Below are 54,612 nucleotides of genomic sequence, written 5' to 3' on the forward strand. Positions count from 1 at the left end.
GAGAACACTTGCCCCACGTGCCCTAGTACCGCCGCCACCGGTGCGCGCCCTGTCCAAGTGCTGTAATAGGTGGGCGGTGAAAACCGCACATCCTCGGCCAACAACTCGTGGATCAGGCTTTCATCGCCCTTGGCCACCACTTCTTGCATGTGTTTGATCGTGGGGTGCATGGTCTCTCCTTCCGTATTGGAGCGAGAGTTGCTGAACCGTTCCGTTCAGGCAAGCGCGACGTTGCGGGAGGTCGCGCGCTGCGATAGGCAGGCGCGCATGAGCGAGACCTATAATCCCCCGATGACCCCCTTGGACGTGTTGCACGAGGATGCGCAGCTAATTGTGGTGAACAAGCCCTCGGGCTTATTGTCCGTGCCGGGGCGGGGCGAGCATCTGGCCGATTGCTTGCTGACGCGGGTTCAGGCGACGTTTCCGCAAGCACTGTTGGTGCATCGGCTGGATCGGGACACTTCCGGCGTCATGGTCTTTGCTCAGACACCCCACGCTCAGCGGCATCTGAGCATGCAGTTCGAAAATCGTCAGACCCGCAAGACCTATGTGGCGCGCGTCTGGGGGCGGGTCGAGGACAAGACCGGAACCGTCGATCTGCCGCTGATCGTGGACTGGCCCAACCGCCCGCTTCAGATGGTGTGTCATGAGACCGGCAAAGCGGCCGTCACCGACTGGCGCGTGGTCAAGCATGAAGGCGAAACAACCCGCATGCGGTTGTTTCCAAAGACCGGTCGGTCGCACCAACTTCGGGTACATATGCAGGCGCTGGGTCACCCGATCCTGGGTGACCCGTTCTATGCCGAAGGTGCGGCGCGGCAATTCCCGCGCCTGATGCTGCATTCCGAAGAGCTACGCCTGAAAAGCCCCGAAGGCGGGGTTGCAATGAAGTTTCGCGCCAAGGCGGATTTCTGATCCTAAGCCGTGCTGGTCCAAAACAGTTTCAGATTGCCCAGTGAAAACCGCTTCGCTCGTTTCTTAGGGACGCAAGGTCGGCGAGCGGCCATGATTTCGCGTTCGATCTCAAAGGCACGCAGGGTGTGATCCTGTGCCCAGCGGTCCAATTTCAGGGTCATCATCACGTGATTGTCGCGGCTTGGCATGGGAATTCTCCTTTCAACTGATCCCAAGTCTGGCCCATCACTCCTGACACCACCCTGTCAGGGGGGTGTGCTAGTGTGTCAGCAGATCAATCGGAGACCCCCATGCGCCGTTCGACACGCCTGTTTGAAATCATCCAGATTTTGCGTTCAGCCGAAACGCCGGTGACGGCCGAGATGTTGGCAGAAAAGCTGGAGGTGTCCGCGCGCACCGTCTATCGCGACATTGCGGCCCTTCAGGCGCAACGTACACCGATCGAGGGAGAGGCTGGTGTCGGCTATCTGATGCGGCGCGGCTATGACCTGCCACCGCTGAATTTCGATGCCGAAGAGGTCGAGGCCCTGTGGGTCGGCCTGTCGATGCTGGCGCGGACCGGGGATAGCACGCTGCAGCAGGCCGCCGACCGTGTGTGCCGCAAGATCGAGGCGTTGCGCGTGCCGACAGACTGGTTGCAGGTTGCCCCATGGGGCGCGCCGATGGACGATCCTGAAAAGGGTTGCGTACCGGTTGTGAACTATCGCGAGGCCATACGGAACGAGCGCAAAATCCGCATCACCTATGTCAACGCCAACGAAGATCGGACCGAACGGATCGTCCGGCCCGTTGCGCTGATCTATCATATCGAGTGCACCATGCTGGCCGCGTGGTGCGAGTTGCGGAACGGGTTCCGCCACTTCCGTACCGACCGTATCTGGGCCTGCGAGTTGATTGACGATCACTTTTGCGGGCAGGGTGAGCCGTTGCGCGCGATCTGGCAGGAACAGAATCACTGGGATGTCCCCACAGGTACGTCGTAATTGGCAGGTATTTGCCGATTTCACTTGATTGTTGCTTGAGCCCACCTGCGGGCAACGCGATATACTGCGCCAAACAATACGCGCCCGAAGAACGGGCGCCGGAGCAGAAGGTGATATCATGACGATTTCCAAATTTGTTTTGTCTGCCGGGCTATCCTCGGCTCTGGTCTTGGCGGCCTGTACGGACCCTGGCACGCTGAACCTGCCATCCGACCCCAATCAGAACACCAGACAAGGTGCGATTCTTGGCGGTCTGGTCGGGGCCGGAGTTGGCGCCATTGCAAACGACTCGGATCCGCTGTTGGGCGCGCTGGCAGGTGGTGCCATCGGTGCTGCAGGTGGTGGTCTGGTCGGCAACCAACTGGACAAGCAGGCGGCGGAACTGCGTCAGCAGCTGGCCAATCAGGGCATCACCGTCACCAATGCCGGAGATCGCCTGATCGTCACCGTGCCGAATGATATCAGCTTTGACACTGACAGCGCGACCGTGCGCCCGGCGCTGCGCGCCGATCTGGTGCGGGTAGGGCAGAACCTGACGCGGTATCCGAACTCGAACATTCAGGTCATCGGCCATACCGACAGCGATGGCGAGGCGTCCTATAATCAGGCCCTGTCCGAACGCCGTGCACGGTCCGTGGCAGATATTCTGCAGGCCAATGGGGTGAGCAGCGCCCGTCTCACGACTATCGGGCTGGGGGAAAACCGCCCCGCTGCGTCGAACCTGACGCCCGAAGGCAAGGCTCGCAACCGCCGGGTTGATATCGAGATTGTCCCCAGCGGCCAAACCTGACGAAACGGGGCACCTGCGGGTGCCCCTTTTTCGCACATTGACTGCGCGTCACATGGGCTTTGGTGCGCGCGTGCTTTGGGTTAGCTGTTGGGAAACCCAAACCGGAGTTCCCCAATGTCCGCACCAATCCTTCTGAGCCTGTCCGGTTCGCTGCGTCAAAGCGCCACCAACCGCAAACTTCTGCGCGAGGCGGCGCGGCTGTTCGACCCCGGCACCCATATCGAAGCCGACCTGAACCTGCCGCTCTATGATGGCGATCTGGAGGATGGTGAAGGCATTCCCGCGCCTGTTCAAACTCTGGCCGATCAGATCGCGCAGGCGCATGCGGTGATCATTTCCACACCCGAATACAACAAAGGCCCGTCAGGCGTGCTGAAAAACGCGTTGGACTGGGTCAGCCGAACCGAGGGCCGCCCCTGGGCTGACAAGCCGGTCGCCGTGATGTCGGCGGCGGCGGGTCGTGCCGGGGGTGAGCGCGCGCAGATGGTGTTGCGTGGCTATATGGTGCCGTTCCAGCCGCGCATCCTGCAAGGGCCCGAGATCCATCTGGCCAACAGCTCTAACGAGTTTGATGAACATGGAAAACTGACCAGCGACCGCTATGAAAGCAGCTTGCGAACCCTGATGGAGAAGCTGCGGGCCGAGGCGGGGTTCTAACGCTTGTTCACACAGGTCGGGCTGCCTAATCTACGGCCATGGCAGAGGAAATTCAGACCGATGTGATTGACCCGGCCCGTGCCGCAGCATTTCAGGTGGCGCTGGGGCAGGAGGGGACGGTGACCGACGGAACGCCGTTACCACTGTTTTTTCATCAGCTCTATTTCTGGTCGCCTCGCCCGCCGTCCGAATTGGGTCGTGATGGTCACCCCAAGGTTGGCGGGCTGATCCCCGATATGGGACTGCCACGCCGGATGTGGGCCGGAGGGCGATTGGATTTTAATGCGCCATTGATTGCGGGCCGCAGTGCCAAACGTCGGTCGATCTGCGACAGTGCAACCTCAAAAAAAGGGCGCAGTGGGCCGCTGGGATTTGTGACTTTACGGCATGAAATCTGGCAGGGGGATACCCATTGTCTGACCGAATGGCAGGATCTGGTGTACCGTCAAGACCCTTCGCCAGATCAGGTCAAGCCCGCCCCACCCACGGCGCGCACCGATGAAACCGACCGGCGCGAGGTCACGTTCGATTCCACCTTGCTGTTTCGCTATTCGGGGCTGACCTTCAATGGCCACCGTATCCATTACGATCTGGATTATGCCCGCGATGTCGAAGGTTATGCCGGACTGGTCGTGCATGGCCCGCTGCTGGCGCAGCTGCTGATGTTGTTTGCCGAAGAATTGATGGGGCCTTTGGCGCGGTTCTCATTCCGTGCAACCGCGCCGTTGATGCATTTTGAAACCGCGACCTTGTGCCGGGAAGGGAAAACCCTGTGGGTGAGTGGCCCCGATGGGCGGCAATGTATGATCGCCGAAGCTGTTGCCCGGTCAGAGTGAGGCTTCAGGCCGGAAATCGTCGGGGATGTTATCGCGTCCGTCCAGAACCAGATCGGCCATGGCCTCGGCCACTTTGGGTGCCATGCCAAAGCCGATCTTGAAGCCTCCATTGGCGATGAACTGCCCCTGATGTAGCGGGTGTTCCCCCAGCATCGGTGCACGACTTTTGCTGCGGGGGCGCACACCGGCCCAGCGGTCGATGACCTCTGCCCCATGCAATACAGGCACCGCGCGGGTGGCGCGATCCAGCACATCATCCAGCGCGGCATCCGTACTGGCCGGGTCATCATATTCGCGTTCCGAGGTCGAGCCGATCGCCAGTGTGCCATCCGCATGGGGGACGATATGGATCGCATCCGCAAACAGCTGTGGCACTTCCCCAGCATCGAACCGCAACAGCGCAGCCTGTCCCTTGACGCCATTGCCGACTGTTTTGCCGAAGGCTTGGCTAAGTTCCAGTAATCCGGCCAGACCAGTGGCATGGACAACCTGCCCCTTGTTCGGCCCGTCTGTCACCACCTCGACACCCATCACCGCAAGCGCAGAAACCAGCGCAGCGCAGGCGCGGCGGGGGTGCATCCGGGCACTTAGCGTATCGTGGATCACGAAACCGGTTGGGCTGGGTGGGCACCATGACCCAAGCGTATCAGTCGCAACAACACGCCATTCGGCGTGACCCTGCCACAGCTTGTCCGCCGTAACCGCGCGGGCATGGGCAAGCTCCAATGTGCGGGCGTCAGTGACGGGCTGCAATCGGCCCAGACGCGCATACCCGGCGGAAACCCCGCCGGTGGCTTCGACCTGTTTCCAGAAGGGTTCGGCCAGGATCAGGCTGTCGAATTGAAAGGCCTTCTTGGCGTTCCAGTTTTCGGGCACATGCGGGGCCAACGCGCCGACCAAACCACCGCTGGAGCCTGATCCGGGTCCGAACGGATCGACAACCTGCACCTTGGCGCCGCGCCGGGCGCAGGTCCAGGCAATGGACAGGCCAAAGATGCCCGCGCCACGCACCGTTACATCGACCATTGCCATTCCCCTTATCCTTGTTCAGTGTCGCGCCGCTTAGCTACAGGATTCCCCGATGGCAGACCAGCGCGCCGAACTGACATGGACCGAGGATCAGATCCCGGTCTCGGACCGTTTCGACGATCCTTATTATTCGCTGCTGAACGGGTTGGAGGAAACGCGGCATGTCTTTCTGGCGGGTAATGATCTGCCCGCGCGATTTGCGCCGGGGTTTCGTATCGCCGAGCTAGGTTTTGGCACGGGTCTAAACATGCTGACTGTGTGGTCCGAATGGGAGAAATCTGGCCAAACCACGCCCCTGACCTTCACCAGTTTCGAAGCCTTTCCGATGACGCCCGAGGACATGTCCCGCGCAATGGCATCGTTCCCCGAATTGACACCGTGGAGCGACCGTTTTCTGGCGCAGTGGCAGAGTGGCGGGTGCGATCTGGGGACCCTGCGCCTTGAAGTGATCGAGGGCGACGCTCGTCAGACATTGCCTGACTGGGCTGGTCGGGCAGATGCATGGTTTCTGGACGGGTTTTCCCCGGCAAAGAACCCTGAATTGTGGGGGGCTGATCTGATGCAGCAGGTGGCGGTTCATACGGCAGCCGAGGGCACGGCAGCCACCTACACTGCCGCCGGATTTGTGCGGCGCGGGCTGGAAAAGGCGGGCTTTACCGTCGCCCGAACCCCCGGCTATGGCCGCAAGCGTCATATGACCCGGGCGCGCAAGCCATGACGCAGCAGAATAACGTGCGGGCCGGAATTGGCCTGATGATCGCGGCCACCATCGTGTTTGCCTTGCAGGACGGTATCTCGCGCCATCTGGCCGGGACCTACAACACCTACATGGTTGTGATGATCCGCTACTGGTTCTTCGCCGCGTTTGTCATTGCGCTGGCAGCGCGCGCGCCGGGCGGGTTACGGGCCGCAGCGCAGACGAGCCAGTTTGGGCTACAGGTGTTTCGTGGCGTCTTGCTGGCGGCAGAAATTTGCGTGGCCGTGTTTGCGTTCACCGTTCTTGGCCTGATCGACACGATGGCTGTGTTTATCTGCTATCCATTGCTGGTCGCAGCCTTAAGCGGACCGGTGCTTGGTGAGAAAGTAGGTTGGAGACGCTGGTCCGCTATTGGTGTCGGTTGCATCGGAGTGCTGATTATCCTGCAACCCGGGGTCGGGGTGTTCAACCCGTGGGCCATCGTTCCGCTCATATCCGCGCTGATGTTTGCACTCTATGGTCTACTGACCCGGTTCGCTGCCCGTAAGGACAGTGCGGCCACCAGCTTTTTCTGGACTGGAATTGCAGGTGCTGTTGCGATGACTTCGGTGGGAATGTGGTTCTGGGAACCGATGGCCCGCCCGGACTGGGTCTGGATGGCGGTGTTGTGTGTCAGCGGCGTGTTAGGCCACTGGTTGCTGATCAAATGCTATGAGATGGCCGAGGCCAGCGCGGTGCAGCCCTTTGCCTATTTCCACCTGGTCTGGGGTACGATTTTGGGCATCACGGTCTTTGGCGAGGCGCTGCGGCCAGAGGTCGTTCTGGGCGCAGCTTTGGTCGTGGCGGCGGGTCTGTTCACCCTATGGCGCGAACGACGCCAGGGTTGAGCCGACCAATTCCTGCGAGAAGGGGATCGGCAGAGCGGGCTGGCCCAGGCGCGCGCGATAGACCGGCAGGCTTTCGGCCACACGCATCACGTAGTTGCGCGTCTCGCTGAACGGGATCGTCTCGATCCAGTCGACCACGTCAATCTCACCGGCGCGGGGATCGCCATATCGATCCATCCACGATATCGGACGGCGCGGCCCGGCATTATAGCCTGCGGCCATCATCACCACATTGCCGTTGAAATCCTCTGCCAGCCCAGACAGGTAATTGGCGCCCAGCTTGGCGTTGTATTGCCAGTCCGAGGTCAGCTTGATTGTCTTGTGACCGCTGAGAATTCCCAGCTCCTTAGCTACCAGTTGCGCCGTGGCCGGCATCACCTGCATCAGCCCGCGCGCGCCCGCGCCGCTGATCACCACCGGGTCGAACTCGCTTTCGCGACGGGCGATGGCCAAGGTCATCTCTTTCGCCATGGGCAGGCCCATATCGGCCACCGGATGCACCGGGTAATAGGCGGCGGGCAGAACAACGCCCGTTTTCGCCGCCCGTTTGGCGATCATCACCGCCAGATGCGGCTCCTTGAGTTCGATCACCAGATCGCCCAATTGCGTCGCCTGCACCTGATCCAGTTCTTCTACCAGATGGGTTAGGAAGCGTTCGGACAGGTTATCTTCGCCCGCACGCAACAGCAGCAGCCCGGCTTCCAAGACGCTGGAGTCGGCAAACTCGGCCTGTTTCCAATGCGGCGCGCGGCGAGGGTTGGCCAATTCGCTGTCAAACGGTCGTCCAATGCGTTCAGCCGCCAACAGGCCATAGAACGACGTCTGGTAATCCGCGCCCATCGCATAAGCTTCATAGGCTTTGTCGGCATCGCCTTGCGCGCTATAGGCCCGGCCCAGCCAGTATCCGCCGCGCCCTTTCGAGATCGGAGACTGCACCGCGCCTGAAAAGTTCTGGAAATGCCGCACGGCCGTGGCCGGATCGTTCAGCTTGCGCAGGGCCAAGAACCCCGCCAGCCATTCCAGATCGGCATAGGCATAGCCCATTTCCGGCGTCATGTGATGGTTCGCAGCGATCTGATAGGCGCGATTCACGTCGCCATTGCGCATCTCAAGCCGGGCCAGACGGCGGCGGCCCTCGGCCCATTTGTCAGGCTCACCCAGCGCCTCAGGCCCGGTCGAGCGTGCTAACATCAGGTCAATTGCGCTGTCGTCCAGCTCTTTCCGGTCGCGCCAGACAAAACGGTCAAAGGCCAACCCAGGCGCGTCGGCCAGGGATTTCGGAACCGCCGCAACCTTGCCATCGACGCCGGGCAGGCGTTTTTGCAGGGCAATCCGCGCTTCGGCCAGCTTGCGCTGATCGGCACTGACCAAGGGCAGCATCTGCCCCGCGCTGACCAGATGGTTGTCCCACAGCATCCGGTCCAGCCGCGCCGCGTGGTGGGGTTTCAGCAGCTTGCTGAAATTCTCAAGGTAATTCTTCTGCAGACCCTTACCCATCGGCATGGTGCGCCATGCAGCTACAATGTCAGCCTCGGCATCACCTTCGCGCCCCTTGGCCATCAAGGCGACAGCATAGTTCAGCGCCCCTTCGGCGGTTTGCGGCGGTACGTCGGCGTAAAATTTCAAGACCCGATCGGGATCAGCACCGGTAAAGACCGGCTCGCTTTTGCGCCGCAGCCAGGCCAGACCCGGCCAATCCGGTCGGCGTTCCAGAAACACCAGCACATCGCCAGAGCTGCCATAGCCTTCGCGCAGCCAGTGCCAGACGATGATATCGCGGCTGACCGACCCCCGATTGCCCGAAACCCGCAGGGCGGCATTCCAGTCGCCCTTACGCATTTCGTTCATCCCGGCCCGCAGATCACCGACCGAGTCGGCCTGCGCTTGCCCCATTGACCCAAGAATCATTGCTATCAAAAGCGCTAGAACGCGTGTCATGCCTTGCATTTCCCAACCAACCAAGGATAGAGCCATTCAGGATAAACCTTGTGCCGACGGTATCAACTCACATCGCCATGATTGTGACGATCCTTGGGCACAAAAAACACAAACTGCACACTAAGGAGCGTGTCATGTTCAAAGGCTCAATGCCAGCCCTCGTCACACCCTTTTCAAACGGCGAGTTGGACCTGAAGACGCTCAAACACTTGGTGGAATGGCAGATTCAGGAAGGCTCGACCGGGCTGGTTCCTGTGGGCACCACCGGTGAAAGCCCGACCCTTAGTCATGAAGAGCATGAAACCGTTGTGGAAGAGGTGGTCAAAGCGGCCGCCGGTCGTGTTCCGGTTATCGCCGGGGCGGGGTCGAATAACACGGTTGAGGCAATCCGCTTTGTGCGATTCGCAGAACGGATCGGTGCCGATGCGGCACTGGTGGTGACGCCGTATTACAACAAGCCGACCCAAAAGGGTCTGGTGGCACATTTCCGTGCGCTGCATGATTGCGCCGATATTCCGATCATCATCTACAACATCCCCGGTCGGTCGGTCGTCGACATGACCCCGGCAACCATGGGTGAACTGGCTGAACTGCCGCGCATCGTGGGCGTCAAGGACGCCACTGGTGATCTGGCGCGCGTTAGCCAGCAGCGTGCGGCCTGTGGGCCCGCGTTCTGCCAACTGTCCGGCGAAGACGCGACCGCGCTGGGCTTTAACGCGCATGGCGGTGTTGGCTGCATCTCGGTGACCGCGAATGTCGCACCGAAGCTTTGCGCCGAGTTCCAGCAGGCGACGTTGGCAGGCGATTTTGCCAAGGCGCTGGAATATCAGGATCGCCTGATGCCCCTGCACGAGGCGATTTTCCTCGAGCCGGGTCTGGTCGGGGCAAAATACGCGCTTAGCAAACTGGGTCTGTGCAGTGACGAGGTCCGCTCGCCTCTAACACCGCTGGAAAACAGCACCAAGGCCGCCATTGATGCCGCAATGGCCCATGCCGGTCTGATTTGAGCCCGGCCTGACCGGATGTTTTCACCCGGTTGGCAATCCCTTGGAAAAGATGGATTGGCCTGTCAGGTCAAAAAAGAAGGGGGCTTAGAGCCCCCTTTTATTATCGTTTTCCGTAGTACAGTCCAACGACGTGTTCGGCCTGTGCAAAGAATAGCCATCGGGAAATTGCAACGCCGGTCAGATGGGATAGGACGGCGAGCAATGCCAGTATGTGATGGAATGGCAGCATCAACAGGATCAGCGGTACGAAAATGGCCAACGTGAACGAGATGATCCGCAGCTTTTCGGCGTGTTTGCGCCCGACCACGTGGACGAACTCGCGCAGCAGATAGTTGGTGCCGGTATGGGGTGGTTCAAACGCCCGAACCGAACCGCGCCCGCCCAGGCCTGTAGCGGTGCCCAGATCAGTGCCGGATTGGACAAAGGCCTTGTCCCCTTGCCGCCAGTACATCAGTTGCACCGCGCCGGCGATCAACAACAACGGCATCGCCCAAGCAAGTTGCCCGGACAGAAGCGCCCCGCCCGCAAGGCTGAAGCTGAGGAACATGGCGGGTGTCAGCTTCATGTTCCAGCGCGGGATGGTCTTGAGCTGGGTATAGATCATCGATGTCGTGAACACTGTTGCCAGTGAGAACAAGGAACCGAGAACGCCCAGAGCGCCCCAGCGCTGCCCAAAAAACACCGCGCCGATGGCGTAAAGCCCCATCAGGATCAGGGCGATGACTGCGCACCAGCCTTCACGGCTGAGCCAGCTTGACCGCCATTGCGTGAAGGCCTTCATTGCGCGTTCCGGGTGGCCCAGGTGGAAGGTCGAGGCCAGCAAGCCGCCGACGGAAAGACCAAAGCCGATGGCAAAAAGCGCAAAGGCGACCCAGCCGGTGACGACGGGCAAGCCGAGGCCGAGGAAAAACAGCAGGCCAAAACCCAGGCCCGAGAGGGTGGTGAAGACGATGACGGAAGGTGCGGGATGCATCAGAGCTTCTCCAGAGTTTTGTCGAGCCAGCCAAGGAATCCTATGGGTTCTTCGGCGACCGGGGCCAGCAGTGGGGCCAGAATGTCGATCTGATCCTCGATCTGATCCTTGGGCCGGGGTGGCAGGTATTTGTTGACGGGTTTGGTGTCCATTTCCGGCATCAGGTCCATGCCCTCACGCTCAGCCACCAGTTTGCTGACGTCGCTGTCAGGATCGCCAAGATCACCGAAATGCCGGGCCCCGGCGGGGCAAGTGCGCACGCAAGAGGGGACACGATCCACCTCGGGCAGGTTCTCGTTGTAGATGCGATCAACGCACAGGGTGCATTTCTTCATCACACCTTCCGCCTGATCCAGCTCGCGCGCGCCATAAGGGCAGGACCACGCGCATAGGCCGCAGCCGATGCAGTCGCTTTCATTGACCAGAACGATGCCATCCTCGACCCGCTTATAGCTGGCCCCGGTGGGGCACACGGTGACGCAGGGCGCGTCTTCGCAATGCAGGCAGGATTTGGGGAAATGGATCAGCTGTGCGTGACCCTCATCCGGTGTCACCTCGTAGGAATGCACACGGTTCAGGAAGGTGCCCGACGGATTGGCGCCATAGGCATCCTGATCCGACAGCGGCGCGCCATAGTTTTCGGTGTTCCAGCCTTTGCAGGAAATCACGCAGGCATGGCAGCCAACGCAGGTGTCCAGGTCGATAACCAGACCCATCTTACGTTCGGTGGATTGGGGGAGTTGGGTCATTTGCCTACCTTCCACGCCAGATCTTTCGGGCCGGTTCCCACCGGCGATTTTATAGGATCGAATTCCGGTTGGCTTTCGGCGTCACCCGGGGCTTCGGCTTTTTCGATTTTGACCTTCAGGTCGAACCAGGCGGCCTGACCGGTAATGGGGTCGGAGTTGGCCCACCGCATGCCATCGCCTTTCGGCGGCATCAGCTCGTGAATCAGATGGTTCAGCAGGAAGCCCTTGGTGGCCTCGGGCGCGTCCTCTTGCAGGGCCCAGGCGCCTTTGCGCTTGCCGATGGCGTTCCAGGTCCAGACGGTGTTTTCATTCAGCGCTGCCATTTCCATGACCGGCACCGTGATTGCCCCATGCGGCGAGCTGACCTTGGCCCAGTCACCATCCTGCAGCCCGTGCTCGCGCATCAGTTTGGTCGGGACATAAAGAGGGTTGCGCCCGTGCAACTGGCGCAGCCAAGCGTTCTGGGTGCCCCAGCTATGGTACATTGCCATAGGGCGTTGGGTCAGGGCGTTGACGGTGAAACCTTCGTTGCCTTGTTGATCGGTCTCGTACCAGATCGGCAGCGGGTCCATCGTGTCCTTGATGCGCTGGCGCAGATGCTCGGGTGGTTGCCTCTCACCATGGCCTTCGGCCGCCAGTTGGAATTTGCGCATCGGTTCCGAGTAAAGCTGGAAAAGGTAAGGTTGCGGGCTGTCATAGATACCCATGCCCACGGCCCAGTCCTGATAGGCTGCGTTCCAAGGTTTGTAGTAATCCGCACCTTCGGGAATATGCGCGACATAGAAGCCGCCGTTGTCGATATAGCGGTTCAATTGTTCCGGGTTGACCTCACCACGCCCTTCCTTGTCGCCATCTGGGCCACGGAAACCGGCCAGCGGGCCAATGCCCGGGCGGCGTTCGTGGTTGACGATGTAGTCGGCATAGTCCTTCCACTTGGCGCTGCCATCTTCGTTGGTGAAGCCGGGCAGGTTCATGCGGTTGGCCAGTTCGATCAACACCGACTGGAACCCGCGGACGTCGCGATCGGGTTCGATCACCGGCCAGCGGATCGCATCGGCGGCGGCATCAGCCTCGCAGATTGGACGGTCCAGAAGCGAGATACAGTCATGCCGTTCCAGATAGGTGGTGTCGGGCAAGACCAGATCGGCATAGGCCACCATTTCCGAGGAATAGGCATCGGAATAGATGATGTTCGGAATGACGTAATTTCCGTCATCATCTTTGGCGGTCAGCATTTCCATCACGCCTTTGGTGTTCATGGACGAGTTCCACGACATGTTTGCCATGTACATAAACAGCGTGTCGATCTTGTAGGGATCACCCGCAGCAGCGTTTGAAATCACCATATGCATCAGCCCGTGGGCCGACATCGGGTTTTCCCAGGTGAACGCCTTGTCGATGCGAATGGGGCTGCCGTCATCGTCCAGCAGCAGATCGTCGGGACCGCGTGGAAAGCCCAGATGCGGCCCGTTCAGCGGTCGGCCCGGACGGCGGTCGCCATGCGGTGTCGGGTGCGCCTCGACCGGTTTGGGATAGGGCGGTTTGAAACGGAAACCTCCGGGCACTTCGACAGTGCCCAGCAGGATTTGCAGAACGTGCAGCGCGCGGCAGGTCTGGAACCCATTTGCATGGGCCGATACCCCGCGCATCGAATGGAAGCTGACCGGACGACCGATCATCTTGGAGTGCTTCTCACCCCGGAAATCGGTCCATTCGTGGTCCAGTTCGATTGCTTCGTCAAAGGCAACACGGGCGATTTCGGCCGCGATGGCGCGGATGCGTTGCGCCGGGATGCCACAGCGTTCGGCCACGGCCTCGGGCGCGTTGTCGTCGCTGAGGTATTTGTCCGCCATCAGGTGGAAGACCGGGCGGTGGGTGACGCCATCTTTTTCGTAAGTCGCCGACAGGTCAGGGCGCACACCCGGCTTGTCAAAGGCGGTCAGCTCGCCTGTGGTGCGGTCGATCACCAGCGGTTTTCCATCGGCGTCGCGCAGGAACAGGCCTTTCTTGGGACCTTCGGCGGCATTCACCAGAACCGGCGCGTTGGTGTAGCGGCTGAGGTAATCAAGGTCGATCTTGCCCGCCTTCATCAGCACGTGGATCAGCGACAGGATGAACAGCCCATCGGTGCCCGGCGTGATCCCGACCCAATCATCGGCCACAGCGTTATATCCCGAACGGATCGGGTTCACCCCGATCACCCGCGCGCCGCGCTTTTTGATCTTGCCGATGCCCATCTTGATCGGGTTGCTGTCATGGTCCTCGGCCACGCCGAACAGCATGAACAGCTTGGTGTGATCCCAGTCGGGCTGACCGAATTCCCAGAACGCGCCACCCATGGTGTAGATGCCACCCGCCGCCATGTTGACGGAACAGAACCCGCCATGGGCCGCATAGTTGGGGGTGCCGAAATTTTGCGCCCAGAAGCTGGTGAAGCTTTGGCTTTGGTCGCGACCGGTAAAGAAGGCCAGTTTCTGCGGCGCGGTTTCGTGCAGCTCGTTCAGCCAGCCAACGGCAGTGCTGATCGCTTCGTCCCATTCGATCTCGCGAAACTCACCCGAGCCGCGCGGACCAACCCTGCGCAGCGGCTTGCGCAGCCGCGACGGCGCGTTGACCTGCATGATCCCGGCCGAGCCCTTGGCGCACAAAACGCCCTTGTTCACTGGATGGTCGCGGTTGCCTTCGATATAGGCGACCTTGCCGTCTTTCATATGAACGTTGATGCCACAGCGGCAGGCACACATGTAACAGGTGGTGCGCCGAACCTCGTCCGAGACTTTAGGGCTGGTGTCTATCTTCGGTTGCTGGATGGTCATCTGGCGTCCTTCTGTCGGGGCGGATCAGGTCAGGAAAGTTATTCCGGCTAGGATAATTCCTGCAATGAAAAGAGTTTCTAAGACGATCAGGGCAATGGCTGCGCCGCCGACCGACAAGATTTGTTTCAGGTTGGTCTTCATGCCGACCGCCGCGATGGCGATCAGCAGCAGCCACCGCGATGCCTGACTAAGCAGTTCAGTGATGAAAGGAGGGATCAGGCCAAATGAGCTGGCGGCAGCCAGAACAAGAAATCCAAGGACAAAGCCCGGAAGGATCGGGGGCCGTTTGCCGGTTTCATCCATTTCAGCAACGCCGCGGATGATCAGCGACGCGACCAGAACCACCGGGGCCAGCATCGCCACACGGATCAGTTTCACCAGCGTTGCGGTATCGCCGGTCTGTTCCGAGATCGAAAAGCCTGCGCCGACCACTTGCGCCACGTCGTGGATCGTACCGCCCAGAAACACGCCCCCTGCGACATCGCTCATGCCCAGAATGCGCACTAAGATCGGATAGGCGATCATCGCAATGGTCGATAGAACGGTGACGCCCAGAACGGTAAAAATCAGGCGCTCTTCGGATCGTTCATCCTTGGGTAGAATGGCGCTGATGGCCATCGCGGCAGAGGCCCCGCAAATCGCGACAGAACCGGCGGTCAGAAGGGCAAAGCGCCATTTGTGGCCAAAGAATCGGGCAACCAGAAGGCCAAAGCCAATTGTTGCTAGAACCCCGCCCACGACCAGAGCGATCAGGTCCCAGCCCAGCCCCATCATCAGCGTCATTGAAACCCGAACACCCAACAGCGCCACGCCCAGGCGTAGCAGGGATTTTGCGGCAAAGCCGATACCAGGGACGGTTTTACCCTCTTCCCCCAAAAAGCTAAGCGCAATGCCCAAAAGTAGAGCCATCAGCATGGCTGGCGTCGCGTAATGCTCAGACAGGAATTTGGCAGATACGGCAACGATGATCGCCACCAGAATGCCTGGGAAAAGGGTGCGGGCCTTTTGGGTGGCGTTTACACCGACAAGATTTGAAATCTGGGTCATGGCCAGCATTTATTCGACGGTCCTTCCTGACGCAGCGGCGTCATCGGCGAGTATGCCGCCGAAGTTATGCTGGTTCCGGATCAGCATGTCTCGGGCTCGGCATCGTCGTGCTGGGCCTGAACAGCGGTCACTGCAATCATGTGCAGAACATCATCTGCCGAACAGCCGCGTGACAGGTCGTTTGCTGGTTTCGCCAGTCCTTGCAGAACCGGCCCGATGGCCTCGGCCCCGCCAATACGCTGTGCGATCTTGTAGCCGAGGTTCCCGGCATCGAGATTCGGGAAGACAAACACGTTGGCTTGCCCCTTCAACGGCGAATCCTTGGCCTTTTTGCTGGCAACTTCGGGCACGTAGGCGGCGTCGAACTGCAGCTCTCCGTCGATCAGCAGATGCGGGCTTGCGGCTTTGGCGATCCGGGTGGCTTCGACCACCTTGGAAACTTTGGGATGGTTGGCGCTGCCGCCTGTGGAAAAGGACAGCATGGCAACACGGGGTTCTTGGCCGGTCAGTGCGTGGTACGACGCCGCCGATGCCTGCGCGATTTCGGCCAGTTCCCGTTCGTCGGGATCAACAACCAGACCGCAATCGGCAAAGATGTGAACACCCTGAACCGCGTGGTGGTCGCGGTCATAAATCATCAGAAAGAAGCTGGACACCATATGGGCGTCGGGCGCTTTGCCAATGATCTGCAAAGCGGCGCGCACAGTGTCCGAGGTGGTTTCAACCGCCCCTCCGACGGTGCCATCAGCCAGTCCCAGGTGGACCAGCATGGCGGCATAGTTCAGGCGGCTTCTGATCAGTTTCTGCGCGTTCTCTGGCGTCATGCCCTTGTGCTTGCGCAGCTCATAATAGGTCGTGGCGAACCGATCTGTATGGGGGGATGTCGCGGGGTCATGGATGGTAATCCCGTCCACATCGGATCCGCCTTTTTCCGCCAGCAAGGCGGTGATCTTGGCGTGATCGCCCACAAGGATGATATCGGCGGCATTTTCGGCACGCGCTTTCAGCGCACCTTCCACCACACGTGGATCATCGCCCTCAGCAAGGGCGATGATCTTTTTGGAACTGGTCGCAGCCCCAAGTATTTGGCGCAGGGGCTTCACGTAATTATGCTCCGGCCTGGGGCTTCATGTCCGCAGCGTCGATACCAGCGACCTCGACGGGCTTCTTCATCGCATCGCGGCGGAACGGGTCACCCAATTCCTGGTTGATCATCGCTTCGATCAGCGTGGTGATGCCGTTTTTCTGATCGATGATCGCCTGGTTCAGCGCCGCAGTCAGCTCGTCCTGTGTGCGCGCCTGAACGCCCTTCAGTCCACAAGCTTGCGCGATGCCCGCATACGATACTTGCTGGTCCAGCTCTGTGCCCACGAAGTTGTCGTCAAACCACAGGGTCGAGTTACGCTTTTCCGCGCCCCACTGATAGTTGCGGAAAACGATCTGGGTTACAGCAGGCCATTCTTCGCGACCAATCGCCGTCAGCTCGTTCACTGCGATGCCGAATGCGCCGTCACCTGAGAAACCGACAACCGGAACATCGGGGCAGCCAATCTTGGCACCGATAACCGCTGGCAGGCCATAGCCGCAGGGGCCGAAAAGGCCAGGAGCCAGATATTTGCGACCCTCTTCAAACGACGGATACGCATTGCCGATGGCGCAGTTGTTGCCGATGTCGGACGAGATGATTGCCTCTGTCGGCAGCGCCGCCTGAATTGCGCGCCACGCCATGCGCGGGCTCATCCAGTCGGGCTTGGCGGCACGGGCGCGCTCGTTCCAGGTGGTGCCCGGATCGTCGTTCTCGTGGGTCAGCGAGCTCAGCTCTTGCGCCCAAGCAGATTTGGTGGTGGCGATGGTGTTTTTGCGATCTTCTCGACCTGCGTCACCAGCATGATCACCCAGACGGGCCAGTAGACCTTCGGCAACTTTCTTGGCATCGCCAACGATGCCAACCGTGACATCTTTGGTCAGGCCGATACGGTCAGGGTTCAAGTCAACCTGAATGATCTTGGCGTCGGTCGGCCAGTAGTTGATGCCGTAGCCGGGCAGGGTCGAGAACGGGTTCAGACGGGTGCCCAGAGCCAGTACGACGTCTGCTTTGGCGATCAGCTCCATACCAGCTTTCGAGCCGTTATAGCCCAAAGGACCGGCAAACAGCGGGTGCGAGCCGGGGAAGGCGTCGTTGTGCTGGTAGCCAACGCAGACCGGTGCGGTCAAACGTTCGGCCAGCTCGGCAGATGCGGGGATCGCGCCGGACAGAACAACGCCAGCGCCGTTCAGGATGACGGGGAACTTGGCTTCCGACAGAATGTCAGCCGCTTCCTGCAGTGCCTCGTCACCGCCTGCGGTGCGAGCGAATTCAACGATCTTCGGCAGCTCGATGTCGATAACCTGGGTCCACATATCGCGCGGGATGTTCATCTGAGCCGGTGCCGAGGCACGCTTGGCCTGCAGGATTACCCGGTTCAGAACTTCGGCGACACGCGACGGGTCACGCAGTTCTTCCTGATAAGCCACGCAGTCCGAGAACATGCGCATCTGCTCCATCTCCTGAAAACCGCCCTGACCGATGGTTTTGTTCGCGGCCTGTGGTGTGATCAGAAGTACTGGTGTGTGGTTCCAGTATGCGGTTTTAACAGCCGTTACAAAGTTGGTGATCCCAGGACCGTTTTGCGCGATCATCATCGACATCTTGCCGGTCGCGCGGGTGTAGCCGTCGGCCATCATGCCGCCGGACCCTTCGTGCGCACAGTCCCAGAACGAAATTCCGGCCTTCGGGAAAATATCCGAGATCGGCATCATGGCCGAGCCGATGATACCGAACGCATGTTCGATCCCGTGCATCTGCAACGTCTTAACGAATGCTTCTTCAGTCGTCATTTTCATGTGTGTGATCTCCGCGCATGTGTGGAATGGCCGGGCCCGGTGCCCCGCCTTTGCATACGGTTTTGACCTATGGGGGAGGGCTGCGTTAGGGCCAGATGGATTTGCGGAATATGTCCAGTATGGCGCTAACAGCCGCGTATGGCCTCTGCGATCAATTTCACACCCGGTTCGATACGGTCCTGCCGGATCGAGGAATAGCCGATACGGTAGAAATTCTTCGGCTGATCCGGCCCCGAAAAGAACGGCGCGCCGGGTTCGATATGAACGCTCTGGCCCTGCAGCGTGTGGGCCAGTTGCGTTGTGTCGACGTGTTCAGGGGCAGACATCCACAGGGATGATCCGCCCATGATGCCACGCCCGGCCACTGTCAGCCCGTGTTTGTCGATCGCTTGGTCCAAGGCCTCACGCCTGCGCGCCAAAGCCTTGGACATGCGCCTGATCTGCGCGTCGTAATGGCCCAATGACAGGAAATAGGCGGCGGTGCGCTGGATGTGCCCCGGCGGGTGGCGCAACACCAACGAACGCAGCGCCCGCGCCTCGCGGATGAAAGGTTCCGAGCCGACCATGTATCCCAGGCGCAATCCCGGAAATAGCGATTTTGAAAAGCTGCCGACATAGATCACGCGGCCATCGCGGTCCATTGACTTCAACGCCGGAGAGGGCGCGCCCAGAAAGGCCATTTCGAACTCATAATCGTCTTCGACCACCATTGCGTCCAGGTCGTGCGCGCGTTCCAGCAATTTGTGCCTGCGTTCAACGGGCATAGTTGCAGTGGTTGGGCTTTGGTGACTGGGCGTCGTAAAGATAACGTCGGCGGTGTCAGGCAATGTCTCAGGGGGCAGCCCGTCGCGGTCGACGGGTATCGGAGTCACGTCGCAATCCCAATGCTCTAGCAGGCTGCGCAGAGAGTAATAGCATGGGTCTTCGATCACCGCGGTGCGATTGTGGGTCAGCAAAATTCGTGAGGCCAGCCACAGTGCGTTCTGCGCGCCCATGGTGATCAGAATCTCTTCGGGGCGGGCGGCGATGCCGCGGCGGGGCAGGGTGTGACGGGCAATGAATTCGACCAGCAACGGATCATCCTGATCCACGTAATCGGTGGTGAGGGATTCGAAATCCTTGTGCCCAAGGGCGCGTACGGCACACAGGCGCCAGTTGGCGTGGTCAAAAAGATTGCGATCCGCTTGCCCGTAAATGAATGGATAGCGATAGCTGCGCCAGTCCCGTGGTTTCGACAGCATGTCCCCGCCCGAGAATCGGCGGGCCAGCGCAGCATCCCAATCCACGGTTTCGGCACCGCGCTGAAGGGGTGTGTATTTCGGCGGCACCGGTGCGTTTTGCGAGACGAAATAGCCCGAACGCCCCTTTGCCGTCAGATAATCATTGGCCAGCAGTTCGGTATAGGCCAGCGTCACCGTAATCCGGCTGACACCCAGATGGGCGGCCAGTTTGCGTGATGAGGGCAGCTTTTCCCCGACATGAAACCTGCCGGACAGTATGCCTTCGGCAATCATCTGCTGGATCTGCGCCTGCAGCGTACCTTGCCCGTTCAGCTCAAGAAAGAATGTGTCGACCGATATTGCCATGAGGTCTTATAGGGTGGACCTAAAAGATGAGCAATCTGGACTTATGACTTTTCCAAAAATTCCCGCGTTGCCGTGGTTGACGGTGGGTTTCAATTAACCTAAATAACTAGAAATCTAGTTTAATGGAGAATCGAATATGTGGGAAACTGCTGCAGCAGGATTTTCGGCCATGGGGTCCGAGGCCCGGTTGAAGGTTCTGAGAACTTTGGTCCGCGCCGGGCAGGCGGGCCTGACGGTTGGTGAAATTCAAGAGCGGACGGGAATAGCACCGTCAACCTTGGCGCATCACCTTCGGTTTTTGGCCGCTGGCGGTGTCGTGGAACAAGAGAAAGTCGGGCGCAGCACGATCAACCGTGCCTGCTATGACGAGTTGAGAAATCTGGCGCAGTTCATCCTTGCCGAATGCTGCGCGGACGAAGTGGGAAAGGCCGCGAACGATGGCTGAACTGACGCAAAATCCCAAAGTGCCCGTGAAGGCGCTTGATCTGATCAAAACCCCTTGGGCATTGATCGTTGCAATCCTGGCCGCCGTGGCTGTTCTGGACCCTGGTAATTGGGTTGAAGTCGTGACTTTTGCTGGTAAGGCGCTGATCCATACCGGCCAGTATATCCTGTTTGCCGTTTTGTTGCTGTCCTACCTCAAGGCGACCGGGGCCGAGGTGATGGTCGCGCGCGCCTTTGAAGGGCGCGAGACGCGGATGATCTTCCTTGCTGCGGTGTTTGGTGGATTGGCGCCGTTCTGTTCCTGTGAGGTCATCCCGTTCATTGCCGGATTGCTGGCGCTGGGTGCGCCCCTGTCTGCGGTGATGGCGTTCTGGCTCAGCTCTCCGTTGATTGACCCGCCAACCCTATTGATCACCGCCGGTGCGTTAGGATGGCCCTTTGCGATAGGCAAGGCGATTGCTGCGGTGGCGCTGGGTCTGTTCGGCGGTTTCGTTGTGCGCGGCCTGAAGCGCTCGGGCGCCTTTGCCCAACCGCTGCGCGACTACAAACCGGCCGGTTGCAGCGCTTGTGGTGGCCCAAAACAGGATGACAAACCGGTCTGGCGATTCTGGCAGGAAGCTGAGCGTCGTCAGCGGTTCCAGTCGGAATTCGTTCACAACGGGCTGTTCCTGCTGAAATGGCTGGCCCTGGCTTATGTGTTAGAGGCGCTGTTGGTCAGTTATGTTCCGGCCGATCTGATCGCCCGCGTGGTGGGGGGCGAAGGTGTCGTACCCATCGTGATCGCGGCGTTGGTCGGGATGCCTGCCTATCTGAATTCCTACGTCGCGCCGCCACTGCTAGCGGGGCTGACAGAACAGGGGATGAGTGCGGGGGCCGCGATGTCGTTCATGATCGCGGGTGCGGTCAGCTCGATCCCGGCGATGGCAGCGGTGTGGTCACTGGTCAAACCACGGGTCTTTGCCACCTATCTGGGTCTTGGGATTACCGGGGCGATCATTGCTGGTATTCTGTTTCAGATGATCTAAAGGAAAAACCGCCCGGAGATACCTCCGGGCGGTTTTGCTTATTGGTTGGCCTCGCACAGGCTCGGCAATTTGAACCTGTACCGTGCCTCTCCGCTGTTTACGTAGACACGTTTTTCGACACAGGCTGTGGTGCCTACTGTTCGTGCGACATGCTCTTTGGGTTCGTTGATGGAGGTGGCCGACCCATCCGGCAATTGAATCGAGGCTATGACACCGTTCTTCAAGTCACCGTTCACGGGGGTTGCCGACAGAACCGAAACGGTCAGGTACGAGTCATGTTCGTGCGCGCCGTTGTCATTGAAAACCAGCAATGCGGTAGCAATTGAGATGGTGCCGACGATTGCAACCGCCAACAAACCCCATGTCTTCAAAAAAGCATAGATCGATACGGCGTGGTGCGGGCCAAAGATTTTGGACAGGATGGTCAGCATGGAATCCCTGCGGGAAAAAAGCCCCTGCCTGTTCGGACTGGGGCCATCTGTGCCTTAGGGGCGCAGATCGTCTTCGTCTTCATCCTCGGCCCCGCCTTTGGGCAGGTTGAAGAAGCTGTCGGCGTCGATGACCGGCTCTTCTTCTTTCTCTTCCACAGGCTCGTCAGACAGCGAGAAGGTTTCCAGACCTTCGATGGCGGTTGGGATCTTGGGTGCTGCGTCCATTTCCAGCGATTGTTCGGTCGAAACCAGCTTGCGGCGTTCGTCATCGCTCATGACGCCACCTTCGGCTGCCTTCTTGGCTGCGGCTTTCTGAACGATGGCGTCCAGCTCGGATTGCTTGCACAAGCCCAGCGCAACCGGGTCGATCGGTTGCATGTTCGAAATGTTCCAGTGGGTACGCTCGCGGATCGACTGAATGGTTGGCTTGGTGGTGCCCACCAGCTTGGCGATCTGACCGTCGCTAAGTTCGGGATGGAATTTGACCAGCCAAAGGATCGAGTTCGGACGGTCCTGCCGTTTGGACAGCGGGGTATAGCGCGGACCACGACGTTTTTCTTCACCGCTAGCAGCTGGGTTGAACTTGAGCTTCAGCTTATGCAGCGGGTTGCCCTGCGCCGAGTCGATCTCATCCTGGGTCAGCTGGTTGTTGGCGATGGGGTCGAACCCTTTCACGCCCGCGGCCACGTCGCCATCGGCGATGCCTTGCACTTCCAACTCGTGCATGCCCACGAAATCCGCGATCTGCTTGAAGCTGATCGTGGTGTTGTCCACCAGCCATACGGCTGTTGCCTTGGCCATAAGCGGTTTTGCCATCAGCCCGTCTCCTATAAATACATCTGTCCCGTCGCCGGAATTCGGCGGCCCCGAAGCTTTGGGGCAGGTTTCCGTTGTCGGGGAACTCGGGGCCTATATAGTCGCGGCAAGGCAAGAAGGGAAGAGGCGAATGCGCTGGGTGATTTTGTGGGTCTTGAGCGCGGTCGCCGCACTGGCAGACGGAGAGAAAGCCGGTCAATTCGACTATTACGTCCTGTCGCTAAGTTGGTCGCCCAACTGGTGCGCCCGCGAAGGCGATGCGCGCGGGTCGGACCAATGCGATGCGCGCCATGATCACGGTTGGATATTGCATGGGTTGTGGCCGCAATATCACCAGGGTTGGCCAGCGTTCTGTCGCACGGCTGAGGCACCGCCAACGCGCCGCATGACACGCGAAATGACGGATATTCAGGGCTCTTCGGGTTTGGCGTGGCACCAGTGGAAAAAGCACGGAACCTGTTCGGGGCTGTCCGCGCCGGACTATTTCGCGCTGTCTCGGCAGGCTTATGACGGAGTCGTGCGTCCGCAAGTGTTCCGTCAATTGGAGACATCGGTCAAGTTACCCGCCTCGGTGGTCGAAGAGGCGTTTTTGAAGGCCAATCCCGGTTTAGAGCGGGACATGATCACAATCACCTGCAAGCAGGGCTATATTGAAGAGGTCCGTCTGTGCCTGTCGCGCGACCTTAATCCGGTGCCTTGTGGTCGCGACGTTATCCGCGATTGCACAGCCAAAGACGCGCTGTTCGATCCGATTCGTTAGAGCTTCCGGTTCTGGCAGTCGCGGGCATAGTCCAGCGCTTTGGCGGTGCCCTTGAGATCAATTGCCATCACCACTTCGCCTGCCGGGTTATAGACGGTCATGGTTTTGTTCTGCGCGATGGCGTTAACGAAACTGCGGTCGGTGAAGAACACTGTCGCGCCCGGCACGTCACGCTGATTGAAGCCGATGGCAGTGGCATCAAAGCTTTTACCATCGAGTTCGAAGCGGATTGGGTAACTCTTACCCTGCTCAATATCGCCCCAGGCCTTGTTGTAGACGGCGAAATACCCGCGATTGTCCAACGCGTCATAGCCGATACGCACCACCGAGAGGTCTTGATAGATCGTCTGGATCAGACACCCATTGCCCAGCGCGGGGTCCATCATGATGTTCCAGCCTTCGACAAAGCCTTTGTCGATGAGTTCCTGCGACCAAGCTGCAGTTGCGGTGAAGGCGGCGATTGTGAGGGCGAGAAGGCGGGTCATCAAACAACTCTCAAACTAATAGGGTTCTATTGACGTTATTAATTTTTTATTGAATTACAAAGGTATAACTTCTTTGTAAGAAATTACAGTGACTTGGAGCCGATGAAGCTGTTGCTCACCGCGCTATTCAGCGTTTTCGCATACTCTATGACTTCTCTATTCCTGTTCGGAGGTGTTTTTCAGCCAATAGCATTTATTACGATTTGGAACGGTCGATTGGGTGCCCCATTTTGGTTGGCTTTTGTGTTTCTCGGCGGTTTTTTTGGTTTTTTTGTTGGTGCGTTCTTAAGTAAGCTTGGTTTCAAGTCCCAAGTGACCCTGCCGGTGTTTATTGTCATGGCTATGAGCCTTTCAGGCGTGTTTGTCGGGTCGTATACAAGCTTTCTACGTGCCCGAGAAATCAATGCCTTCGGTACGGACGTAGAGTTTAGGAATTCGTTCTTTCAAACGCTTCGAAATGCGCCAAGAGAGTTTCAGTTCTATTTACATGCAGCAGCCCTAAAAGACTGCGTTCCATATGCTTGGAGTTATCGGAGCATGTCATTTTACCAACTGCCGAACAACGTCGCGGTCAATGTTCTGCCGTATGAATGGTTGGTGCAATGCAATATCACCAGAAATAAGCTTGAGCACTTGTCAAACGGAACACCTGACAAGATCAAAGCTCTTTCCGCGCCCTCAACGCAGCCGTGATCGTCCCGTCATCCAGATAATCCAGCTCTCCGCCAATCGGCACGCCTTGCGCCAGCGAGGTCAGGCGGACCTGTCCTTCCAACTGATCGGCAATATAATGCGCGGTAGTCTGACCGTCGACGGTGGCGTTCAGGGCGAGGATGATCTCGGTGATCCCTTCGGCTGTCACGCGGTCCTTGAGGCGAGGAATGCGAAGTTCGTCCGGGCCGACCCCGTCCAGCGCCGACAATGTGCCGCCCAGAACGTGATAGCGGCCTTTGAAGACCCCGGCGCGTTCCATTGCCCACAGGTCGGCCACGTCTTCGACCACGCATAGCTCTCCGGTCGCGCGGTCCTCGCTGTCGCAGATGTCACAGATATCGGTGGTGCCGACGTTGCCGCAGTTCAGGCATTCGCGGGCGGTGATGGCAACCTGCTGCATGGCGTCCGACAGGGGTGTCAGCAGCAGGGCGCGCTTGCGGATCAGATGCAACACCGCGCGGCGGGCCGAGCGGGGGCCGAGGCCCGGCAGCTTGGCCATCAGATCAATCAGGTTGTCGATATCGCTGTTCGAACTCACCGAGGGTGCTCCTGCAAAGGGGCCGGGCAGGGGCGCCCGGCCGATGATCCGTCAGGAGGGGGTATCAGAACGGCAGCTTGATGTCTGCGGGCAGGCCCATGCTTTCGGTCAGCTTCGCCATTTCGGCCTGTGCGCGTTCAGTCGCTTTGGTTTGTGCGTCCTTGATGGCGGCCAGGATCAGGTCCTCGACCACTTCCTTGTCGTCGCCGTTAAAGATCGATGGGTCGATGTCCAGACCTTTCAGCTCACCTTTTGCGGTGGCGGTGGCCTTGACCAGTCCTGCACCGGATTCGCCAACGACCGTCATGTTGTTCAGCTCTTCCTGCATGTCGGTCATCTTGGCCTGCAAGTCCTGCGCGGATTTCATCATCTTGGCCATGTCGCCCAGACCGCCGAGTCCTTTGAGCATCGGTATTCTCCTGTGTATCGCTTTGTCGCCTAAATACGGGTGGTACCCGTGTGGCACAAGGGGGTGGGGTTGCTCCCGCCCGTCGTCAAGGTCTTTGAAAGACCTTTCCTCCCGTTGGGCCCGGCAGCGCGGGCAAAGCCCGCGCTGCCGGGCCCAAGGCCGCTCAGGGCGATCGGCGTCAGCCGATGGCCCGTGGCGGGCGCGGGAGGATTTCGGGGGTGTGTGTTGAAGTGGCTCAGTCTTCCTCGAACGGGTCCCATTCGTCTTCGACCTCGGGCAGGGCTTCGGTTTCGACCTTGGCTGCGCGTTGCTCAGGCGTTTCGATGCTTTTGATCCGCGCCTTCGGGAACTGGGCCAGAACCGCCTGCACCAGCGGGTGTTCGCGGGCTTCTGCCTTCAGTGCTTCCTCAGCCGCGTTTTCCTTTTCATAGATCGTCTCGCCGCCGCCTTCGTTGACGACAGTGACTGCCCAGCGGTTACCGGTCCATCGCTGCAGGGCGGTCCCCAGACGTTGCGCCAACTGGGCCGAGGCACGCTGGGTCGGTTGGAATTCGATACGCCCGGGTTGATAGGCTGCAAGCCGCAAAGACCGCTTCACCTCATCCAGAAGCACGCCGTCCCGGTTTGCGCGGATCAGTTCGACCACATGATCGAAGGTCGGATAACGTGCCAGGGCGGCCTGCACATCCTGCGCCAACGCCGCGCTGGGAGCGCCGCCGCCCCCACCATGGGCGGGAGCTGAATAAGAAGATGCCACCGGCGCTTGCGTCTGAACCGCGGCATGTGATGGCACCGGTATCCCGCCACCGGGTCCGCCATTTGGCGGTGGGGGCGTGTCTTGCAGACGTTTGATCAACTCTTCCGGGCTGGGCAGGTCTGCCACATGGGTCAGTCGGATCACTGCCATTTCAGCTGCCATCATGGCATTTGGGGCCGCCGAGACCTCTTCGAGCGCTTTAAGCAACATCTGCCACATCCTGGTCAGGACGCGCATCGGCAGGGCTTCGGCCATTTGTTGACCACGCGCGCGCTCGTCCGGCGAAACGGTGGGATCATTGGCTGCGTCTGGCGTGATTTTAACCACAGAGACCCAATGGGTGATCTCGGCCAGATCGCGTAGCACGGCCAGCGGATCGGCTCCTTCGGCATATTGCCCGCCCAACTCGGTCAGCGCGCCTGCAGCGTCCCCGCGCAGGATCATGTCCATCAGGTCCAGTACCCGACCGCGATCAGCCAGGCCCAGCATCGCGCGGACCTGATCGGCGCTGGTTTCACCCGCACCGTGCGAGATTGCCTGATCCAGCAGCGAGGTTGCATCCCGAGCCGAACCCTCGGCTGCACGGGTGATCAGCGCCAGCGCGTCATCCGCGATCTGAGCGTTTTCCGCCGCCGCGATCTTGCTGAGCAGGCCGATCATGTCCTCGGGCTCGATCCGACGCAGGTCAAACCGCTGACAACGGGACAGCACCGTCACCGGCACTTTGCGAATCTCGGTTGTGGCAAAGATGAACTTCACATGCTCGGGCGGTTCCTCAAGCGTCTTGAGCAGCGCGTTGAACGCACTGGTCGACAGCATGTGGACCTCGTCTATAATGTAGATCTTGTAGCGCGCACTAGCCGCGCGATAGCGGACGCTGTCGATGATCTCGCGAATATCGTTCACACCGGTGCGGCTGGCGGCGTCCATCTCCATCACATCGACGTGGCGGCCTTCCATAATGGCCACGCAATGCTCGCATTGGCCGCAGGGTTCCGTGGTCGGCTTACCCTCGCCATCGGGGCCGATGCAGTTCATGCCCTTGGCGATGATCCGGGCCGTGGTGGTTTTGCCGGTACCGCGAATGCCGGTCATGATGAAGGCCTGCGCGATGCGGTCGGCCTCGAACGCGTTTTTCAGCGTGCGCACCATGGCATCCTGACCGACGAGATCGGCAAAAGTTTCCGGGCGGTATTTGCGGGCAAGAACCTGATAGGCGGGGCTGGGCGTGTCGTTCATATCTGCTCTGTCGGATTCGGGTTCCGATGCAGCGTAGAGACCCCCGCCGCCCGCGTCCACAGCAGGCTTGGGTGAATTTCGGTTTGCAGCACAATTTGCACGCCTTAGAAGCGAGTATCAGGGAGGGTCCGTAGTGAGCCAGTTCGCACTTCATTCAGTTCAGATTGGAAACGGCACCGTTGCCTTGTCGCCCCTTCCGGGGCGCGGTGGCGGGTATACGCGGGACTTGGGAATGATCCGCGACTGGCAGCCGGATCTTGTGATCTCGATGACCACCGAGATCGAAATACTGCAAGAGGGCGCAAGTGGGCTTGGCGAAGACCTGCACGCACTCAATATCGCATGGGTGCATCTGCCGGTTGCGGATTTCGGTACGCCGCCTCCTGAGGTTGACGCGGCGTGGGGCAGTGTCAGCCCTGCGGCGACTGATATCCTGTCCTGCGGGGGGCGGGTGCTGGTGCATTGCCGGGGCGGCTGTGGCCGGTCCGGGATGATCGTGCTGCGCCTTATGGTCGAGCATGGCGAAGACCCCGAGACAGCGTTGGCCCGTTTGCGGGCGGTGCGGTCCTGCGCCGTCGAGACCGACGGCCAGATGGAATGGGCAGCCCTTGGGCGGACGCGCGGCTAGATCAGAGCGCCACCTGCCGCTCTGCCTGTGCCACCGGGTTGGGCGGAATCGCTGTGACCTCAAGCATGGCGCAGGGGGGGGTGGTTAGCATGCCTGCGGGGCGCATGGTCACATCCGGGCCGAACATCATATCTGCGTAAGCATCCAGCGACTCGAGGGGCGCATCCTCGCTTGTTCCACAAAAGACCCGGATCAGGTCTTTTTGAGCGCGAAACCGTGCGCTGCATCCTTGCGTGCAATAGGCCAGCTCAGTGCTGCCGTCGAACTCAAAATCAGGCGTCGTCGCAGGAACGGCCGCGTCCATCGCCTGCACGATCGTGCGCGCCATCCGGGCCAGCGCCGGACAGGTTTTTCCTGTGCGTTGGCAAACGGTTGCGGTAAATTGGTGTGTCTTTGTCTTCCAGATCATATTGCGCCCTCCGCGCGTGGAACGGGGGCATGGATCAGGTGTGGCAGCGTGCTGACGACCTGCCCGGACACCCCGTCCGAGTTTCAGTTTCTTGTTCGATGGCAGGTCTCCTGACTTGCGGGTCGTTGCGTTGCCGACCTTCCCAGCCTTGCGGCCAGTGGTGTTTCGGCATTGCTCACCGCTTACAGTTGCGGGGGCAGTCGCGGCCTTGGTTCGTTCCGGTTTTCCGGGCAGAACCGCACCGTGTTCCCTTTTCATCCCGCCCCGGGGACCGGGGACGAGAACCATCACCCAATCGCTAGCGGGTAGGGGTGACCTGAGTCAAGCCGCCTTTTGGTGGGGCAAAGTGGACGCGTGGTCATGCGGAAACAGGATTGACTTAGGGCGGCAAAAGATGCCGTTTGGGGTGGTGAACTAATCGGTTCAGATTGAGGGCGCCATGCTGGATACCGCACAAGCTGTTTTAACCGAGGATTTTCAGTTTCCTTCTGGTTCGACCCAACTGTCGGCTCGGCTGTATCTGCCGGTGGCCGAACCTGGGATCGCAGTGGTGATCCACAGCGCCACCGGGGTGCCGCGCGACTATTATCAGCATTTTGCACGCTGGTTGGCTGCGGAACATGGCATGGCCTGTCTGACCTATGATTACAGCGATTTCGGCCATTCGCAGAGCAGGCCATTGAAGTCAGCTCAGGCCACGATGGCGGATTGGGCGCTGATCGACATGCCTGCGGCTCGGGCCGAGATGCGCAGGCGATACCCCGACGCGCAGCACTGGAGCATCGGCCATTCCGTCGGCGGTATGCTGGGGCCGATTCAACCCGATATTGATCAGATCGACCGTATGATCTGCGTCTGCGCCGGGCCGGTGACTGTGTCGGACCATCCCTGGCCTTATCGGGCGTTGGCTTTGCTGTTTTGGTACGGACACGCGCCCCTGGCCGTAAAAGCGCTGGGTTACCTGCCGGGCAAGGCACTAGGATTCGGATCGAACCTGCCTGCCAGCGTCTATTGGCAGTGGCGCCGCTGGTGTACTGCGCCGCGCAACTACCTGCCTGAAATCGGCGTGTCCTTGCCCGAGGCCCGCTGGGCACAGTCAGACACACCAGTGGATCTGTTCAGCTTTGAGGATGACGATCTGGTGCCAAAGAACGCGGTCTGGCGGCTGGCTGATCTGTACGGGCCCAACGCACGCCGCCATTTGTTGTCTCCGGCCGAGTTCGGACTGTCCGAGGTTGGCCATATCGGTGCCTTTGCCCGGCGCAATTCGGCTGTCTGGCCACGGTTGATTGCCTAGGCCTGTTCGCAACAATTCCATGTCGGGAGCTTAAGTGAGAGGTTGGACATCGACCCAAGCGGGGCTCGTTGTGGCTGCTTCCTTCCGGACCTGACCAGGTTGGCGAGGCGCTCGCCCGCGCCAACCTCTCGGGGTCTGATATAGGCAACGGGCGCAGGAAACACAACCCGTCAGAGCGTCAAACGGATCAACAAAAAGCCCTCATCGTCTTCTCCGACGACGTGAGGGTCATATTCTTCAAGCTCGGCAATGTGGGTTTGTGCCTTCGGACCAGTTCTTAACAGCGCAGTCGCGCCCTGCATCGGGGCAAAGCCAAAAGGATAGGGCGCATATTGCAAGGGATCTTGCGGCAGTGCGCCGGACAGATAGTCCTGCAAGACGCGCTGAACAGGAAGGTTCGGCAGCGCGATGGGCTCGGCCTGATCAACAAAGGGAAAGTGACCCCCGCCATTGGCACGGTAATTGTTCAGTGCGACGACGAACCGTTGATCGGCGGCCATCGGTTGGCCGTCAAAGCGAATGTTGCGAATGCGCCGGTTGACGGGGTCGATCAAGTGACCGCCAGCGTCGAACCGAGCCGGTTGAGAGAGATCAAATTGATAAGTAAGCCCCTGTATAATATCAAAATTATGCCCCGCCCTGTTGATGTCGACCAATGTGGTCTGATGTCCCGGCGTAATCTGGTTGAACACGCCTGCAGACATCTCAAGCCAGTCGCTGATCTGCTCTCCGGTGACAACTACCGCCTGCAGCTCATTGGGAAACGCATACATGTCGTTGACATGGCGCAGGCATATCTGGCCGGGCGGGACGTCGGTGAAAAACCGGGGGCCGGCACGCCCCCCGAACTTTGAAGGCGCGGTCGCGGACAGAACAGGAAAATCCGCAAATGACGTGCCCTGCAGATAGGGCCGCAGGGCTGCTGCCTGGGCCGCGGCGGTCAGAACCAAACCTTTGTCCGGGGCGCAAAAACTGAAATAGCTGTGCAAATGCTTATCGGTCTGGCCAACGGGTTGCGCCGTGCGCCGCCGAGTTTCCGAATGGCCCCGGGCAAAAAGGCGCGCCAAAACAGGGTCTTCCTGGATAGGCTTGGGTGAGCCGTCGGGTTTGGTTGGGCATATCGACCGCAGACTGACGCGATGATCCTGAACGGTCCAATGGCCATTTCCCGCCCTGTCCAATGTCAGGTCGATCACCCCCAGAAATGACCCGGACGCACCGGGCATGACCACCGGCTTTCCGTGAACCAGACCCCGATTTGCATCGACGTGTTCAATCCCGTCATGTGTGTTTCCGGGCAGTGTCAGATGTGAATGCCCGGCAATCAGCGCATCAATTCCTTCGATACCGGCCAGCGGGATGACGGCATTTTCCAAACCCGTTTCCGGTTCGGCCGACCCTATCCCTGTATGCGCCAATGCAAGGATCAAATCGCAACCCTGCGCTTTCAGATTCGTCACTTTTTGTGCGGCGCAAGTCAGGATATCTTCGATGACGACCTTGCCTTGTAGCAGGTGTGCTTCCCATTTGGCTGTCTGCGGTGGCAGGACTGAGAACGCACCAATTTTCAGCGTAACATGTTGATCATCAAATTTTATTTCTCGATTCAAAATCGCATGATCTTGCCAGCAGGAGGGGGCGTCTTGTCGGTATGCATTGCTGCAAATCACCGGGCACGCAGCATCTGCAATCACACGGCCCAGCGTTTCCAGTCCAAAGCCGAAATCATGATTTCCGAGCCCGATTGCGTCATAACCCAGCTCGGAAAATGCCTGCATCAGGATGTGTGGTGCGTTTTCGGATTGAACCGCCCATTCCCCCAGTGGCGTGCCTTGCAGTGAATCTCCGTTGTCGCACAGAACCACCAGAGCACCCTGCGCTTCGGCCTCGGACCTGGCTGCGCGGATCAGGCTGGCGGTGCGGGTAAAGCCGATTGAGGGGTCGGGGGTGTCCGAATAATAATCGAAGCCGCATAGATTCATATGCAGATCGGATGTTGCCAGAACCCGTATCTTCAGTGGTGCGCGGGACGGGAGAAGGGGATGTGTCAAATTTCTACTTCTGGCGGTTATATGTTAATCATTTTCTCCAAAAAGTATAATAAATGCAACTTGCATAGCGTGTTTTTAGTCAATTGACGACTTCAAGTTTTCGGGTGGTGCGAATTGGCATTGCAACATTGGCATTGCAACAAAAGGGCAGCCGTGGCAGCCCTGTGCCGACGACCCAAGGGAAATCCTATGAAACACGCGGAACTGGTGACATTTGGCAGCTCGGGCCTTGATCGCGCGGCGCATATTCGAGGGAATGCAGACCATTTGGCGCAGGTGCGCGCGCATCCGCAAGCGACCTGCCTGTTGCTGTGGCGTGGTAAGCCGCTGGTTCAGGGGGAAGCACTGGACCGCCTGGGGTTGATTCCCATGACCCACGGACTGGTACAAAACGGCCCGGGCGGTAGTATTGAAGAACCTGTATTTCTGGGACTTTCAGACGGTGATCCGGTTTTTGCGCTGGATATCTCGGGCTGGTCCCCCGAGGGGCTGGACATGTCGCAGGTCGGTGCCTTTATCGACCCGTCGGAACAGCAGCACCCGGACCTGCCAACAGCCCATGTCTTTGCTGAGTTGCGCCGGATCATGACCCGACTGTCTGCCCGCGATGCGGAATTGGCTGCGGCCGCCAAGGCCGTTATTGGCTGGCACGAAACGCATCGGTTCTGTGCCCGTTGTGGCGCACCCAGCGAAGTATCCCAAGCTGGATGGCAGCGCAGTTGCGCCGAATGCGGTGGGCAGCATTTTCCGCGCACCGATCCGGTGGTCATTATGCTGATCACCCATGGGGATTCGGTTTTGATGGGGCGATCACCGGGCTGGCCCGAGGGGATGTATTCCCTGCTGGCTGGATTTGTCGAGCCCGGAGAAACGCTTGAGGCAGCGGTTCGACGTGAGGTGATGGAAGAGGCAGGCGTGCCGGTTGGCCCGGTCAGCTATCTATCAAGCCAACCCTGGCCATTCCCGGCCTCGCTGATGTTTGGTTGCGCGGGTGAGGCGTTGTCGCGCGAGATCACCATTGATCCGGTGGAAATCGAAGATGCAATGTGGATCAGCAAGCCCGAGATGATGCAGGCCTTTGCCGGGGAGCACCCGGTCCTGTTGCCAGCTCGCAAGGGGGCCATTGCGCATTTCCTGCTGCAAAACTGGCTTGCAGATACGCTGGACTGACAAAATACTAGGCCTATAGACAAGAGACCCACGAACCACCATGCAGTTTACAGCACGCGAAGATATCGAAGCCCCGATCAATGCGGTGTTCGAAATGGTCGCTGATTTTGAGCGGTTTGAACGCATGGCCATGCGCCGGGGGATCGAAGTAAGGCGCATGTCGGGTCATATGGGTGTTGTGCCCGGTACGCAGTGGGAAACCGAGTTCAACCTGCGTGGCAAGCCCCGCCATGTTGCGATTGAGATGGCTGAATGCGACCCGCCTGCCTTGATGCGGTTTCAGGCAGCAAGCAAGGGCATGAACGGGACAACAACTGTCGAATTTCTGGCCTTGTCGCAGCGCCGCACCCGCTTGAGTGTCGAGATGGCGCTGGCGGCGAAAACGCTGCCGGCCCGGTTGTTGCTGCAGTCACTGAGACTGGGCCAGTCGCGGTTCCGACGACAATTCCAACTGCGGCTCAGCGAGTTCGCGCGCGAGATGGAAGAACGCCATCTGCACGGTTCCTGACAGGAGGCAAATGGACAATCTGATCATCCGACAAGCCGACTTGGACGACGTCCAAGGCATTTCAGACGTGTTGCATGAAATCACTGCTGCCGGAAAACGCACAAGACCGAGTGACCCGGGCTTTGTACTGACGAACTATGTCGGGCACCCGGATCAGTTGACATGTGTCTTAGCACTCAGCGAAACCCGAATTTTGGGGTTCCAGTCCATGAAACGGGCGGTCGCAGCCAATCCTTACGGAGTACAAGTCGGCTGGGGAATCATCGGTACCCACATTCGACCCTCGGCCGCGCGTTGCGGGGTGGGGCGGGCCTTGTTTCAGGCGACATTGAAGGTTGCCAAAGAGCAGGGCATTCCCGCCATCGACGCCACCATTGCGGCAAGTAACGCCGAAGGTTTGGCCTATTACGCCGCAATGGGGTTTATCGATTACAGATCACACGAAGGGGCTGTGTGCAAAGCCTACACAGTTGGATGAAACCAGGCGCTTACCCGCGCGAATGCGCTGCGGGGTAGACGCCCAGTACTTCGACATTGGTGGTGAAATGCTCCAACTCTTCCATGGCCAGCTGCACGTTGCGGTCTTCGGGGTGCCCGACGATATCGGCATAAAACTGGGTCGCGGTGAATGACCCGTCGACCATATAGCTTTCCAGCTTTGTCATGTTGATACCGTTGGTGGCAAAGCCGCCCATCGCTTTGTACAGCGCAGCCGGAATGTTGCGTACTTGAAACACGAAACTGGTGATCATGCCATGCGGGCCGCGTCGGGACATGTCCGCCTGCCGCGACATAACCAGGAACCGCGTGGTGTTGTTGTCCTGATCTTCGATGTGACGGGCCAGCACGTTCAGCCCATAGATTTCGCCCGCCAGCTCACTGGCCAGTGCCGCAGAATGCAAATCACCTTGCTCCGAGACCTCACGCGCGGCGCGCGCGTTGTCGGGGCTGACGCGGCCGCGAATGTCGTGTTCTTTCAGAAAGCCTGCGCATTGCGGCAGTAGAACCAAATGCGAATGCGCCTCGGTGATATCTTCAAGCGTTGCCCCGGGGACGGCTAGCAGATTGATATGCACGCGTACAAAGGCCTCATCAATGATGTGCAGCCCACTATGGGGCAGCAGGCGGTGAATATCGGCCACCCGGCCATAGGTGGTGTTTTCGACCGGCAGCATCGCCAGATCAGCATCGCCTGACCGAACCGATTCGATCACATCTTCGAAAGTACGGCAGGGCAGGGCCTCCATATCGGGGCGTGCATTGCGGCAGGCCTCGTGGCTATAGGCGCCTGGTTCTCCCTGAAATGCGATACGATTGCTCATTTGGACGATTCCGTGCAACAAGTTGGTGAATTGGGCGTTTAGTCGCGGTGTCTATACCTTGCCTCTTGCAAGGGGAAGCCTTAGACACCCCGCAGACAGCTGAAATGGACTCGCGATCAATGTTCGACACGATGACAGTTACCAAGGCCGCCGCAGGCCTGTTTGGCACCTTCCTGGTGCTTCTTCTGGCCAAATGGGGTGCCGAAGTTCTTTACCATGCGGATGGGCATGGTGAGACAGCCTCTTACATTATCGAAACCGAAAGCGCTGGTGAAAGCGCCGACGGTGAAGAGGTGGTCTTCGAAGATATGCTGGCCGCCGCCGATCCGGAAAAAGGCGCCCGTGTCTTCCGTAAATGCACCGCCTGCCACAAGCTGGAGGACGGCGCAAACGGTACCGGCCCCTACTTGTACGGTGTCGTAGATCGCCCGGTTGCATCAGCCAACGGCTTCACCGGCTATTCAGCCTCGATGCAGGCCCATGGCGGCAATTGGACTCCCGAAGCGCTGGATGCGTTCCTCGAGCGCCCAAGTGCTTACATCTCGGGTACTTCGATGAGCTTTGCCGGTCTGAAGAAACCGCAAGAGCGCGCCGATCTGATCGCGTATCTGCAGACCATCGGCAACTGATCCTTTGATCAAAGCATGATTTTCTAAGCCGCTGCCTCGCGCAGCGGCTTTTTTTTGCCTAAGAAAAACTTCACAAAGTGTTCACGCATTCTAAACTTGAACCTGACAGTGCTGGTCATTTAGCTGGCGCGAACAAGATAAAAGACACAACGACCCAGAGGATGAGCAAAATGATATCCAATCGACTTACTGCACAGGCGCGCTCGGTGGATATTAAGGGTTGGTCGCACGCTTTGATGTTCGGGTTGATTGTGGTCATGCTGACATCGGCTCAACTTTTTGCGGAAGAAAAGATAATCAAAAGCCACGGATTCTCGGAATTCGGCGATCTGAAATACCCCGAAGGTTTCGCTCATTTCGACTATGTGAACCCCGACGCTCCGCGCGGGGGAGAGCTATCTTATGCGGCGCAGGGCACGTTCTCTAGCTTGAACCCGTTTACGCGGAAAGGGCGCGCGGGTGCGCGGTCTGCTGACCAATATGAAACCCTGCTGGTTCCATCCTATGATGAGCCCGCGGCCTATTATGGGTTACTGGCCGAAAGCTTGGAATACCCGGAAAGTCAGGATTGGGTTATCTTCAATATGCGGCCCGAGGCCCGGTTTTCCGACGGCAGCCCCGTGACAGCCGAGGATGTTGTGTTTTCCCACAATCTGCTGCTGGATCAGGGGCTTAAATCTTATGCGGATGCGGTGCGCAAGCGTATCCCACGCGCCGAAGCACTGGATGAACACAGGGTCAAATTCTATTTCGCACCGGATATCTCGCGCCGGGCACTGATCTCGCAGGTGGGCGGAACGCCGGTGTTTTCCAAAGCCTGGTTCGAAGCAGACCCGGAAAACCGGCGTCTGGATGAACCGCGTTTGGTTCAGGGGGTTGGATCTGCCCCATATGTTTTGGACAGCTATGACATCAACCGGCGCATCATTTACAAGCGCAACCCCGATTATTGGGGCGATCACGTCAACGTAAACGTGGGTCGCAACAACTATGACACCATCCGGATCGAGTACTTCAGTGACTCGATTGCCGCGATGGAGGGATTCAAGGCAGGCACGTTCACGTTGCGGCAGGAAAACAACTCGAAAAGCTGGGCGACCGCCTATGATTTTCCGGCCATTGCGAACGGCTCCGTCATTCGGGACGAGTTGGCGAATGGAAACGTGCCATCTGCGTCGGGCTTCATCATGAATCTTGATCGCCCACAGTTGCAGGATCCGCGTGTTCGCGAAGCCATCCAGCTTGGTTATAATTTCGAATGGACCAACGAAAGCCTGCAGTACGGGTTGTTCCAACAGCGCAGTTCGTTCTGGGAAGGCACGCACCTTGAGGCGACTGGCCTGCCCGAAGGGCGTGAATTGGAGGTGCTGCAAAGCCTCGGCGATGCGTTGGACCCGGACGTTCTGACCGAGGAACCGGTCAGCGCCCATGAATCGCGCCCGGCGCGTCAGAACGACCGTCGCAACCTGCGCGCGGCGATGAAGCTGTTGGACGAGGCCGGTTGGCTGGTTGGTGATGATGGCATTCGCCGGAACGACAAGGGCGAAGTGTTGTCGATCGAGTTTTTGTCGGACCAGCCGACGCTGGACCGCATTGTTCAGCCCTTTGTCGACAACCTGCGGGCAATGGGTATCGACGCTCTGTATAACCGGGTGGACAATGCCCAGTTCACGCTGCGCCGCCGGGATCGGGATTTTGACATGATCGTCGGCGGGTATCCGAAATCACTGCAGCCTTCGACTGGCCTGTATCAGCAATTCGGGACCGAGGCGGCCTCGTATTCCGTATTCAACCCGTCGGGTGCGCATGGTCCCGATATTGAACCATTGATCGACAACATCGTTGCCGCCACCGAAAGTGAGGAGCTTTTCGCCAATGTCCGCGCGTTGGACCGTGTTCTGAGGGCTAAGCGGATCATGGTTCCGACATGGTATCTGGGCAAATATTGGGTCGCGTATTGGGACATGTACGAATACCCGGAAAACCTGCCACCCTATGCGTTGGGCGTGGAAGACCTGTGGTGGATCAACGCCGAGAAAGAAGCCGAGTTGAAATCCTCGGGCGCGTTGAGGTAATCCGCCCCCATGGGAGCATATATTCTAAGACGCCTGTTGCTGGTCATCCCCACATTGCTTGGGATCATGATCGTCAATTTCACGCTGGTTCAGTTTGTCCCCGGTGGTCCGATTGAACAGATGATCGCCCAGATGCAAGGGGGCGGTGACGTGTTCGAAGGCATCGCAGGCGGCGGCAGCGATATCGAGCAGCAAACCAGCAGCGTGAATGACCGCTATATCGGCGCGCGCGGACTGCCGCCCGAATTTATCGAAGAGTTGGAAAAGGAATTTGGATTCGACAAACCTCCGGTCGAACGGTTCCTTGACATGTTGGGCAACTACATGACGTTGGATTTCGGCGAGAGTTATTTTCGCTCGATCAGCGTGATTGATCTAGTGCTGGAAAAAATGCCCGTTTCAATCTCGCTGGGCCTGTGGTCCACATTGATTGCCTATCTGGTGTCGATCCCGCTGGGTATTCGCAAGGCGGTCAAGGATGGTTCAAAGTTCGATACCTGGACCAGTGGCACCATCATTGTGGCTTATGCCATTCCCGGTTTCCTGTTCGCGATCCTGCTGCTGGTGTTGTTTGCCGGTGGGTCCTACTGGCAGATATTCCCGCTGCGGGGGTTGACCTCGGACAATTGGGACAGCCTTAGCCTGATCGGCAAGATCGCGGATTATTTCTGGCACATCACACTACCGGTCATTGCCCTGACGATTTCCGCCTTTGCGACGCTGACGCTGCTTACCAAAAACTCGTTTCTGGATGAGATCAAAAAGCAATATGTCATGACCGCCCGGGCCAAGGGCCTAAGCGAGGGCAGGGTTCTGTATGGCCACGTGTTCCGCAATGCCATGCTGATCGTGATCGCAGGCTTCCCGGCGGTGTTCATTGGCGTCTTCTTCGGAAGTTCGATCATCATCGAAACGATCTTCTCACTCGATGGTCTGGGCCGTCTGGGGTTCGAGGCAGCAGTCGCCCGCGACTACCCGGTGATCTTTGGCACGCTGTTCATCTTTGGCCTGATGGGTCTTGTCGTCGGTATCGTCAGCGATCTGATGTATGTGCTGGTGGACCCGCGCATCGATTTCGAAAAGCGGGAGGGGTAAATGGCGCTTTCCCCCCTCAATCAGCGCCGGTGGCGTAATTTCCGGCGCAATAGCCGGGCTTTTTGGTCGCTGATCATCTTCTCGGTACTGTTCGGTATCTCGCTGTTTGCCGAGTTCATCGCGAACGACAAGCCGATCCTGGTGAAATATCGGGGCGAGTTTTATACGCCGATCTTCAATTTTTACCCGGAAACTGAATTCGGCGGGGATTTCCAAACCGAAGCGATCTATCGCGACCCCGAAGTGAAATGCCTGATCGACAGCGGCGGGCTTGAGGAATGTTTCGACGATCCCGAAGGGATCATTGACGAAATAAAAGACGGGACCTTTCAGGCCGAGGGGTTTGAACGCGGTTGGGCGATCTGGCCGCTGATTCCATATTCCTTCAACACCAGTGTGGATCGTCCGGGGGCCGCACCGCTGCCGCCCAATGGGCAGAACCTGTTGGGAACCGATGACACCAAGCGCGATGTGTTGGCTCGGGTCATCTATGGCTTCCGCTTGTCGATCCTGTTCACATTGATGGTCACAGGGGCCGCCAGCCTGATTGGCATTTTCGCCGGTGCAATTCAGGGCTTTTTCGGCGGCTGGTTGGATTTGGTCTTTCAGCGCATCATCGAGATCTGGTCGGCCACCCCATCGCTGTACGTGATCATCATCATGTTCGCCATTCTGGGTCGAAGTTTCTGGCTGCTGGTGGCGTTGATGATCCTGTTCAGTTGGACCGGATTGGTCGGCGTTGTCCGGGCCGAATTCCTGCGCGCGCGCAATCTGGAATATGTCCGCGCGGCACGGGCGTTGGGCGTGGGCAACATGACGATCATGTTCCGCCACATGCTGCCCAATGCGATGGTTGCGACGCTGACATTCATGCCTTTCATCGTCACTGGCACCATCGGTGGATTGGCCTCGCTGGATTTCTTGGGCTTTGGCTTGCCGTCTTCGGCACCGTCGTTGGGGGAGTTGACCTTGCAGGCGAAACAAAACCTGCAGGCGCCGTGGCTGGCCTTCACTGCGTTCTTCACCTTTGCCATCATGCTATCGCTGCTGGTCTTCATCTTTGAAGGCGTTCGCGATGCGTTTGACCCCAGAAAGACCTTCTCATGAGCCTTTTGGATGTGAACAACCTCAAGGTCTCGTTCAAGCAGGACGGGCAGGTGAGCGCGGCGGTTAAAGGTGTTTCGTTCACCGTGGACCGGGGGGAAACCGTCGCACTTGTGGGGGAATCCGGATCAGGCAAGTCGGTTACGGCATTGTCCACCGTGTCGTTGCTGGGGGACAGTGCGATCGTCGAAGGTTCGGTCACCTATGACGGTGATGAGATGATCGGCGCCTCGCAAGACAAGCTGATGGACGTGCGCGGCAATGATATCAGCTTTATTTTTCAAGAGCCGATGACCTCGTTGAACCCGCTGCACACAATCCAAAAGCAGATGGCAGAATCGCTGGCCCTGCACCAGGGTCTGAGCGGAGATGCGGCACGCACACGTATTGTCGAACTGCTGACCAAGGTGGGGATTCGTGATCCGCAGGATCGGTTGGACAGCTATCCACACCAGTTGTCCGGCGGGCAGCGGCAGCGGGTCATGATCGCAATGGCGCTGGCCAACAAGCCCGACATTCTGATCGCGGATGAACCGACAACTGCCCTGGACGTGACCATTCAGGCTCAGATTCTGGAGTTGTTGGCCGAGCTGCAAAAGTCAGAGAATATGGGGATGCTGTTCATCACCCATGATCTGGGAATTGTGCGGCGCATCGCCGACCGGGTTTGCGTGATGAAGGATGGTGAGATCGTCGAGACCGGCGCCACTGCCGAGATCTTCAACAACCCGCAGCACCCCTATACGCAGAAACTGCTGGGGGCCGAGCCCTCGGGTCATCCCGACCCCGTCGCCCCCGAGGCCGAAGAGGTCGCCCGTACCGATCACCTGAAGGTCTGGTTCCCGATCCAGCGCGGGTTTTTGAAACGGACCGTGGGCCATGTGAAGGCAGTGAACGACGCCACGCTTAGCGTGCGCGCGGGCGAGACGGTAGGCATTGTCGGTGAAAGCGGGTCTGGTAAGACGACGCTGGCGCTGGCGATCATGCGCCTGATTGCGTCCGAAGGCGCCATCACTTTCCGCGAACAGGACGTGCGCCGCTGGTCCACGCGAGAGTTGCGGCGGTTGCGCAAAGACATGCAGATCGTGTTCCAGGACCCGTTTGGCAGCCTTAGCCCGCGGATGACCTGCATGCAGATCATTGCCGAGGGCTTGGCGATCCATAAGGTCGACCCCCACCGTGCCCCGCGCGAATTGGTGGCCGAGGTGATGACCGAAGTGGGGTTGGACCCGGCGGCAATGGACCGATACCCGCATGAATTCTCGGGCGGACAGCGTCAGCGTATCGCGATAGCGCGCGCCATGGTGTTGCGGCCCAAGCTACTGGTACTGGACGAACCGACCAGCGCGCTGGACATGACGGTGCAGGTGCAGATCGTTGATCTTTTGCGCAATCTTCAGCGGAAATACGGGCTGGCCTATCTGTTCATCAGCCACGACCTGAAGGTGGTCCGGGCGATGTCTCACAAGGTGATTGTCATGCGGAACGGAGATGTCATCGAAATGGGTGCGGCTGAAGATTTGTTCGAAAATGCTCAGACAGATTATACCCGTGAACTGATTGCGGCAGCGGGGTAGGGTGAGTTCCTACCCGCGCGGCAAAGGGTTATAGACCCAGATCTTTCTTCAATTTGTTGAACTTTCTCTGGTGCGGGTTGCCTCTGACTTGCGATCGGATACTGTGGCGATACCAGTTTGACTTCTCAGGGATAAACCTCTCCCAGATTGTTCCGTCCGGGGCTGTCACAAACTCCCAACATTCTTCGAAACGTTTGTATTGCCTCGCCCCGTTTTCGAACCAGTACCAGTCAGTCTCGTTACACAGTTTACCTCTGTTTGTGACGTACCATCGCCCAATGCCAACGGCGCCTTCTTTTTGCCCTATCCCCTGTAAGGTGCCGTTAGGAGCCCAATAGAACGACCCTCCAAGTCTCCAATTTGTTGTCTTGCCGGAATAGAGCTGAGCTATCGTTTGTGGGTCAGTGCGTTTTGCGCCTTTGGGTTTCCCCTTGGCAAGGCTTTCCCCGGCAGCCAGAAAAATGGCCGCGACTACAAATGTCGTCAGGACGGTTGTTGAATACGCCATAACTGCGGCTCCTCTTTAAATAACAAACCTGAAATGCGGGGCGGCCCTCCTGTGTATTCTCTGACCGGGGTGCCGGTCAGAGGTTTTTTGAGAATTTCACTGTGCGTTGGCGGCCTCGCGCGCTGCACTTTTCGGAAGTGGTCCGCGCAGCTCTTCATAGTGATCAAAGTTCAGCTTGACCCAACCGGTGCCACGTGTGGCACTGGCGAGGGTTCGGTGCAACTCGTCCTCGGCCACGGCGGGCAATTGGGCGTTGAAGATCTCCCAGCCTGAGGCGTTGGGATTACCTTCAAAGCCCAGAACCTGGCCTTGCAGCGAACTTATGGTCGGAACCAGATCGCCTACAAAATCCGACGGCAGGTGGATTTCGGCACTCAGGATCGGCTGCAGGACCACTGGTTTGGCCTGTGGCAGGGCTTCACGCACAGCATTCTTGCCTGCGGTACGGAAGGCATAGTCCGAGCTGTCCACGTTGTGGTGCTTGCCATCGCTAAGCGTGACTTTCACATCCACCACTGGAAAGCCCTCGGGCCCCTGCACCAACGCATCCTTGGCGCCGTGTTCGACCGATGGAATATAGTTCTTGGGCACCGCGCCCCCCTTTACGATTTCCTCGAACTGGAACCCCGAACCCCGCGGCATTGGCGCAACCGAGATTACTACGTCTGCGAACTGTCCAGCCCCACCAGATTGTTTGCGGTGGCGGTGACGGTGTTCGACGGGTGCGCGAATGGTTTCGCGATAAGCGGTCTCGACCGCGTCGGCAGTAATCTCGATCCCGAAATCCTCATCTAGTTTGGCGGTGACACGACGCATGTGTTGCGGACCTTGTGAACCCAGAATTGCATGACCGCTAAGTTCGTCCTGTTCCAAATGCAGGCCGGGGTCGATCTCGACCAGACGGGTTAGTGCGTTAGACAGGCGCACGTCGTCTCGCTCATGGGTGGGCGACACGATCTGACGATGCGCTGCCGGGTGGGAGCCGGCCCATTCGGGCAGAGGGGTCGCCGAAGAACTGTCATAGAGATTGCCGGGATTTAGGTGATCGGATTTCACGGCGAGCCCAATTTGCCCAGCTGGTAGCTCGGCAATCTGTGTCTTGGCGTCCAGCGTAGTCAGGTTGCCGACGGTTTCGCCGCCCAGATTCTCATGCGCTTTCACACCTGCGCCCAGCCCGCGCAGAACGACGATCTTGCCGATATGTTTTTTTACATCCGCGAAGCCAGCGATCGCGCGGGCGTTTTCTGCCGCTTCGTCTCGCCCGGCGGCTATGTCAAACTCCGGGGCCTCGTGCCGCAGGGCTTTCATCAAACGAGTCAGCCCGTTTCCATGGCTGGCCGCGCCCAAACAGGCGGGTATCAGCTGGTGGTTCTGCAGCACTTGTGCGGCCAGATCGTAAACCTCGGCGCTGGGCGGTTGCTTGTCTTCGATCAGTTGCTCAAGCAAGTTGTCGTCGAAATCTGACAAGGTTTCCAACAATTCCGTGCGGGCCTCCTGTTCGCGGTCCTCGACCGATTGCGGCAATTCGATCAGGGCTGAGGGCTGGCCTTCCTGATATTTCCAGGCCCGCTCCGAGATCAGATCAACCGCACCGACGATCGTGTCGCCCTCGCGGATCGGCACCTGACGCAGAGCGATGTGGTGGGTGCAATAGGTCTGCAACGCCGCAATGATGTCGCGAATCCGGCCATTGGGGTTGTCCATACGGTTGATGAACAGGAAGCAGGGAATGCCAGCCTCTTCGACCAGTCGCAGATATGGGGCGCACAGAACGGCAGCCAGTGGGTCGGGTGGCACGACCACCACGGCGGCGTCCGAGATTGCCATGGCAGGGCCGACATAGGCCAGATTATCGCCGCCGCCATCGACATCAATGGCGCACCAGGGTTCGTCTAAATAAGAAAAACCGTGCAAATGCACGGTTCCAGATACGTCGAATGTGGTGGACCGGCCATCGAGGCGGCTGATGGCCTCGACCAGAGTGGTTTTGCCCGATTGGCTGGGGCCGAGGACGGTGAAAACGCGCATGGGTGCTGTCCCTCTTTCAAATTGCAGATCGGCTGCACGAAAGGGATAGCCTTACGCAAATGCGTTGGCGCGAACTGTCTGGTATTGGGCCTGCCTCGGGTGCGGGCGGGTTCCGCCCGCCCTGCAAGTGTGGAAAAAACCGACCCGCCGCGTCAAGCCCTGACCTGCCTTGATGTCAGATTGCCGAACTGTGGCCGGCCAAGCTCAGGTCATAGGCGTCAAAGCTGCGGGCAATCATGCGGGTCAGCGGCCGGGCCTCGGGCGGGATGAACAAGCCATCTTCGGTGATCCGCAGCAGGCCGTCAAAGGCTGTATTGGCAGCCTGATACATAGCCTGCAACTCTGGCCCGGTGATGTCGTGATTGCCCAGAACCTCGGCTGTATTGATCTGGAAATCGCACATCAGCGCTTCGATCAGCCGGGCGCGCAGAACGTCCTGCCCTTTGAACAAGTGCCCGCGTGAGGTCGAGAACCGCCCTTCGCGAATCGCCTTGGTATGGGCAGATGTTGCGGGCGCATTCTGGGCATAGCCTTGCGGAAAGCGCGAGATAGAGCTGGCACCAACCCCGATCAGAACCTCGGCCTGATCGTCGGTATAGCCCTGGAAGTTCCGCTTTAACCGCCCGGCCTTCAGCGCATGGGTCAGGCCGTCATCCTGCGTGGCGAAATGGTCAATGCCGATCTCGGCATAGTCATCCCACATGAACAGGCGGCGGGCGGTGTCGAACAGATCAAGACGTTCTTCGGGGGTCGGCAGGGCATCTGAGGGGATCAGTTGCTGCCGCTTGGCCATCCATGGCACATGGGCATAACCGTATAGCGCGACACGATCCGGGCTGAGCGACAGAAGTTTCTGCACGCTTTCCGTCATCCGCGATTTGGTCTGGTGCGGCAGGCCATACAGGATATCCGCATTCAGGCTGCTGATCCCACGGGCGCGGATCATGTCCACGGCTTTGCGTGTGACGTCATAGCTTTGGATACGCCCGATGGTCTTCTGAATTTCGTCGTCGAAATCCTGCACCCCGATTGAGGCGCGGTTCATCCCGGCCTCGGCCAATGCGTCCAGACGGGCCTCATCAATCTCGTTCGGGTCGATCTCGACCGAGAACTCGGCATTCGGACCCAGCGGTACGACATCCAGAATCCGCGCGGCCAGATCCCGCATCAGATCCGGGTTCAACAGGGTTGGCGTGCCGCCACCCCAATGCAGGCGCGACAGGGTAATGCCCTCGGGCAGGCGTTCAGCCAGCAGGTCAAGCTCGGCTTTCAGAACGTCCACATAGGCAATCACCGGGTTGTCGGTTTGGGTGCCTTGCGTGCGGCAGGCGCAGAACCAGCACAGCCTGCGGCAAAACGGGACATGGATGTACAACGACACCTCGCTGCCCGGCTTCAGGCCGGAAATCCAGTCGGAATAAAGGCTTGACCCCACGTCATTGCTGAAGTGGGGGGCGGTGGGATAGCTTGTATAACGCGGGACTTTCGCGTCAAATAGTCCAAGCTTGGCCAATTGTGGTTTCACTATCATGGCGATAGCTTTAAGGGACGGACCGTCTAGATGCTTTGACCGAGATCAAGTGGAAACGTGCATGACACCGATACTCAAATTCGACCATACAAACTGCGGAGATTGCCCCATCCGGCATCGTGCAGTATGCGCCCACTGTGATGCGAACGAGCTGGTAGAGCTTGAAGGCATCAAATACTATCGCAGTTTTGAGGCGGGTCAGACGATCATCTGGTCGGGGGATCAGATGAATTTTGTAGGCTCGGTCGTGTCAGGCATCGCCTCGCTGACCCAGACAATGGAAGATGGTCGCACCCAGATGGTCGGCCTTTTGCTGCCCAGTGATTTCGTCGGGCGGCCAGGCCGCGATTCTGCGCCATATGATGTGCTGGCAACAACCGATCTGGTCATGTGTTGTTTTCGCAAGAAGCCGTTCGAAGACTTGATGAGCAATACCCCGCATATTGCACACCGGCTGTTGCAAATGACGCTGGACGAGCTGGACGCCGCGCGCGAGTGGATGTTGGTGCTGGGGCGCAAGACTGCGCGAGAAAAGATTGCCAGCCTGCTGTCGATTATCGCCCGGCGCGATGCGTCGATCAATCAAAAGGGAAACACGGGGCCGATCGTGTTTGACCTTCCGCTAACCCGCGAGGCGATGGCGGACTACCTTGGGCTGACGCTGGAAACAGTCAGTCGGCAGATCTCGGCCCTGAAAAAGGATCAGGTCATCACGTTGGAAGGCAAACGCCACGTGACGATTCCGGATATGGGCCGCCTGATGGAAGAGGCAGGCGACGACTCGGATGGAGGTTTTCTGGTCTGACACGCTTGCAGCGTGACTGGATCGGCTGGCCATGTTTAACTGGAGTCATTTGAAGCAGACCTCAGGAGTAAGTCATGGGATTCAGTAGCATTCTGGCGATGCTGTTCATCGGCGCGATCGCCGGGTGGCTGTCGGGCAAGATCATGGAAGGCCGCGGCTTTGGCCTGATTGGCAATATCATCGTCGGCATTGTCGGCGCGTTTTTGGCCGGTTTGATCTTTCCCGCGCTGGGCTTTGCTGTTGGAGGCGGTGTCCTTTCAACTATTTTCTTTGCCACCATCGGTGCGATCATCCTTCTGTTTCTGATCGGATTGGTGAAAAAGTAAAAACCGCCCCAAGGGGCGGTTTTCTGTAACGGCCTATACTAGTGAGCCAGGAACACCGGTACCGTGGCTTGTTCCAACATGTTCCGTGTCGCGCCGCCCAAAATGGCCTCGCGGAACCGCGAGTGTCCGTAGGCTCCCATCACGATCATGTCTGCCTCGGTATCTGCGGCGTGGCGGTTCAGGATATCGGATACCCGCGTCATGGTCTTGCTCAGCACGTCGATTTCGCATTTCACGCCATGGCGGGCCAGCATCTGCGACAGCATCCCACCAGGGTCCGAGCGGTCGGGGCCGTGGCGCGGCGGATCAATCACGACGATGCGCACCAGATCGGCTTGCGTCAGAAACGGCAGCGCGCGGCGGATTGCTCGCATGGCCTCGACGCTCTCGTTCCAGCCGATCAGGATGTTGCCCGGTCGTGCGAACGGGGTTGCATCGTCAGGAACGACTAGAACAGGCGCGTGACCTTCGAACATGGCAGCTTCGACAATGGGTTCGGCCTCGGCGTCGCGGTCAGGTCCGTAAGGTTGCGGGAGAATGACAAGATCGGAAAACCGCGCGCGGTGCGCCACGTGGCGCCCGATATCCGAGATCTGGGCAACACCGCTTTCGGCGGACCAGCGGATTCCAGTCTTGCCCAGATAGTCTTTGGCATAGGCCAGTACCTCTTCGGCTTCGGCATTCGCGCGGCTCAGTGTTTCCTGAAGTATCAGGGCGTTTGCGCCGGCGTAGTAATATCCCGTCTGGCTGCGGTCGACGCCCAGACACAAAGCCTCGGCATGCGCGTCTTGCGAAGCAGTCAGAGCGGCCATCTGGGCCAGAGGCGCGTCACTGTGGTTCGTGTCTGTCATCACCGTAAGAAGAGATTTGTATGCCATTTTGACCTCTTGTCTTTCAGGCTCATGTACCTGCGGCCCTATGGCCCAGTTGTCAGTTTACGATTGTCACAGAAATCAGTGTATTGTCTTGACACAGATCAAAGTAATTCTGGCCGCCGTTCGACAAAACGGCAACCAGTCAAAAGGGTCCTGCGATATACAAGAATCACGTGGGGCATGGCAAAGGGACGCAATATGTCAAATTACATCAAGCTGATCGTGCTTGGTCTGGTTGTGGTGTTCACTGCGATCGGGTCCAACTATGCACGCGATTTGGCGTATCAGGTGCATTCGATTCTGGTGATGCTGATCGCCGGTGGTTTGTTCATCTGGACGCTTAGAAACACCGACGAGCCAGATTTTCTTGTAGACCGTTCGGGTGAATACATGGATGGCGTGATCCGCTATGGCGTGATCGCAACTGCCTTTTGGGGCGTGGTCGGGTTCCTTGCAGGGACTTTCATCGCGTTTCAGCTGGCCTTTCCAGTGCTGAACTTCGAATGGGCGCAAGGCTATCTGAACTTTGGTCGTTTGCGTCCGCTGCACACATCGGCGGTGATCTTTGCCTTTGGCGGTAACGCCTTGATCGCAACCTCGTTCTATGTGGTGCAGCGCACCAGCGCCGCGCGCCTTTGGGGCGGCAATCTGGCGTGGTTCGTGTTCTGGGGCTATCAGCTGTTCATTGTACTGGCAGCGACCGGCTACGTTCTGGGTGGCACTCAGTCCAAAGAATATGCCGAGCCTGAATGGTATGTTGACCTTTGGCTGACCATTGTGTGGGTTGCCTATCTGGCCGTTTTCCTTGGAACGATCGTCAGGCGGAAGGAACCCCACATCTATGTGGCGAACTGGTTCTATCTGGCGTTCATCGTGACTGTCGCCATGCTGCATCTGGTCAACAACATGACCATCCCGGTCAGCATCTGGGGCTCGAAATCGGTTATCGTCTGGTCTGGTGTGCAGGATGCCATGATCCAGTGGTGGTACGGCCACAACGCTGTGGGTTTCTTCCTGACCGCGGGTTTCCTGGGCATGATGTATTACTTCATCCCGAAACAAGCCGAGCGTCCGGTATTCAGCTATAAACTGTCGATCATCCACTTCTGGGCTCTGATCTTCCTGTATATCTGGGCTGGTCCGCACCACCTGCATTATACCGCGTTGCCTGACTGGGCTTCGACGCTGGGCATGGTGTTCTCGATCGTGCTGTGGATGCCGTCCTGGGGTGGAATGATCAACGGTCTGATGACCCTGTCGGGTGCATGGGACAAGCTGCGCACTGACCCGGTTATTCGGATGATGGTCATCTCGGTCGGCTTCTACGGCATGTCCACCTTTGAAGGCCCGATGATGTCGATCCGTGCAGTGAACTCGCTGTCGCACTACACCGACTGGACCATCGGTCACGTGCATTCGGGCGCGCTGGGCTGGAATGGCATGATCACCTTTGGTGCGCTGTACTTCCTCGTTCCAGTCCTTTGGAAGCGTGAGCGTCTGTATTCGCTGCAGATGGTCAGCTGGCACTTCTGGCTCGCTACCATCGGCATCGTGCTTTACGCAGCATCGATGTGGGTCACCGGCATCATGGAAGGTCTGATGTGGCGTGAAGTGGATGCCAACGGCTTCCTGGTGAACTCGTTCGCCGACACCGTGGCTGCCAAGTTCCCGATGTATGTGGTGCGTGCTTTGGGTGGCGTGATGTTCGTCGCGGGCTCGCTGATCATGTGCTACAACCTGTGGATGACTGTGCGGAAAGCGCCGGCCAAAGAGGCCAGCCTGTCCGTCGCGGTCCCGGCTGAATAAGGAGGGCCGGAGCAATGGCAATTCTCGACAAACATAAGATCCTCGAGACCAACGCGACCCTCCTGCTGATCTTCAGCTTTCTGGTCGTGACCATCGGTGGCATCGTACAAATCACCCCGCTGTTCTATCTTGAGAACACCATCGAGAAGGTAGAGGGCATGCGCCCATACACCCCCCTCGAATTGGCCGGGCGTGACATCTACATCCGCGAAGGGTGCTATGTCTGCCACAGTCAGATGATCCGCCCGATGCGGGACGAGGTTGAGCGCTATGGTCATTACTCGCTGGCGGCTGAATCGATGTATGATCACCCATTCCAGTGGGGCTCCAAGCGTACCGGGCCTGATATCGCTCGTGTCGGTGGCCGTTATTCGGACCAGTGGCAGGTGGACCACCTGCGTGATCCGCAATCGGTTGTGCCTGAATCGGTGATGCCGAAATATGGCTTCCTCGAGCATCGGAAGATCGACGGTAAGTATATCGGTGATGTCATGGCTGCCAATTCTGTGGTCGGCACGCCGTACACAGACGAGATGCTCGAGCAGGCACAGGCGGATTTCCGGGCGCAGGCGGATCCGGACAGCGACTATGACGGATTGCTGGAACGCTATGGCGACAAGGTCAATGTCCGCAATTTCGATGGTCAATCTGAGTTGACCGAGATGGATGCGCTCGTTGCTTACCTTCAGATGCTGGGCACGTTGGTTGATTTCTCGACCTTCACCCCGGACACAAGCCGATAACAGGAGAGTGTGATGGAAGAATATACTCTCTTACGGCAGTTCGCGGATAGCTGGATGTTACTTGTGCTGTTTGCCTTCTTTGTCGGCATCGTGATCTGGGTTTTCCGCCCCGGTGCCAGCAAAGAATACAAGGATACCGCCAACATCCCTTTCCGGCATCAAGATAAACCCGCCGAAGTCAAGGAGGCGAGGAAATGAGCAAAACACCTGAAAAACAGCCGGGTGATCCGAATACCACCGGCCACAGCTGGGACGGAATTGAGGAATTTGACAATCCGATGCCCCGCTGGTGGCTGTGGGTCTTGTACGCAACCATTGTTTGGGGCGTGATCTATACGATCATGTATCCGGCTTGGCCGTTGGTTCGGTCTGCAACGGCTGGTGTCATGGGATGGTCTTCCCGAGCACTTGTGCAGGAAGAGATGATCTCGTTCGAGGAGGCCAATGCGCCGTGGAACACTAAGCTGATTGAAACGCCGCTGGAGGATATCTCGAAAGATGCCGAGTTGCAGCAATACGCGGTGAACGCAGGCGGTGCGGTGTTCCGTACCTGGTGTGCGCAGTGTCACGGCTCGGGCGCGCAGGGTGCGCCGGGTTTCCCGAACTTGCTGGACGATGCCTGGCTGTGGGGAGGGTCGCTCGAGGATATCGAGATGACCGTTGCCTATGGTATTCGCAACGAAGAAAGCGACGACGCGCGCTATTCCGAGATGCCGGCCTTTGGCGAGATTCTGGAACAGGACGAAATCACTCAGGTGGTGCAGTATGTCATGTCGCTGACCAACGCTCAGACTGATGATGCGGCGGCGCAGGCGGGCAAAGTTGTTTTCGAGGACAACTGCGCAGCATGTCATGGCGAAGACGGCACCGGTGATATCACTCAGGGCGCACCGAACCTGACCGATGCCATCTGGCTTTATGGCGGCAGCGAAGAGGCTTTGACCGAAACGGTCACCAACAGCCGCTTTGGCGTGATGCCATCCTGGGAAAACCGTCTGACCGACGCGCAGATTCGCGCGGTCACAGCTTATGTCCACCAATTGGGTGGCGGTCAGTAACGGCAAAAGAATACCTTCGGACGGTTCGCCGCCCGAAGGTTAGGCACCGGCTGTTCCATCTGTTCGCGCGTTTCCTGAACAGCCGGTGCTACAAGTTCAGATTAGTTCTCTGTTTTGATCGGGTCCAGAGGGCCCGTCATTTCGCACGGGAACGTGTGACGCGCGTGGTTCTCTTCCACCAATTGCCCTCGGGGCGGTGTTCGCGGTTTTGCGGTGTCGTTAGCCCATCCGTGTGGGTGGCGACCATGAATGTACGTGCAAGAATCGATAGCATCTGATCTCTCCTTAAGTTGGGTCTGATTGCACTCAGGATTGATGTTTTGCGAGGAATATGCGACTCAATTGCCATTGAGTAATGTAACCTAGGCTTACATATGAATTGGATGACAATGCCACCCCTTGCATCGCTGAAGGCTTTTCATGCCTTTGCGGAAGCAGGAAATGTGGTGCAGGCCGGGGTCCTGTTAAATGTCAGCCACGCTGCCATCAGCCAGCAATTGCGCGCCTTGGAAAAACACCTTGGGGTGACCCTGCTGGACCGCAGCGGTAAGTCCATGACGTTGACGGTCGAGGGTGAAAGGCTGGCCCGCGCCTTACATCTGGGTTTTGGCGCGATCGGGGCAGCCGTAGCGGATCTGACGCATATCGCCGAAGATCGCCCGGTTCATGTATCCTTGACGGCATCTTTTGCCGCGTCCTGGCTGATGCCCCGCTTGCCGGCGTTTCAGGCCGAGTATCCTGATATACCCTTGGCGCTGGACCCTTCGCCTGACCTTGCCAGTTTGCGTCCGGGTGGTGTGGATGTGGCGATCCGATACGGGGATGGATACTGGCAGGGGGTTAATGCAGAGCCTCTGTTGCAAAGTCCGATCGTGATAGTTGCTGCGCCGTCGCTACTGGGAGGCCGGGAAACCATTACTCCGGATGAGCTTAGCCAACTGCCTTGGTTGGAAGAGCTTGGAACTACAGAGGCAACATCGTGGCTGGCCCGCCGCGGGGTTGAACACGGCCCGCGGGCTGGGCGAATCTTGTTGCCCGGCAATCTGGTGCTTGAGGGGCTGCGCGCTGGTCAGGGTGTGACATTCACGGCGCGACATTTTGTCGAAGCTGATATTCAGGCGGGTCGCATCATCGAGTTGTTTCGCGAACCTGGCGCGCGTGGATACCACATTGTTACAGGGGATGCGCCACTGCGCCCGGCGGTCAAAATTTTTGTTAGCTGGCTCAGGCGGCAAGCTGGTATGGTGTGACAAAAGGTGTCTGCGTGATGCGCTTTTGACCCATGTCAAAGTGACTGCTTTTGTGATCTGGAAAAAGACGCCTAAAAGACAGCCACATCTGGAGCCTGCTTGTGAGCGATTCCGACCCTGCCCCCAGCCTTTACGCTGCAAGGGAGCCGATCTTTCCCCGGCGCGTGTCCGGGCCATTTCGAAACCTGAAATGGATCATCCTCGCGGTTACGCTTGGCATCTATTATGTAACGCCCTGGATCAGATGGGACCGCGGCCCCAGCCTGCCGGATCAGGCGGTGCTGCTGGACCTGGCGAACCGGCGTTTTTACTTTTTCTGGATCGAAATCTGGCCGCATGAATTTTATTTCGTGGCAGGCCTGTTGATCATGGCCGGTCTGGGCCTGTTTCTGTTTACCTCAGCGCTGGGGCGCGTGTGGTGCGGCTATGCTTGCCCGCAGACGGTGTGGACGGACCTGTTCATTCTGGTTGAGCGCTGGATCGAAGGCGATCGCAACGCCCGATTGCGACTGCACCGGCAGGAAAAGCTGGATTTCCGCAAGGCGCGCCTGCGTATCACGAAATGGACGGCGTGGTTTCTGATCGGTCTGGCAACCGGCGGGGCCTGGGTGTTCTATTTTGCCGATGCCCCTACGCTGATGCGGGATTTGGTCACTGGAAACGCTCATCCGGTTGCCTATACAACGGTCCTGATCTTAACAGGTACGACGTTCTTTTTCGGCGGTTTCGCCCGCGAGCAGATTTGCATTTATGCTTGCCCGTGGCCGCGTATTCAGGCCGCAATGATGGATGAGGACACTCTGGTCGTCGGGTACCGCGAATGGCGGGGCGAACCGCGCGGCAAGGGTAAGCGTACTACCGATTCCGAGCTGGGCGACTGCATCGACTGCATGGCTTGCGTGAATGTTTGCCCGGTTGGGATCGACATTCGCGACGGGCAGCAGATGGAATGCATCACCTGCGCGTTGTGCATCGACGCTTGCGATGACATGATGGCCAAGATCGGCAAGCCGCGTGGCCTGATCGACTATATGGCGCTGAGCGACGAAGCTCATGAACGTGCAGGCGAGCAACCCATCAACGTCTGGAAACACATCCTGCGTCCGCGGACGATCCTGTATACGGCTTTGTGGGCCCTGGTTGGCCTTGCGCTGTTGTTTGCGCTGTTTATCCGGTCCGATATTGATCTGACCGTGGCGCCCGTGCGCAACCCGACCTTTGTCACTTTGTCCGACGGAACAATCCGCAATACCTATGATGTGCGCCTGCGTAACAAGCATGGCGAGGACCGGGCGTTCCAATTGTCCCTCGCGGGTGATCCGGCCTTGCAGATCCAGATCGAGGGCGTCGAAGGTGAGATTGTCAATGTCACGGCAGACACGGCACAATTGACCCGCGTCTACATCGTTTCTGCGGGCGACACCGGGCCGGCGGCTGCGGATGCAACCTCGGTGCGCATCTGGGTCGAGGATCTGGAAAGCGGTGAACGCGCCTATAAAGACACCACTTTCAACGGACGAGGGAACTAGTATGGCCGAGCGTCAATTTACCGGTAAGCACGCTCTGGCCATTTTCGTCGCCGCGTTTGGCGTGATTATCGCCGTAAACCTCGTACTGGCCTATAGCGCGGTCAAAACCTTTCCGGGGCTTGAGGTCAAAAACTCTTATGTCGCCAGTCAGGAGTTCAACGACCGTCTGAAGGAACATCAGGCGCTGGGTTGGACCATTCGTGCCGAAATGTCTGGCGGCTTGTTGATCCTGCATATCACCGACAAAACCGGAGCTCCGGTCGAAGTGTCCGAGTTGCAGGCGGTTGTGGGTCGCGCCACCCATGTCGAAGATGATTTCTCGCCCGAATTTATCTTTGACGGTCAGGCCTATGCAACGCCGGTATCGTTGGGCAAAGGCAACTGGAACATACGGCTGGTTGCCAAGGATAGCGCGGGTGCAGAGTTTGCCCAGCGTGTGCCGTTGTACGTAAAAGGGTGATGGGATGACGACGCAGTTCACATCCGGCACTGCGGCCTGCCCCGGTTGTATCGCCAGCCCGGCGGAACCGGTGCGGCCCATCCCGCAGGATGCTCAGATTGCGTTATCGTTGCCGGGCATTCATTGCTCGGCTTGTATTGCCACGGTCGAACGGGAACTGAACGCCTATCCGGGGGTCGAGGACGCGCGGGTGAACCTGACACTCAAGCGGGCGATGGTCAAAGCGTCGCCTGATCTGCGTGCGACCGATCTGATTCCTGTATTGGAACGGGCGGGCTATGAAGCGCACGAGCTGGACCCAGGTTCGTTGTCAGCGACGCAGGCCAATAAGGCCGGTCGCGATCTGTTGATGCGGCTGGCGGTGGCCGGTTTCGCTTCGATGAACGTGATGCTGCTGTCGGTGTCGGTCTGGTCGGG

Annotated in this window: 57 protein-coding genes, 1 other RNA gene and 1 riboswitch (2 of these 59 running past the window's edge); of the genes, 32 read left to right on the top strand and 26 right to left on the bottom strand. The window is 58.7% G+C overall.

Annotation, left to right across the window (positions count from 1 at the left end; genetic code table 11):
* Window positions 1-170, bottom strand: partial view of a nuclear transport factor 2 family protein gene (locus ACR0B0_RS16340; protein WP_170398292.1) — the 5' end (the start) only. Its footprint begins 241 nt before the window's first position; 170 of the gene's 411 nt are visible here — the first part of the coding sequence; its start codon is at window positions 168-170; the stop codon falls past the left edge of the window.
* 97 nt (window positions 171-267) lie between these two features.
* Between ACR0B0_RS16340 and ACR0B0_RS16345 the strand changes: the two genes are divergently transcribed.
* Window positions 268-915, top strand: coding sequence for an RluA family pseudouridine synthase (locus ACR0B0_RS16345; protein ID WP_480648722.1), 648 nt, complete (start codon window positions 268-270; stop codon window positions 913-915).
* Window positions 916-917: 2 nt separating this feature from the next.
* Here ACR0B0_RS16345 and ACR0B0_RS16350 read toward each other — a convergent pair whose 3' ends face one another.
* Entirely contained in the window at window positions 918-1,103 is a 186-nt protein-coding gene (locus ACR0B0_RS16350) for a hypothetical protein (protein ID WP_170351020.1), read from the bottom strand.
* Between the two features lie 102 nt (window positions 1,104-1,205).
* On the opposite strand from ACR0B0_RS16350, the gene ACR0B0_RS16355 reads away from it, so the two are divergent.
* The 4 genes from ACR0B0_RS16355 to ACR0B0_RS16370 all read left to right on the top strand — a co-directional run bounded on the left by ACR0B0_RS16355 (window position 1,206) and on the right by ACR0B0_RS16370 (window position 4,181).
* Entirely contained in the window at window positions 1,206-1,898 is a 693-nt protein-coding gene (locus tag ACR0B0_RS16355; protein ID WP_170351019.1) for a helix-turn-helix transcriptional regulator, read from the top strand.
* Window positions 1,899-2,016: 118 nt separating this feature from the next.
* A complete protein-coding gene (locus ACR0B0_RS16360; protein ID WP_170351018.1) occupies window positions 2,017-2,688 on the top strand; it encodes a YiaD family glycine zipper/OmpA-like lipoprotein in 672 nt (223 codons plus the stop codon).
* Window positions 2,689-2,802: 114 nt separating this feature from the next.
* The gene (locus tag ACR0B0_RS16365; protein ID WP_170378327.1) at window positions 2,803-3,345 is read left to right on the top strand and encodes an NADPH-dependent FMN reductase; all 543 of its coding nucleotides are present in this window, start codon (window positions 2,803-2,805) and stop codon (window positions 3,343-3,345) included.
* Between the two features lie 38 nt (window positions 3,346-3,383).
* On the top strand, window positions 3,384-4,181 hold the full coding sequence (locus ACR0B0_RS16370) for an HTD2 family dehydratase (protein WP_480648724.1): 798 nt from the start codon (window positions 3,384-3,386) through the stop codon (window positions 4,179-4,181).
* Here ACR0B0_RS16370 and ACR0B0_RS16375 read toward each other — a convergent pair.
* Window positions 4,173-5,213 carry an NAD(P)/FAD-dependent oxidoreductase gene (locus tag ACR0B0_RS16375; protein WP_480648726.1) on the bottom strand — a complete coding sequence of 347 codons (1,041 nt, stop codon included), beginning with the start codon at window positions 5,211-5,213 and terminating at the stop codon, window positions 4,173-4,175. The two genes, ACR0B0_RS16370 and ACR0B0_RS16375, sit on opposite strands and share 9 nt — an antisense overlap.
* A 49-nt stretch (window positions 5,214-5,262) precedes the next feature.
* On the opposite strand from ACR0B0_RS16375, the gene mnmC2 reads away from it, so the two are divergent.
* Window positions 5,263-5,928, top strand: coding sequence for a tRNA (5-methylaminomethyl-2-thiouridine)(34)-methyltransferase MnmC2 (gene mnmC2, locus ACR0B0_RS16380; RefSeq protein ID WP_480648728.1), 666 nt, complete (start codon window positions 5,263-5,265; stop codon window positions 5,926-5,928).
* Window positions 5,925-6,794, top strand: coding sequence for a DMT family transporter (locus tag ACR0B0_RS16385; RefSeq protein ID WP_480648730.1), 870 nt, complete (start codon window positions 5,925-5,927; stop codon window positions 6,792-6,794). Before mnmC2 ends, ACR0B0_RS16385 begins: the two co-directional genes overlap by 4 nt.
* Here ACR0B0_RS16385 and ACR0B0_RS16390 read toward each other — a convergent pair.
* Window positions 6,768-8,732 carry a lytic transglycosylase domain-containing protein gene (locus ACR0B0_RS16390; RefSeq protein ID WP_480648731.1) on the bottom strand — a complete coding sequence of 655 codons (1,965 nt, stop codon included), beginning with the start codon at window positions 8,730-8,732 and terminating at the stop codon, window positions 6,768-6,770. The genes ACR0B0_RS16385 and ACR0B0_RS16390 overlap by 27 nt on opposite strands.
* Before the next feature lie 134 nt (window positions 8,733-8,866).
* On the opposite strand from ACR0B0_RS16390, the gene dapA reads away from it, so the two are divergent.
* Complete coding sequence (gene dapA / locus ACR0B0_RS16395) at window positions 8,867-9,739, top strand: 4-hydroxy-tetrahydrodipicolinate synthase (RefSeq protein ID WP_170351012.1); 873 nt, start codon at window positions 8,867-8,869, stop codon at window positions 9,737-9,739.
* 100 nt (window positions 9,740-9,839) lie between these two features.
* Here the strand turns inward: dapA and ACR0B0_RS16400 are convergent, their stop codons facing one another.
* The 7 genes from ACR0B0_RS16400 to pdxR all read right to left on the bottom strand — a co-directional run bounded on the left by ACR0B0_RS16400 (window position 9,840) and on the right by pdxR (window position 19,793).
* Complete coding sequence (locus ACR0B0_RS16400) at window positions 9,840-10,712, bottom strand: dimethyl sulfoxide reductase anchor subunit family protein (RefSeq protein WP_170351011.1); 873 nt, start codon at window positions 10,710-10,712, stop codon at window positions 9,840-9,842.
* On the bottom strand, window positions 10,712-11,461 hold the full coding sequence (locus ACR0B0_RS16405) for a 4Fe-4S dicluster domain-containing protein (protein ID WP_480648732.1): 750 nt from the start codon (window positions 11,459-11,461) through the stop codon (window positions 10,712-10,714). The genes ACR0B0_RS16400 and ACR0B0_RS16405 overlap by 1 nt, the downstream gene beginning before the upstream one ends.
* Complete coding sequence (locus ACR0B0_RS16410; protein WP_480648734.1) at window positions 11,458-14,277, bottom strand: molybdopterin oxidoreductase family protein; 2,820 nt, start codon at window positions 14,275-14,277, stop codon at window positions 11,458-11,460. Before ACR0B0_RS16410 ends, ACR0B0_RS16405 begins: the two co-directional genes overlap by 4 nt.
* A gap of 24 nt (window positions 14,278-14,301) precedes the next feature.
* Window positions 14,302-15,324, bottom strand: coding sequence for a YeiH family protein (locus ACR0B0_RS16415; protein WP_480648773.1), 1,023 nt, complete (start codon window positions 15,322-15,324; stop codon window positions 14,302-14,304).
* Window positions 15,325-15,404: 80 nt separating this feature from the next.
* Window positions 15,405-16,427: a phosphate acetyltransferase gene (gene pta / locus ACR0B0_RS16420; protein ID WP_170351007.1), complete on the bottom strand. Its 1,023-nt coding sequence runs from the start codon at window positions 16,425-16,427 to the stop codon at window positions 15,405-15,407.
* 4 nt (window positions 16,428-16,431) lie between these two features.
* The gene (gene xsc, locus ACR0B0_RS16425; RefSeq protein WP_170398326.1) at window positions 16,432-18,207 is read right to left on the bottom strand and encodes a sulfoacetaldehyde acetyltransferase; all 1,776 of its coding nucleotides are present in this window, start codon (window positions 18,205-18,207) and stop codon (window positions 16,432-16,434) included.
* 125 nt (window positions 18,208-18,332) lie between these two features.
* A complete protein-coding gene (gene pdxR, locus ACR0B0_RS16430; protein ID WP_170398329.1) occupies window positions 18,333-19,793 on the bottom strand; it encodes a MocR-like pyridoxine biosynthesis transcription factor PdxR in 1,461 nt (486 codons plus the stop codon).
* Window positions 19,794-19,929: 136 nt separating this feature from the next.
* On the opposite strand from pdxR, the gene ACR0B0_RS16435 reads away from it, so the two are divergent.
* Together ACR0B0_RS16435 and ACR0B0_RS16440 are read left to right on the top strand one after the other, a co-directional pair.
* Complete coding sequence (locus ACR0B0_RS16435) at window positions 19,930-20,238, top strand: ArsR/SmtB family transcription factor (protein WP_058283064.1); 309 nt, start codon at window positions 19,930-19,932, stop codon at window positions 20,236-20,238.
* Complete coding sequence (locus tag ACR0B0_RS16440) at window positions 20,231-21,262, top strand: permease (RefSeq protein ID WP_480648735.1); 1,032 nt, start codon at window positions 20,231-20,233, stop codon at window positions 21,260-21,262. The genes ACR0B0_RS16435 and ACR0B0_RS16440 overlap by 8 nt, the downstream gene beginning before the upstream one ends.
* Window positions 21,263-21,300: 38 nt before the next feature.
* On the opposite strand, the gene ACR0B0_RS16445 is transcribed toward ACR0B0_RS16440, so the two are convergent.
* Both ACR0B0_RS16445 and ACR0B0_RS16450 read right to left on the bottom strand, forming a co-directional pair.
* Complete coding sequence (locus ACR0B0_RS16445; RefSeq protein ID WP_480648737.1) at window positions 21,301-21,693, bottom strand: hypothetical protein; 393 nt, start codon at window positions 21,691-21,693, stop codon at window positions 21,301-21,303.
* Between the two features lie 54 nt (window positions 21,694-21,747).
* Complete coding sequence (locus ACR0B0_RS16450; RefSeq protein WP_480638053.1) at window positions 21,748-22,509, bottom strand: DUF1013 domain-containing protein; 762 nt, start codon at window positions 22,507-22,509, stop codon at window positions 21,748-21,750.
* Window positions 22,510-22,639: 130 nt separating this feature from the next.
* Between ACR0B0_RS16450 and ACR0B0_RS16455 the strand changes: the two genes are divergently transcribed.
* Window positions 22,640-23,269, top strand: coding sequence for a ribonuclease T2 family protein (locus tag ACR0B0_RS16455; protein WP_480648739.1), 630 nt, complete (start codon window positions 22,640-22,642; stop codon window positions 23,267-23,269).
* Here the strand turns inward: ACR0B0_RS16455 and ACR0B0_RS16460 are convergent.
* Window positions 23,266-23,754: a hypothetical protein gene (locus tag ACR0B0_RS16460; RefSeq protein WP_170351000.1), complete on the bottom strand. Its 489-nt coding sequence runs from the start codon at window positions 23,752-23,754 to the stop codon at window positions 23,266-23,268. The two genes, ACR0B0_RS16455 and ACR0B0_RS16460, sit on opposite strands and share 4 nt — an antisense overlap.
* 102 nt (window positions 23,755-23,856) lie before the next feature.
* On the opposite strand from ACR0B0_RS16460, the gene ACR0B0_RS16465 reads away from it, so the two are divergent.
* Window positions 23,857-24,447 carry a hypothetical protein gene (locus ACR0B0_RS16465; protein ID WP_170350999.1) on the top strand — a complete coding sequence of 197 codons (591 nt, stop codon included), beginning with the start codon at window positions 23,857-23,859 and terminating at the stop codon, window positions 24,445-24,447.
* Here the strand turns inward: ACR0B0_RS16465 and recR are convergent.
* The 3 genes from recR to ACR0B0_RS16480 form a co-directional block, all read right to left on the bottom strand.
* A complete protein-coding gene (recR, locus tag ACR0B0_RS16470; RefSeq protein ID WP_170350998.1) occupies window positions 24,413-25,006 on the bottom strand; it encodes a recombination mediator RecR in 594 nt (197 codons plus the stop codon). The two genes, ACR0B0_RS16465 and recR, sit on opposite strands and share 35 nt — an antisense overlap.
* A 64-nt stretch (window positions 25,007-25,070) precedes the next feature.
* Window positions 25,071-25,415 (bottom strand): YbaB/EbfC family nucleoid-associated protein, encoded by a 345-nt coding sequence (locus ACR0B0_RS16475; protein ID WP_170398342.1) that lies wholly within the window; start codon window positions 25,413-25,415, stop codon window positions 25,071-25,073.
* 235 nt (window positions 25,416-25,650) lie between these two features.
* Window positions 25,651-27,411 (bottom strand): DNA polymerase III subunit gamma/tau, encoded by a 1,761-nt coding sequence (locus ACR0B0_RS16480; protein WP_480648741.1) that lies wholly within the window; start codon window positions 27,409-27,411, stop codon window positions 25,651-25,653.
* Between the two features lie 133 nt (window positions 27,412-27,544).
* On the opposite strand from ACR0B0_RS16480, the gene ACR0B0_RS16485 reads away from it, so the two are divergent.
* Complete coding sequence (locus tag ACR0B0_RS16485; RefSeq protein WP_480648743.1) at window positions 27,545-28,039, top strand: protein-tyrosine phosphatase family protein; 495 nt, start codon at window positions 27,545-27,547, stop codon at window positions 28,037-28,039.
* Between the two features lies 1 nt (window position 28,040).
* Here the strand turns inward: ACR0B0_RS16485 and ACR0B0_RS16490 are convergent, their stop codons facing one another.
* A complete protein-coding gene (locus ACR0B0_RS16490; RefSeq protein WP_480648745.1) occupies window positions 28,041-28,448 on the bottom strand; it encodes a hypothetical protein in 408 nt (135 codons plus the stop codon).
* 83 nt (window positions 28,449-28,531) lie between these two features.
* Window positions 28,532-28,752, bottom strand: a riboswitch (cobalamin riboswitch).
* A gap of 135 nt (window positions 28,753-28,887) precedes the next feature.
* Here ACR0B0_RS16490 and ACR0B0_RS16495 point away from each other — a divergent pair.
* Window positions 28,888-29,745 carry an alpha/beta hydrolase family protein gene (locus ACR0B0_RS16495; RefSeq protein ID WP_480648747.1) on the top strand — a complete coding sequence of 286 codons (858 nt, stop codon included), beginning with the start codon at window positions 28,888-28,890 and terminating at the stop codon, window positions 29,743-29,745.
* A 32-nt stretch (window positions 29,746-29,777) separates the two neighbouring features.
* On the opposite strand, the gene ffs is transcribed toward ACR0B0_RS16495, so the two are convergent.
* Both ffs and ACR0B0_RS16505 read right to left on the bottom strand, forming a co-directional pair.
* Window positions 29,778-29,876, bottom strand: an RNA gene (gene ffs / locus ACR0B0_RS16500) — signal recognition particle sRNA small type.
* A 39-nt stretch (window positions 29,877-29,915) separates the two neighbouring features.
* Entirely contained in the window at window positions 29,916-31,796 is a 1,881-nt protein-coding gene (locus tag ACR0B0_RS16505) for a bifunctional 2',3'-cyclic-nucleotide 2'-phosphodiesterase/3'-nucleotidase (protein ID WP_480648749.1), read from the bottom strand.
* A gap of 189 nt (window positions 31,797-31,985) precedes the next feature.
* Here ACR0B0_RS16505 and nudC point away from each other — a divergent pair, with 189 nt between their 5' ends.
* From nudC to ACR0B0_RS16520, 3 genes are read left to right on the top strand one after another with little or no spacing between them, the layout of a single operon-like run.
* Entirely contained in the window at window positions 31,986-32,966 is a 981-nt protein-coding gene (nudC, locus tag ACR0B0_RS16510) for an NAD(+) diphosphatase (RefSeq protein WP_480648751.1), read from the top strand.
* Between the two features lie 40 nt (window positions 32,967-33,006).
* Window positions 33,007-33,474, top strand: coding sequence for an SRPBCC family protein (locus ACR0B0_RS16515; RefSeq protein WP_170350991.1), 468 nt, complete (start codon window positions 33,007-33,009; stop codon window positions 33,472-33,474).
* A 10-nt stretch (window positions 33,475-33,484) separates the two neighbouring features.
* Window positions 33,485-33,952, top strand: coding sequence for an N-acetyltransferase family protein (locus ACR0B0_RS16520; RefSeq protein WP_480648753.1), 468 nt, complete (start codon window positions 33,485-33,487; stop codon window positions 33,950-33,952).
* Window positions 33,953-33,962: 10 nt separating this feature from the next.
* On the opposite strand, the gene ACR0B0_RS16525 is transcribed toward ACR0B0_RS16520, so the two are convergent.
* Window positions 33,963-34,796: a prephenate dehydratase gene (locus tag ACR0B0_RS16525; RefSeq protein WP_170413783.1), complete on the bottom strand. Its 834-nt coding sequence runs from the start codon at window positions 34,794-34,796 to the stop codon at window positions 33,963-33,965.
* A 119-nt stretch (window positions 34,797-34,915) separates the two neighbouring features.
* Here ACR0B0_RS16525 and ACR0B0_RS16530 point away from each other — a divergent pair, with 119 nt between their 5' ends.
* From ACR0B0_RS16530 to ACR0B0_RS16550, 5 genes are all read left to right on the top strand, one after another.
* On the top strand, window positions 34,916-35,425 hold the full coding sequence (locus tag ACR0B0_RS16530) for a c-type cytochrome (protein WP_170351131.1): 510 nt from the start codon (window positions 34,916-34,918) through the stop codon (window positions 35,423-35,425).
* Window positions 35,426-35,661: 236 nt separating this feature from the next.
* The gene (locus tag ACR0B0_RS16535; RefSeq protein ID WP_480648774.1) at window positions 35,662-37,500 is read left to right on the top strand and encodes an extracellular solute-binding protein; all 1,839 of its coding nucleotides are present in this window, start codon (window positions 35,662-35,664) and stop codon (window positions 37,498-37,500) included.
* Between the two features lie 9 nt (window positions 37,501-37,509).
* Window positions 37,510-38,595 (top strand): microcin C ABC transporter permease YejB, encoded by a 1,086-nt coding sequence (locus tag ACR0B0_RS16540; protein WP_170350988.1) that lies wholly within the window; start codon window positions 37,510-37,512, stop codon window positions 38,593-38,595.
* Window positions 38,596-39,702, top strand: coding sequence for an ABC transporter permease (locus ACR0B0_RS16545; protein ID WP_170378370.1), 1,107 nt, complete (start codon window positions 38,596-38,598; stop codon window positions 39,700-39,702). It begins immediately after the preceding gene.
* The gene (locus ACR0B0_RS16550; RefSeq protein ID WP_170378372.1) at window positions 39,699-41,276 is read left to right on the top strand and encodes an ABC transporter ATP-binding protein; all 1,578 of its coding nucleotides are present in this window, start codon (window positions 39,699-39,701) and stop codon (window positions 41,274-41,276) included. Before ACR0B0_RS16545 ends, ACR0B0_RS16550 begins: the two co-directional genes overlap by 4 nt.
* A 28-nt stretch (window positions 41,277-41,304) precedes the next feature.
* Here ACR0B0_RS16550 and ACR0B0_RS16555 read toward each other — a convergent pair whose 3' ends face one another.
* The 3 genes from ACR0B0_RS16555 to hemN all read right to left on the bottom strand — a co-directional run bounded on the left by ACR0B0_RS16555 (window position 41,305) and on the right by hemN (window position 45,343).
* The gene (locus tag ACR0B0_RS16555) at window positions 41,305-41,784 is read right to left on the bottom strand and encodes a DUF995 domain-containing protein (RefSeq protein ID WP_170350985.1); all 480 of its coding nucleotides are present in this window, start codon (window positions 41,782-41,784) and stop codon (window positions 41,305-41,307) included.
* Between the two features lie 96 nt (window positions 41,785-41,880).
* Complete coding sequence (locus tag ACR0B0_RS16560) at window positions 41,881-43,812, bottom strand: elongation factor G (RefSeq protein WP_170378373.1); 1,932 nt, start codon at window positions 43,810-43,812, stop codon at window positions 41,881-41,883.
* A gap of 175 nt (window positions 43,813-43,987) precedes the next feature.
* A complete protein-coding gene (gene hemN, locus ACR0B0_RS16565; protein WP_480648756.1) occupies window positions 43,988-45,343 on the bottom strand; it encodes an oxygen-independent coproporphyrinogen III oxidase in 1,356 nt (451 codons plus the stop codon).
* Window positions 45,344-45,404: 61 nt separating this feature from the next.
* On the opposite strand from hemN, the gene fnrL reads away from it, so the two are divergent.
* Together fnrL and ACR0B0_RS16575 are read left to right on the top strand one after the other, a co-directional pair.
* Entirely contained in the window at window positions 45,405-46,148 is a 744-nt protein-coding gene (gene fnrL, locus ACR0B0_RS16570) for a transcriptional regulator FnrL (RefSeq protein ID WP_170350982.1), read from the top strand.
* A 74-nt stretch (window positions 46,149-46,222) separates the two neighbouring features.
* Entirely contained in the window at window positions 46,223-46,474 is a 252-nt protein-coding gene (locus tag ACR0B0_RS16575) for a GlsB/YeaQ/YmgE family stress response membrane protein (protein WP_480648758.1), read from the top strand.
* Between the two features lie 38 nt (window positions 46,475-46,512).
* On the opposite strand, the gene ACR0B0_RS16580 is transcribed toward ACR0B0_RS16575, so the two are convergent.
* Window positions 46,513-47,352 carry a universal stress protein gene (locus tag ACR0B0_RS16580; RefSeq protein WP_170350980.1) on the bottom strand — a complete coding sequence of 280 codons (840 nt, stop codon included), beginning with the start codon at window positions 47,350-47,352 and terminating at the stop codon, window positions 46,513-46,515.
* A gap of 195 nt (window positions 47,353-47,547) precedes the next feature.
* Here ACR0B0_RS16580 and ccoN point away from each other — a divergent pair, with 195 nt between their 5' ends.
* The 4 genes from ccoN to ccoP are packed head-to-tail and all read left to right on the top strand — an operon-like array spanning window position 47,548 to window position 50,956.
* Window positions 47,548-49,155, top strand: a complete 1,608-nt coding sequence (ccoN, locus tag ACR0B0_RS16585; RefSeq protein WP_480648760.1) for a cytochrome-c oxidase, cbb3-type subunit I — start codon at window positions 47,548-47,550, stop codon at window positions 49,153-49,155.
* Between the two features lie 14 nt (window positions 49,156-49,169).
* Window positions 49,170-49,898, top strand: a complete 729-nt coding sequence (gene ccoO / locus ACR0B0_RS16590; RefSeq protein ID WP_480648762.1) for a cytochrome-c oxidase, cbb3-type subunit II — start codon at window positions 49,170-49,172, stop codon at window positions 49,896-49,898.
* Window positions 49,899-49,910: 12 nt separating this feature from the next.
* Complete coding sequence (locus ACR0B0_RS16595; protein ID WP_170350977.1) at window positions 49,911-50,096, top strand: cbb3-type cytochrome c oxidase subunit 3; 186 nt, start codon at window positions 49,911-49,913, stop codon at window positions 50,094-50,096.
* The gene (ccoP, locus tag ACR0B0_RS16600; RefSeq protein WP_170350976.1) at window positions 50,093-50,956 is read left to right on the top strand and encodes a cytochrome-c oxidase, cbb3-type subunit III; all 864 of its coding nucleotides are present in this window, start codon (window positions 50,093-50,095) and stop codon (window positions 50,954-50,956) included. The genes ACR0B0_RS16595 and ccoP overlap by 4 nt, the downstream gene beginning before the upstream one ends.
* 136 nt (window positions 50,957-51,092) lie before the next feature.
* On the opposite strand, the gene ACR0B0_RS16605 is transcribed toward ccoP, so the two are convergent.
* Window positions 51,093-51,230: a hypothetical protein gene (locus ACR0B0_RS16605; protein WP_170350975.1), complete on the bottom strand. Its 138-nt coding sequence runs from the start codon at window positions 51,228-51,230 to the stop codon at window positions 51,093-51,095.
* Window positions 51,231-51,330: 100 nt separating this feature from the next.
* Here ACR0B0_RS16605 and ACR0B0_RS16610 point away from each other — a divergent pair, with 100 nt between their 5' ends.
* The 4 genes from ACR0B0_RS16610 to ACR0B0_RS16625 form a co-directional block, all read left to right on the top strand.
* A complete protein-coding gene (locus tag ACR0B0_RS16610; protein WP_170362292.1) occupies window positions 51,331-52,206 on the top strand; it encodes a LysR family transcriptional regulator in 876 nt (291 codons plus the stop codon).
* Window positions 52,207-52,307: 101 nt separating this feature from the next.
* Window positions 52,308-53,735, top strand: a complete 1,428-nt coding sequence (ccoG, locus tag ACR0B0_RS16615) for a cytochrome c oxidase accessory protein CcoG (RefSeq protein WP_170350973.1) — start codon at window positions 52,308-52,310, stop codon at window positions 53,733-53,735.
* A gap of 1 nt (window position 53,736) precedes the next feature.
* Window positions 53,737-54,195: a FixH family protein gene (locus ACR0B0_RS16620; RefSeq protein WP_480648765.1), complete on the top strand. Its 459-nt coding sequence runs from the start codon at window positions 53,737-53,739 to the stop codon at window positions 54,193-54,195.
* A gap of 4 nt (window positions 54,196-54,199) precedes the next feature.
* Window positions 54,200-54,612 carry the beginning of a cation-translocating P-type ATPase gene (locus ACR0B0_RS16625; RefSeq protein ID WP_480648767.1) on the top strand. The gene runs 1,765 nt beyond the window's last position, so only the first 413 of its 2,178 coding nucleotides appear in the window; the start codon lies at window positions 54,200-54,202; the stop codon falls past the right edge of the window.

Source organism: Ruegeria sp. BA12 (genome assembly GCF_056539625.1).

What these genes read in the sequence shown, in the direction of transcription:
- ACR0B0_RS16545 (WP_170378370.1), top strand. Translation starts at nt 38,596, where the DNA reads ATGGCGCTTTCCCCCCTCAATCAGCGCCGGTGGCGTAATTTCCGGCGC.
- ACR0B0_RS16550 (WP_170378372.1), top strand. Translation starts at nt 39,699, where the DNA reads ATGAGCCTTTTGGATGTGAACAACCTCAAGGTCTCGTTCAAGCAGGAC.
- ACR0B0_RS16465 (WP_170350999.1), top strand. Translation starts at nt 23,857, where the DNA reads ATGAAGCTGTTGCTCACCGCGCTATTCAGCGTTTTCGCATACTCTATG.
- fnrL (WP_170350982.1), top strand. Translation starts at nt 45,405, where the DNA reads ATGACACCGATACTCAAATTCGACCATACAAACTGCGGAGATTGCCCC.
- ACR0B0_RS16515 (WP_170350991.1), top strand. Translation starts at nt 33,007, where the DNA reads ATGCAGTTTACAGCACGCGAAGATATCGAAGCCCCGATCAATGCGGTG.
- ACR0B0_RS16490 (WP_480648745.1), bottom strand. Translation starts at nt 28,448, where the DNA reads ATGATCTGGAAGACAAAGACACACCAATTTACCGCAACCGTTTGCCAA.
- ACR0B0_RS16520 (WP_480648753.1), top strand. Translation starts at nt 33,485, where the DNA reads ATGGACAATCTGATCATCCGACAAGCCGACTTGGACGACGTCCAAGGC.
- ACR0B0_RS16455 (WP_480648739.1), top strand. Translation starts at nt 22,640, where the DNA reads ATGCGCTGGGTGATTTTGTGGGTCTTGAGCGCGGTCGCCGCACTGGCA.
- ACR0B0_RS16620 (WP_480648765.1), top strand. Translation starts at nt 53,737, where the DNA reads ATGGCCGAGCGTCAATTTACCGGTAAGCACGCTCTGGCCATTTTCGTC.
- ACR0B0_RS16360 (WP_170351018.1), top strand. Translation starts at nt 2,017, where the DNA reads ATGACGATTTCCAAATTTGTTTTGTCTGCCGGGCTATCCTCGGCTCTG.
- ACR0B0_RS16400 (WP_170351011.1), bottom strand. Translation starts at nt 10,712, where the DNA reads ATGCATCCCGCACCTTCCGTCATCGTCTTCACCACCCTCTCGGGCCTG.
- nudC (WP_480648751.1), top strand. Translation starts at nt 31,986, where the DNA reads ATGAAACACGCGGAACTGGTGACATTTGGCAGCTCGGGCCTTGATCGC.
- ACR0B0_RS16575 (WP_480648758.1), top strand. Translation starts at nt 46,223, where the DNA reads ATGGGATTCAGTAGCATTCTGGCGATGCTGTTCATCGGCGCGATCGCC.
- ACR0B0_RS16365 (WP_170378327.1), top strand. Translation starts at nt 2,803, where the DNA reads ATGTCCGCACCAATCCTTCTGAGCCTGTCCGGTTCGCTGCGTCAAAGC.
- dapA (WP_170351012.1), top strand. Translation starts at nt 8,867, where the DNA reads ATGTTCAAAGGCTCAATGCCAGCCCTCGTCACACCCTTTTCAAACGGC.
- ACR0B0_RS16595 (WP_170350977.1), top strand. Translation starts at nt 49,911, where the DNA reads ATGGAAGAATATACTCTCTTACGGCAGTTCGCGGATAGCTGGATGTTA.
- ACR0B0_RS16525 (WP_170413783.1), bottom strand. Translation starts at nt 34,796, where the DNA reads ATGAGCAATCGTATCGCATTTCAGGGAGAACCAGGCGCCTATAGCCAC.
- ACR0B0_RS16375 (WP_480648726.1), bottom strand. Translation starts at nt 5,213, where the DNA reads ATGGCAATGGTCGATGTAACGGTGCGTGGCGCGGGCATCTTTGGCCTG.
- ACR0B0_RS16435 (WP_058283064.1), top strand. Translation starts at nt 19,930, where the DNA reads ATGTGGGAAACTGCTGCAGCAGGATTTTCGGCCATGGGGTCCGAGGCC.
- ACR0B0_RS16390 (WP_480648731.1), bottom strand. Translation starts at nt 8,732, where the DNA reads ATGACACGCGTTCTAGCGCTTTTGATAGCAATGATTCTTGGGTCAATG.
- ACR0B0_RS16555 (WP_170350985.1), bottom strand. Translation starts at nt 41,784, where the DNA reads ATGGCGTATTCAACAACCGTCCTGACGACATTTGTAGTCGCGGCCATT.
- ACR0B0_RS16605 (WP_170350975.1), bottom strand. Translation starts at nt 51,230, where the DNA reads ATGCTATCGATTCTTGCACGTACATTCATGGTCGCCACCCACACGGAT.
- ACR0B0_RS16535 (WP_480648774.1), top strand. Translation starts at nt 35,662, where the DNA reads ATGTTCGGGTTGATTGTGGTCATGCTGACATCGGCTCAACTTTTTGCG.
- ACR0B0_RS16345 (WP_480648722.1), top strand. Translation starts at nt 268, where the DNA reads ATGAGCGAGACCTATAATCCCCCGATGACCCCCTTGGACGTGTTGCAC.
- ACR0B0_RS16450 (WP_480638053.1), bottom strand. Translation starts at nt 22,509, where the DNA reads ATGGCAAAACCGCTTATGGCCAAGGCAACAGCCGTATGGCTGGTGGAC.
- pdxR (WP_170398329.1), bottom strand. Translation starts at nt 19,793, where the DNA reads ATGGCAATATCGGTCGACACATTCTTTCTTGAGCTGAACGGGCAAGGT.
- hemN (WP_480648756.1), bottom strand. Translation starts at nt 45,343, where the DNA reads ATGATAGTGAAACCACAATTGGCCAAGCTTGGACTATTTGACGCGAAA.
- ACR0B0_RS16495 (WP_480648747.1), top strand. Translation starts at nt 28,888, where the DNA reads ATGCTGGATACCGCACAAGCTGTTTTAACCGAGGATTTTCAGTTTCCT.
- ACR0B0_RS16415 (WP_480648773.1), bottom strand. Translation starts at nt 15,324, where the DNA reads ATGACCCAGATTTCAAATCTTGTCGGTGTAAACGCCACCCAAAAGGCC.
- ACR0B0_RS16610 (WP_170362292.1), top strand. Translation starts at nt 51,331, where the DNA reads ATGAATTGGATGACAATGCCACCCCTTGCATCGCTGAAGGCTTTTCAT.
- ccoN (WP_480648760.1), top strand. Translation starts at nt 47,548, where the DNA reads ATGTCAAATTACATCAAGCTGATCGTGCTTGGTCTGGTTGTGGTGTTC.
- ACR0B0_RS16445 (WP_480648737.1), bottom strand. Translation starts at nt 21,693, where the DNA reads ATGCTGACCATCCTGTCCAAAATCTTTGGCCCGCACCACGCCGTATCG.
- ACR0B0_RS16405 (WP_480648732.1), bottom strand. Translation starts at nt 11,461, where the DNA reads ATGACCCAACTCCCCCAATCCACCGAACGTAAGATGGGTCTGGTTATC.
- ACR0B0_RS16530 (WP_170351131.1), top strand. Translation starts at nt 34,916, where the DNA reads ATGTTCGACACGATGACAGTTACCAAGGCCGCCGCAGGCCTGTTTGGC.
- ccoO (WP_480648762.1), top strand. Translation starts at nt 49,170, where the DNA reads ATGGCAATTCTCGACAAACATAAGATCCTCGAGACCAACGCGACCCTC.
- ACR0B0_RS16480 (WP_480648741.1), bottom strand. Translation starts at nt 27,411, where the DNA reads ATGAACGACACGCCCAGCCCCGCCTATCAGGTTCTTGCCCGCAAATAC.
- mnmC2 (WP_480648728.1), top strand. Translation starts at nt 5,263, where the DNA reads ATGGCAGACCAGCGCGCCGAACTGACATGGACCGAGGATCAGATCCCG.
- ACR0B0_RS16410 (WP_480648734.1), bottom strand. Translation starts at nt 14,277, where the DNA reads ATGACCATCCAGCAACCGAAGATAGACACCAGCCCTAAAGTCTCGGAC.
- ACR0B0_RS16350 (WP_170351020.1), bottom strand. Translation starts at nt 1,103, where the DNA reads ATGCCAAGCCGCGACAATCACGTGATGATGACCCTGAAATTGGACCGC.
- ACR0B0_RS16560 (WP_170378373.1), bottom strand. Translation starts at nt 43,812, where the DNA reads ATGCGCGTTTTCACCGTCCTCGGCCCCAGCCAATCGGGCAAAACCACT.
- ACR0B0_RS16580 (WP_170350980.1), bottom strand. Translation starts at nt 47,352, where the DNA reads ATGGCATACAAATCTCTTCTTACGGTGATGACAGACACGAACCACAGT.
- ACR0B0_RS16440 (WP_480648735.1), top strand. Translation starts at nt 20,231, where the DNA reads ATGGCTGAACTGACGCAAAATCCCAAAGTGCCCGTGAAGGCGCTTGAT.
- ACR0B0_RS16460 (WP_170351000.1), bottom strand. Translation starts at nt 23,754, where the DNA reads ATGACCCGCCTTCTCGCCCTCACAATCGCCGCCTTCACCGCAACTGCA.
- ccoP (WP_170350976.1), top strand. Translation starts at nt 50,093, where the DNA reads ATGAGCAAAACACCTGAAAAACAGCCGGGTGATCCGAATACCACCGGC.
- ACR0B0_RS16385 (WP_480648730.1), top strand. Translation starts at nt 5,925, where the DNA reads ATGACGCAGCAGAATAACGTGCGGGCCGGAATTGGCCTGATGATCGCG.
- ACR0B0_RS16355 (WP_170351019.1), top strand. Translation starts at nt 1,206, where the DNA reads ATGCGCCGTTCGACACGCCTGTTTGAAATCATCCAGATTTTGCGTTCA.
- ACR0B0_RS16370 (WP_480648724.1), top strand. Translation starts at nt 3,384, where the DNA reads ATGGCAGAGGAAATTCAGACCGATGTGATTGACCCGGCCCGTGCCGCA.
- ACR0B0_RS16475 (WP_170398342.1), bottom strand. Translation starts at nt 25,415, where the DNA reads ATGCTCAAAGGACTCGGCGGTCTGGGCGACATGGCCAAGATGATGAAA.
- xsc (WP_170398326.1), bottom strand. Translation starts at nt 18,207, where the DNA reads ATGAAAATGACGACTGAAGAAGCATTCGTTAAGACGTTGCAGATGCAC.
- ACR0B0_RS16540 (WP_170350988.1), top strand. Translation starts at nt 37,510, where the DNA reads ATGGGAGCATATATTCTAAGACGCCTGTTGCTGGTCATCCCCACATTG.